38 protein-coding genes (1 of these 38 running past the window's edge) are annotated in these 46,612 nt (G+C 68.2%); 13 read left to right on the top strand and 25 right to left on the bottom strand.

The genetic code is table 11. The features are described 5' to 3' along the window. Positions 1 to 246 precede the first annotated feature (246 nt). The 10 genes from ACFO27_RS16525 to ACFO27_RS16480 form a co-directional block, all read right to left on the bottom strand. Positions 247 to 2,022, bottom strand: coding sequence for a methyl-accepting chemotaxis protein (locus ACFO27_RS16525; RefSeq protein WP_465251352.1), 1,776 nt, complete (start codon positions 2,020 to 2,022; stop codon positions 247 to 249). 74 nt (positions 2,023 to 2,096) lie between these two features. Continuing rightward, the gene (locus ACFO27_RS16520) at positions 2,097 to 3,098 is read right to left on the bottom strand and encodes a substrate-binding domain-containing protein (RefSeq protein ID WP_376818289.1); all 1,002 of its coding nucleotides are present in this window, start codon (positions 3,096 to 3,098) and stop codon (positions 2,097 to 2,099) included. A gap of 20 nt (positions 3,099 to 3,118) precedes the next feature. Next, complete coding sequence (locus ACFO27_RS16515) at positions 3,119 to 5,353, bottom strand: putative bifunctional diguanylate cyclase/phosphodiesterase (RefSeq protein ID WP_376818288.1); 2,235 nt, start codon at positions 5,351 to 5,353, stop codon at positions 3,119 to 3,121. Beyond that, the gene (locus ACFO27_RS16510; RefSeq protein WP_376818287.1) at positions 5,350 to 6,663 is read right to left on the bottom strand and encodes a diguanylate cyclase domain-containing protein; all 1,314 of its coding nucleotides are present in this window, start codon (positions 6,661 to 6,663) and stop codon (positions 5,350 to 5,352) included. Before ACFO27_RS16510 ends, ACFO27_RS16515 begins: the two co-directional genes overlap by 4 nt. 225 nt (positions 6,664 to 6,888) lie before the next feature. Beyond that, a complete protein-coding gene (locus tag ACFO27_RS16505; protein ID WP_376818286.1) occupies positions 6,889 to 7,908 on the bottom strand; it encodes an FAD:protein FMN transferase in 1,020 nt (339 codons plus the stop codon). Beyond that, on the bottom strand, positions 7,889 to 10,108 hold the full coding sequence (locus ACFO27_RS16500; protein WP_376818285.1) for a PepSY domain-containing protein: 2,220 nt from the start codon (positions 10,106 to 10,108) through the stop codon (positions 7,889 to 7,891). Before ACFO27_RS16500 ends, ACFO27_RS16505 begins: the two co-directional genes overlap by 20 nt. Next, positions 10,105 to 10,581, bottom strand: coding sequence for a DUF2271 domain-containing protein (locus tag ACFO27_RS16495; protein WP_323023538.1), 477 nt, complete (start codon positions 10,579 to 10,581; stop codon positions 10,105 to 10,107). The genes ACFO27_RS16500 and ACFO27_RS16495 overlap by 4 nt, the downstream gene beginning before the upstream one ends. Before the next feature lie 37 nt (positions 10,582 to 10,618). Then, positions 10,619 to 11,065: a PepSY domain-containing protein gene (locus tag ACFO27_RS16490; RefSeq protein WP_376818284.1), complete on the bottom strand. Its 447-nt coding sequence runs from the start codon at positions 11,063 to 11,065 to the stop codon at positions 10,619 to 10,621. 236 nt (positions 11,066 to 11,301) lie between these two features. Continuing rightward, complete coding sequence (locus ACFO27_RS16485; protein WP_376818283.1) at positions 11,302 to 12,621, bottom strand: CaiB/BaiF CoA transferase family protein; 1,320 nt, start codon at positions 12,619 to 12,621, stop codon at positions 11,302 to 11,304. An 11-nt stretch (positions 12,622 to 12,632) separates the two neighbouring features. Beyond that, positions 12,633 to 13,820, bottom strand: coding sequence for an acyl-CoA dehydrogenase (locus ACFO27_RS16480; protein ID WP_323023541.1), 1,188 nt, complete (start codon positions 13,818 to 13,820; stop codon positions 12,633 to 12,635). Positions 13,821 to 13,937: 117 nt separating this feature from the next. Between ACFO27_RS16480 and ACFO27_RS16475 the strand changes: the two genes are divergently transcribed. Continuing rightward, positions 13,938 to 14,891 carry a LysR family transcriptional regulator gene (locus ACFO27_RS16475; RefSeq protein WP_376818282.1) on the top strand — a complete coding sequence of 318 codons (954 nt, stop codon included), beginning with the start codon at positions 13,938 to 13,940 and terminating at the stop codon, positions 14,889 to 14,891. Between the two features lie 3 nt (positions 14,892 to 14,894). Here ACFO27_RS16475 and ACFO27_RS16470 read toward each other — a convergent pair whose 3' ends face one another. After that, positions 14,895 to 16,256: an aspartate aminotransferase family protein gene (locus ACFO27_RS16470; protein WP_376818281.1), complete on the bottom strand. Its 1,362-nt coding sequence runs from the start codon at positions 16,254 to 16,256 to the stop codon at positions 14,895 to 14,897. Positions 16,257 to 16,279: 23 nt separating this feature from the next. Then, complete coding sequence (gene pdxR, locus ACFO27_RS16465; protein ID WP_376818280.1) at positions 16,280 to 17,767, bottom strand: MocR-like pyridoxine biosynthesis transcription factor PdxR; 1,488 nt, start codon at positions 17,765 to 17,767, stop codon at positions 16,280 to 16,282. Positions 17,768 to 17,873: 106 nt separating this feature from the next. On the opposite strand from pdxR, the gene gabT reads away from it, so the two are divergent. Genes gabT through ACFO27_RS16440 form a run of 5 tightly spaced genes read left to right on the top strand, consistent with a single transcriptional unit; the run spans position 17,874 to position 23,512 of the window. Beyond that, positions 17,874 to 19,136, top strand: coding sequence for a 4-aminobutyrate--2-oxoglutarate transaminase (gene gabT, locus ACFO27_RS16460; RefSeq protein WP_376818279.1), 1,263 nt, complete (start codon positions 17,874 to 17,876; stop codon positions 19,134 to 19,136). Between the two features lie 49 nt (positions 19,137 to 19,185). After that, complete coding sequence (locus tag ACFO27_RS16455) at positions 19,186 to 20,277, top strand: ABC transporter ATP-binding protein (RefSeq protein WP_376818278.1); 1,092 nt, start codon at positions 19,186 to 19,188, stop codon at positions 20,275 to 20,277. Between the two features lie 29 nt (positions 20,278 to 20,306). Continuing rightward, on the top strand, positions 20,307 to 21,350 hold the full coding sequence (locus ACFO27_RS16450) for an ABC transporter substrate-binding protein (protein WP_376818277.1): 1,044 nt from the start codon (positions 20,307 to 20,309) through the stop codon (positions 21,348 to 21,350). A 58-nt stretch (positions 21,351 to 21,408) separates the two neighbouring features. After that, positions 21,409 to 22,644 (top strand): ABC transporter permease, encoded by a 1,236-nt coding sequence (locus ACFO27_RS16445; RefSeq protein ID WP_376818276.1) that lies wholly within the window; start codon positions 21,409 to 21,411, stop codon positions 22,642 to 22,644. A gap of 28 nt (positions 22,645 to 22,672) precedes the next feature. Further along, entirely contained in the window at positions 22,673 to 23,512 is an 840-nt protein-coding gene (locus tag ACFO27_RS16440; RefSeq protein ID WP_376818275.1) for an ABC transporter permease, read from the top strand. A gap of 46 nt (positions 23,513 to 23,558) precedes the next feature. Here ACFO27_RS16440 and ACFO27_RS16435 read toward each other — a convergent pair whose 3' ends face one another. The 6 genes from ACFO27_RS16435 to ACFO27_RS16410 all read right to left on the bottom strand — a co-directional run bounded on the left by ACFO27_RS16435 (position 23,559) and on the right by ACFO27_RS16410 (position 32,440). After that, positions 23,559 to 24,242, bottom strand: a complete 684-nt coding sequence (locus tag ACFO27_RS16435) for a TorF family putative porin (protein WP_376818274.1) — start codon at positions 24,240 to 24,242, stop codon at positions 23,559 to 23,561. 71 nt (positions 24,243 to 24,313) lie between these two features. After that, positions 24,314 to 25,663: a tryptophan--tRNA ligase gene (locus tag ACFO27_RS16430; RefSeq protein WP_376818273.1), complete on the bottom strand. Its 1,350-nt coding sequence runs from the start codon at positions 25,661 to 25,663 to the stop codon at positions 24,314 to 24,316. A 33-nt stretch (positions 25,664 to 25,696) separates the two neighbouring features. Continuing rightward, on the bottom strand, positions 25,697 to 26,788 hold the full coding sequence (gene zapE / locus ACFO27_RS16425) for a cell division protein ZapE (RefSeq protein ID WP_376818272.1): 1,092 nt from the start codon (positions 26,786 to 26,788) through the stop codon (positions 25,697 to 25,699). Between the two features lie 10 nt (positions 26,789 to 26,798). Continuing rightward, on the bottom strand, positions 26,799 to 28,226 hold the full coding sequence (lpdA, locus tag ACFO27_RS16420) for a dihydrolipoyl dehydrogenase (RefSeq protein WP_376818271.1): 1,428 nt from the start codon (positions 28,224 to 28,226) through the stop codon (positions 26,799 to 26,801). Positions 28,227 to 28,324: 98 nt separating this feature from the next. Next, positions 28,325 to 29,521, bottom strand: a complete 1,197-nt coding sequence (odhB, locus tag ACFO27_RS16415; RefSeq protein WP_376818270.1) for a 2-oxoglutarate dehydrogenase complex dihydrolipoyllysine-residue succinyltransferase — start codon at positions 29,519 to 29,521, stop codon at positions 28,325 to 28,327. A 39-nt stretch (positions 29,522 to 29,560) separates the two neighbouring features. Then, the gene (locus ACFO27_RS16410) at positions 29,561 to 32,440 is read right to left on the bottom strand and encodes a 2-oxoglutarate dehydrogenase E1 component (RefSeq protein ID WP_376818269.1); all 2,880 of its coding nucleotides are present in this window, start codon (positions 32,438 to 32,440) and stop codon (positions 29,561 to 29,563) included. Positions 32,441 to 32,764: 324 nt separating this feature from the next. On the opposite strand from ACFO27_RS16410, the gene ACFO27_RS16405 reads away from it, so the two are divergent. Beyond that, positions 32,765 to 35,059 (top strand): NADP-dependent malic enzyme, encoded by a 2,295-nt coding sequence (locus tag ACFO27_RS16405; RefSeq protein ID WP_376818268.1) that lies wholly within the window; start codon positions 32,765 to 32,767, stop codon positions 35,057 to 35,059. 105 nt (positions 35,060 to 35,164) lie between these two features. Here ACFO27_RS16405 and gltA read toward each other — a convergent pair whose 3' ends face one another. The 7 genes from gltA to ACFO27_RS16370 form a co-directional block, all read right to left on the bottom strand. Beyond that, positions 35,165 to 36,460: a citrate synthase gene (gltA, locus tag ACFO27_RS16400; RefSeq protein ID WP_376818267.1), complete on the bottom strand. Its 1,296-nt coding sequence runs from the start codon at positions 36,458 to 36,460 to the stop codon at positions 35,165 to 35,167. Between the two features lie 21 nt (positions 36,461 to 36,481). After that, positions 36,482 to 36,745, bottom strand: a complete 264-nt coding sequence (locus ACFO27_RS16395) for an FAD assembly factor SdhE (protein WP_376818266.1) — start codon at positions 36,743 to 36,745, stop codon at positions 36,482 to 36,484. A gap of 9 nt (positions 36,746 to 36,754) precedes the next feature. Beyond that, a complete protein-coding gene (locus tag ACFO27_RS16390) occupies positions 36,755 to 37,471 on the bottom strand; it encodes a succinate dehydrogenase iron-sulfur subunit (protein WP_376818265.1) in 717 nt (238 codons plus the stop codon). A 13-nt stretch (positions 37,472 to 37,484) separates the two neighbouring features. After that, on the bottom strand, positions 37,485 to 39,260 hold the full coding sequence (gene sdhA / locus ACFO27_RS16385; protein ID WP_376818264.1) for a succinate dehydrogenase flavoprotein subunit: 1,776 nt from the start codon (positions 39,258 to 39,260) through the stop codon (positions 37,485 to 37,487). A 1-nt stretch (position 39,261) separates the two neighbouring features. Next, complete coding sequence (sdhD, locus tag ACFO27_RS16380) at positions 39,262 to 39,642, bottom strand: succinate dehydrogenase, hydrophobic membrane anchor protein (RefSeq protein ID WP_376818263.1); 381 nt, start codon at positions 39,640 to 39,642, stop codon at positions 39,262 to 39,264. Next, complete coding sequence (gene sdhC, locus ACFO27_RS16375; protein WP_323023562.1) at positions 39,642 to 40,055, bottom strand: succinate dehydrogenase, cytochrome b556 subunit; 414 nt, start codon at positions 40,053 to 40,055, stop codon at positions 39,642 to 39,644. Before sdhC ends, sdhD begins: the two co-directional genes overlap by 1 nt. Before the next feature lie 66 nt (positions 40,056 to 40,121). Further along, positions 40,122 to 40,892, bottom strand: coding sequence for a GntR family transcriptional regulator (locus tag ACFO27_RS16370; protein ID WP_323023563.1), 771 nt, complete (start codon positions 40,890 to 40,892; stop codon positions 40,122 to 40,124). A gap of 198 nt (positions 40,893 to 41,090) precedes the next feature. Between ACFO27_RS16370 and ACFO27_RS16365 the strand changes: the two genes are divergently transcribed. The 6 genes from ACFO27_RS16365 to ACFO27_RS16340 all read left to right on the top strand — a co-directional run. Beyond that, positions 41,091 to 42,080 carry a malate dehydrogenase gene (locus ACFO27_RS16365; RefSeq protein WP_376818262.1) on the top strand — a complete coding sequence of 330 codons (990 nt, stop codon included), beginning with the start codon at positions 41,091 to 41,093 and terminating at the stop codon, positions 42,078 to 42,080. A 189-nt stretch (positions 42,081 to 42,269) separates the two neighbouring features. After that, complete coding sequence (gene prpB, locus ACFO27_RS16360) at positions 42,270 to 43,169, top strand: methylisocitrate lyase (RefSeq protein ID WP_376818261.1); 900 nt, start codon at positions 42,270 to 42,272, stop codon at positions 43,167 to 43,169. Between the two features lie 53 nt (positions 43,170 to 43,222). Next, on the top strand, positions 43,223 to 44,461 hold the full coding sequence (gene prpC, locus ACFO27_RS16355) for a bifunctional 2-methylcitrate synthase/citrate synthase (protein ID WP_376818260.1): 1,239 nt from the start codon (positions 43,223 to 43,225) through the stop codon (positions 44,459 to 44,461). A gap of 25 nt (positions 44,462 to 44,486) precedes the next feature. Beyond that, complete coding sequence (locus ACFO27_RS16350) at positions 44,487 to 45,938, top strand: bifunctional 2-methylcitrate dehydratase/aconitate hydratase (protein WP_376818259.1); 1,452 nt, start codon at positions 44,487 to 44,489, stop codon at positions 45,936 to 45,938. Beyond that, positions 45,928 to 46,224: a GNAT family N-acetyltransferase gene (locus ACFO27_RS16345; RefSeq protein ID WP_376818258.1), complete on the top strand. Its 297-nt coding sequence runs from the start codon at positions 45,928 to 45,930 to the stop codon at positions 46,222 to 46,224. The genes ACFO27_RS16350 and ACFO27_RS16345 overlap by 11 nt, the downstream gene beginning before the upstream one ends. Positions 46,225 to 46,405: 181 nt before the next feature. Then, positions 46,406 to 46,612: the 5' portion of an OmpW/AlkL family protein gene (locus tag ACFO27_RS16340; protein WP_376818302.1), read on the top strand. The gene runs 432 nt beyond the window's last position; only the first 207 of its 639 coding nucleotides appear in the window; its start codon is at positions 46,406 to 46,408; the stop codon falls past the right edge of the window.

Here is a 46,612-nt window from a genome sequence, read left to right as displayed (position 1 = left end):
GGGGGAGGGGGTGGGGGGTAACTCATTGATTCAGAAGAAGAAAAACGCATTTCCTGTTTTTGCGCACTGGATGCGGCCCGCGGTGATCGATACCGGGGCCGGTGAATCATGGATGAGTCCGCGACCAGTGTCCCCTGGAATTCCAGACACGGAAAGATACTTTTCGATGCTATAAAAGGTTCCAGGCCCACACCTTAATCCATATCAAGGGCCTCCAGGATTCACGAAACGAAGTCCTCTCCCCATTCAGAATTCGGACCACTCCCCATCGTCGACCGGCGGTGCCAGCGAGCGCCGCCCTCCTGTGCTCATTCCCGCACGGGGCGCGGGCGGCGATGCCGGCCGGGCCACGCGCGGCGGTGCGCTGATCACCCGTTCAGGCCCGTACGCGGGCAAATCGTCCGCCTGGCCGGCGCCCCCGGTCCGGGATTGACTTCGGGGCCGGTCCGGTTCCGGTTGGGCTCCTGCCTCGGCCAGCCGGAAAGTATCGACCAGATGGGTCAAGGTGTCGGCCTGTTCCCGCAGGCTGGCCGCCGCCGCGGCCGACTCTTCCACCAGGCTGGCGTTCTGCCGGGTGACGTCGTCCATCTGCGTGACCGCCGAGTTGATCTCCTCGATGCCGGTGGTCTGCTCGCGGCTGGCCGCGCTGATCTCGCCCATGATGTCGGTGACGCGGTTGATGCTGTCGACGATGTCCTGCATCGTGGCGCCGGCGCGCGAGGCCTGCTCGTTGCCCTTGGCCGCGGACTCGACCGAGGCGTCGATCAGGCCCTTGATCTCCCTGGCCGCGCCGGCCGAGCGCTGGGCCAGCGCCCGCACCTCGGAGGCCACCACGGCGAAGCTGCGGCCCTGCTCGCCGGCGCGGGCGGCCTCGACCGCAGCGTTCAGGGCGAGGATGTTGGTCTGGAAGGCGATGGAGTCGATGACGCCGATGATGTCGGCGACCTGCTGGGACTTGGCGTTGATCTCGCCCATGGTGGAGACGAGCTCGGCGACGATGGCGCCGCCGTCGGAAACGGTCTTGGCGGTGGAAGCGGCCAGTGTGTTGGCCTGCTGGGCGTTGTCGGCGTTCTGGCGCACGGTGGCGGTGATTTCCTCCATCGTGGCGGCGGTCTCGGCCAGGGAGCTGGCCTGTTCTTCCGTGCGCGAGGACAGGTCCAGGTTGCCGACGCTGATCTGCTCGGCGGCCGAGGCGATGGATTCGGCGCCGCCGCGCACTTCGCCCACCAGCCGGGCCAGGCTGTCGCGCATGTGCTTCATCGCCGCCATCAGGCTGTCGGCATCGCCCGCTTTCACGGGCACGTCGACCGCCAGGTCGCCTTCGGCGATCCGTCCGGCGATCCCGGCCGCCTGGACGGGTTCGCCGCCGAGCTGCCGGAGGAGACCGCGAGCGATCAGCCAGCCCAGGACGGCGGCCACCAGCAGCGCCGCGGCGCCCAGGGACAACATCAGGCCTCGCGCGCCGGCATGGGCCTCGTCGGCCGCCCGCCCGGCTTCCTGGACCCGATGGGTCAGCAGCACCACCATGTCGTTCAGCGCGACCTGATAGGCTTCGCTCATGGGGCGCAGTTCCCGGTTCAGGTAGGCCCGGGCCTCATCCAGGCTTCCGGCCTCGACCAGGTCGAAGAGATGCTGCCGGCCATCGATATAGCGCGCGCGCTGGTCCATGATCTTGCGAACCAGGGCCTGGCCTTCGGGAAAATGCGTCAGCGCCTGGAGCCGGTCCAGATTCCGCCGGGCCAGTTCGGCTTCTTTCTGGACGATGGCCGTCTGGCCCGCGCGCTGGGCGTCATCGTCGCTCAACAGCAGATTGCGCAGCGCGATGTCGATGTTCAGCACGTGGATGGCCGCTTCCGACACCATGGACAGCCGGGGCGAATCCTCATGGACGATGTTGTCGGTCTGGGCCTTGAGCCGGCCCAGGCCGTTCCAGCCGACGCCGACGATCAGGACCAGCAGCGCGCACACCGTGCCGAATCCCAGGCCCAGGCGGCTGCCGACCTTGAAATGATGCAACTTCATGATGAGATTCCCTCGTCTTTCTTGAATTGAAATGCGTTCGAAGGCCGCTGGCGGCCTTGCGCCCTCTCCGGACGCTAATTCCCGTAAACGTCCTGATGGCTGTGCACGCCCGGACCGACGATGAGCCGGTCCAGGTTTTCCTTGGTGACGATCTTGCCGTTGACGAGATATGCGGTGATGCTGCCTCCGGAAGGCATCTGGAATTCGGCGTTCGCGAAGGCCGGCCGGCCCTTGATCAGGTCGTCGGCCACTTCCACCGCGGCGGCGGCCATGGACTTGAGGTCCATGTAGACGGTGGCGTCCTGCTCGCCCCGGGCCAGGCGCCGGAGCGCGGACAGTTCGGCGTCCATCCCGACGATGGAGACGTGATTCTTCAGTCCCATTTCGCGCACGGCTTCGGCCGCCGCGCCCGCCAGGACGTCGTTGTGCGCCAGGACCCCGTCGAGCCGCCCGCCGTTGCGCGCGACCGCCTGCTTCAACCGGGCCTTGGCCCGCTCCGCCGACCACCGTTCGATGGACTCGTTCAGGATGACGCGCAGGTCCCCGCTGTCGACGGCGGGCTGGATCGCCCGCATGGCGCCGTCCTGCAGGGACGGCACGTTGATGTCGCGGGCGTCGCCCTGCAGGATGGCGATGTTCCCGCGGGCGACGCGCTCGACCAGCGTGTCGCCCATGCTCCAGCCGATCCGGTAGGTGTCGTAGCCGACGTAGAAATCGTAGCGGGCGTCGTGGCTCGCGCGCGCGTAGGCGATCACCTTCACGCCGCGGGCCTGCGCCTTGCGCACGATATGCTTCATGCTGGTGACGTCCCGCGCCACGACGATCAGGGCGTCGATCCCCCCATTGATCATTTCCTCGCAATCGGCGAGCTGCCGCTTGGCTTCTTCGTTCCGGTTCATGCGGGCATCGACTTCCAGGCCCAGCGCCCGGGCGCGGTCGGTCATGACCTGCATTTCATAGGTCCAGCGCTGCGCCGTGCCCACGCCGAACGAGATGCCCAGCCTGGGCTTGGGCGCCCGTTCCACGCACCCGGACAGGGAGGCCAGGGCGATCAGGAGGCAGAGGAGGTATTTCATGACCGGGCTCCAGCAATGAATCAATCAGGCCCTTTTGCGGCACCTGTCTGCGCGCCCCGTTCCGCCAGGAGCGCCATGAACGCGTCCTCCGGTACCGGCCGGGAATAGTGGTAGCCCTGGGCGATGCGGCAGCCGCATTGCTTCATGAGCGCGACGTCCTCGGCCGTCTCCACGCCCTCGACCACCACGCTCAGGCCCAGCCGCTGGGCGATCCCGACCACCCCGGCGAAGATGATGTCGCGCCTGGACTGGTCCGAACCACGGTCGAGGAAGCCCTGGTCGATCTTCAGCACGTCGATCGGCATGTTCTTGAGCATGTTCAGCGAGGAATAGCCCGAGCCGAAATCGTCCATGGACACCCGGAATCCGTAACTCTGCAGCCGGCGGGAAAACACCGACATGTCGTGGAAGTTGTCGAAGAAGGTGCTCTCCGTCAGCTCGATCTCGATCAGGCCGGGGGGTACGCCGTATTGCTCGGCCTTTTCCCGGATCTTGTCGAAGAACCGTCCGGCGTGCAGGTGCATCTTCGAGAAGTTGACCGACACCGGGACGCGTTCCAGACCACGGTCCAGGCCCCGCCGCAGGAAAGCCAGAGCCTTCTCGTAGATCATCATGTCCAGTTCCAGCACCATGCCGGTCTGCTCGCTGATCGGGATGAACTCGCCCGGCGGGACGAACGCGCCGTCGTCCGTGCGCCAGCGGGCCAGCGCCTCGCAGCCGACGATCCGGCCGGTCAGGATGTCCACCTTGGGCTGGTAGAAGGGCATGAACTCATCGTGCCGCAGCGCGTTGCGGATGCGGTGCTTGAGCATCTCGTTGTGGACCGCGGCGGCTTCCAGCTCCTTGGCGTAGTACGCGAAGCTCTCATGGACCTGGCCCTTGACCCGCTTGGCCGCGATCCCGGCCTTGTCGACCATGATGCTGAGGTCCTCGCCCCGGTTCTCGACAAGATAGACGCCGACGGAAAAATAGACGGTCATGTCCTCGTGCGCGAGCGGCCTGAACAGCGCACCCAGCCGGCCCGGGCGGGCATCTTCGAGCAGGAGCACGAAGTTGTCCCCGGTGATCCGGGTCACGCGCTCGGCCTCGGTGAGCTGGCTCGCGATCTGGCCGTGGATGTCGCGCAGGACCTGGTTGCCGGCCTCGAAACCGAAGAACTTGTTGATGTACTTGAAATTGTCCACGTCCGCCTTGACGATGGCGTAGCCTGATTTCCGCCGGCCCAGCAATTCGCCGGCCTCGTCGAGGAACTTGGCGTAGGTGTCTCCCCGGGTGACGGGATCGACGAAGGCGATCTCCTTCAGGCGGGCCTGCTGCCGGCCCTTGTACCAGAGGAAATAGGCCATCGCCAGCGCCGACGAGCAGACCACCAGGAACAGGATGCCGTAGAACAGGTTCACGACGGTGCGGCCGTTGGGGAAGACGGCGGCTTCCGGCACCGCGACGATCAGGTACCAGCCCTTGGTGTTGTCGATGGGCGTGTACGAGGCGAACATCGGCTCGTCCGCGATCCGGCTGGTGATGAAGCCGCTGCGCCCGGCGCGCGCGTCCGCTTCGATCCGCCGGGCGGCGTCCGGATTGCCGTTCGCGTACAGTTCGCGGAAATAGTTCTCGGACATCTGCTGGTCGCCGATGACCAGGTAGCCGTCCTGGTCGACGATATAGGCGCGGCCGCTGGAGGCGAACAGCGGCGCCGCCAGGATCTTGCGGATGTCCTCGTAGGACAGCGCGTTCTGATAGGTCCCCACCCGGCGGCCGCCGGCGCGCACCGGCGCGGACACGACGAAGACGTTTTCTCCGTCGTAACGTGAAATGAGCCGGTTGGACAGATTGGATTCGCCGCCCAGGGCCTCGCGAAAATACTTCCGGCCCGCGATATTGATGGCGCGCCCGTCGCCGAACGACACCAGCCCCTGGTCGTCGGCGACGAACCGCCGGCCGTCGTTGTGCGCCATGCCATATTGCGCGACGTAGCGGCGCACGGCACCCGCGTCCCCCGCCGGCAGCCCCAGCTCGACCTCCTCGCCCAGACGGGCGGCGGCCGCGTCCACGGCCAGGAATTCCAGTTGCAGCCGGCTGGCGATGGCGTTCCTGTTCTGGGTGACGATCTCGGCCAGGCTGATCCGGAAATCCGAGACCAGCAGGTCCCGCACGTGCCGCATCAGGAACGTGACCAGGACCAGCATCAGGATGCTGGCGGCGGCGAGCGCCAGGAAGGCCCATTTCTGCCGTTTGAGCCTGGATTCCCGCATCATGCCCGTTCGCCGGCCCCCGCCCGGCCGTCATGCGGGCGTTCCCCACGTGCCTCCGGCGCGGGGCCGTCCCAATGGCGATACCGGTTCTTGCCGGATTTCTTCGCCTCGTACATGGCCCGGTCGGCATGCGTCAGCAGTTCCTCGACCGTCTCGCCGTCCTCGGGGTGGCGGGCGATGCCGATGCTGCAGCGGACGCACACCTGGTGCTGCCGGTCGATGAAGATAGGCCGGCCGATCGCCTGGATGACCTGCCGGGCGATGTCCTCCAGGGCGACGGGATCGGCCGTCGGCATGCCCAGGGTGAATTCATCCCCCCCGAGGCGGGAAGCGACCGCGTCGCGGCCCACCAGGTCCCGCAGCCGCCCGGCCACCACCCGCAGGACTCTGTCGCCCCCATCATGGCCGAAGGTGTCGTTGACCGGCTTGAAATCGTCCAGGTCCAGCAGGAGCACGCCCACCCGCCCGCCGGACTCCAGGCGCCTCGTGAGCCAATCCTTCATTCCCCGGCGGTTCGCCAGCCCGGTCAGCTCGTCGCGCAGCGACTGGTGCATGAGCTGGCGGTACACGGCGGCCATGTTGACGGCGATCCGGGCCATCTCGACCGCGACGTGGATGGTCAGGCGCTCGCCGCGGGCCGGCAGGCGGGACTGCTCGTTGTAGACCGCGAAAGCCCCTATGGCCTGGCCGTCGTCGTCCAGGATCGGACTGGACCAGCAGGCCCGCATCCCCGTGGTCAGGACCAAGTCACGGAACGGCGCCCAGTTCGGATGGCGGAGGATGTCGTCGATGAACACCGGCTGGCGCAGGTACATGGCGGCGCCGCACGACCCCACGGCCGGGCCGATCTCCAGCCCGATCAGGGCCTGATTGTAGTGATCGGGCAGGCCGGGGGCGACGGACTGGCCCACCGCCCTGCCCTCGGAATCCAGCATCAGGACCGAGCACCGCGCGCCTGGAATCCGGTCCTCCACGAACCGGCACAGGATGCCCATGGATTCGTCCAGCGGGCGGCGCCGGGAAATGGCGCGCAGGACCCGGGTCTGGCCGCGCAGGTAGTGGACGCGCTTGCGCTGGCGGTCGTTGACCATGCGCAGGGCGGCGAATTTCGCGCGGCACACCTCGCGGGCGCGCTCCCTGACCAGGAACAGCGCCAGGAAGACGCAGGCCGGGAGGGCCGCCAGCCACAGGCACGACGCCTCGAGGCAGAAGACCGGAACGGCCATGAGCAGGCCCGCCGCGGCGGCGACGCCGGAGACCAGCAGGATGCGGGGGAGAAAGGGGGAAGAGGACGGCGGGAACGGACGGGACATGGAGGATTCTGGTGTCACGAGCGCGATCCTCTGCATGCCCGTGGAAATTGAAGCGTGAAACTATATGTCGAAAATTTAGCGAAAAAAACCATTCGTATCCTTAATGTAAGTCAACTGAATCGCAGTCATATGCAAGGACAAAATGGTCATAACTGGCCCGATGTCCCGGCGTTCCGCCGCCAAGCGGCACCGATCGGACGCGATCGGCCGGCCCGGGGCCCGCCCCTAGCCCGCGAAGCGGCCCAGCCCGAATTCGACCAGCCGGTCTTCGCGCCGCAGCAGGAACAGGGCGTCCAGCCCCATGCGCCGCGCCAGGACCGGCCCTTCGTCCGGCCCCGCCACCAGCAGCGCCGTGGCCCAGGCGTCGGCGTCCATGCAATCGGCCGCCAGCACCGTGACCGACGCCACCGGATTGCGCACCGGCGCCGCGCGCCGGCCATCCATGGTGTGCGCCAGACGCTCGTTGCCGACCCGGACCCAGCGGCGGTAATCGCCCGAGGTCGCCACCGACAGGTCGGCCAGTTCGATCACCCCGTGCGCCGCGCGGCACCCTTGCCTGGGGCTTTCCAGGGCCACGGCCCAGGGCCGGCCGTCGGCCCGGGCGCCACGGGCCCGCAGTTCGCCGTCCAGGCCGACCAGGGCATGGTCCACGCCGTGCGAGGCCATGACCCGGGCCATCCGGTCCACGGCGTAGCCCTTGGCGATCCCGCACAGGTCCAGGGTCAGGGGCGCGCGCTTGCGCGCGCGGCCCTGCTCCCGGTCGACGTCCAGCCAGAGATGGGCCGGGCGATGGGCCGCGGCGGCGCGCCGGATGGCGGCCGGATCGGGCGTGTCCGCCGTCGCGCCGAATCCCCAGGCGTTGACCAGGCCGCCGACGGCGGCGTCATAGGCGCCGCCGCTCAGCGCGCCGATGTCCAGCGCCCGCGCCAGCACTTCGAGGAGAGCCGCCGGCAGGGCCACCCAGTGCTCCGGCTCGGCCCGGTTCAGGCGCATCAGGTCGCTGTCCGGTTTCCAGGGCGACATCTGCGCATCCACCGATTCCACGGCCCTGGCCAGGTCGCGCGACAGCGCCTCGTGGTCGAAGTCCGGCGGCGCCTGATACCGGGCCGACCAGCGCGTGCCCATGGTCGGGCCGCTCAGGGTGGACTCGGCCGGCGCGGGACGGGCCAGCCACGCCGCGCCGATCTCCGGAACGGGCTGGACGGCGGGCGCGGCGGCCGCCGGATCAGAATACGTCTTCGGCATAGCGCCCCCTTTCCCGCAGCCGGTGCACGTCCAGGCCGATCGGACGCAGGATCTCGTCCAGCGTCTCGGCGACTCCTGCGGCCATGGGCCGGCTGCCGCAGATCCGCAGCACGGCGCCCTTGGCCACCAGCGCCCGCAGGCGATCGGCGTCGCGGCGCAGGGCGTCCTGCACGTAGCCGCCGCCCTCCTTGATCCTGGAAAAGGCGGTGCGCAGCGCGGACAGCCGCCCTTCGTCCAGCCAGCGGCGGATGGCGGCGCCGAAATAGAAATCCTCGTCCGGATTGCGCGCCCCGAAGTACAGGAACATGGGCGTCTTGCGGGCGTTGTCGCGGATGAACCCCGCCAGGGGCGCAACGCCGGTGCCCGCGCCGATCAGCACGACGGGACGGCGCGAGGCTTCCAGGGTAAAGCCCGGGTTGGGCTTGATGAAGGCCTGGACACGGTCGCCGGGCTTCAGGCCGTGCAGGAAGCCGGAACAGACTCCGCCGGGCATCCGCCGCACGCAGATTTCCACGAAGCCGTCGCGAAACCCCGAGGCCAGGGAATAATAGCGGGGCACCGGGCTGCCGGGCGGCACGATGCCCACCAGGTCGCCCGCCTTGAAACGCGGCACGCCCCGGCCCGGCAGCCACGCCATCGGGCCACTGTCCCGCCAGCGCAGGCGCAGGATGGCGGTCGGGCCGGCGCCGCCGCCGGCATAATCCTGCCGTTGCGCCAGTTCCAGGGAAAAGGTCGGCGGGATGCACGGCACATAGTTCAATGCCAGCGTCTCGCCCAGCGCTTCGGACAGGGCCGCGCCCCAGCGGTCGAACTGCTGCGCCGACTGCTGGTGGATGCATTCCAGCGGCAGGGCTTGCGGCCAGCCGGCGGCCCGCAGGGCACGGTCCAGTGCTTCGGCATAGCCGCAGAAGGCCGGGAACTGGCGGTCACCGAAGCCCAGCACCGTCACCGGCACGGTCCCGGCCGCCAGGCCGGCGATCCGGTCCAGCGCCCGGGCGGCATGCGCCGGGGCCTGGCCATCCCCGTAGGTCGCGGCCAGGATGAATATCTGGCGAGCCGATCCGGGCGCCTGGAACTGCTCCAGCGGCGCGGTGTGGACCGCGTGGCCGTTGCGCGCCAGGGCATCGTGCAGCGCCTTGGCGAAGCCCCAGGTCGTGCCGCCCTCGCTGGCCACGAAGACCAGCATGTCGGCCCGCCGCGCCGGGCTGTTGTTTTCCAGGCGCGGCACCCGGACCCTGCCCTGCCGCCAGATCAGGAACCCGGTGATCCAGAAGACCGGGATGCACAGGCCGGCCAGGCCCAGGACCAGCGCCCAGGCCCACAGGCCCTGGCCGGTGTGCAGGGCGTAGACCCAGTCGTAGAGGACGCGGGCGGCGGGAGCCGGCTGCCAGGCCAGCACGTGGCCGCTGCGCCGGTCGATCCAGCCGTCGCCGACGTCGGTGGACACGGTCCAGACGTCCTCCGGATCGTCCGCCGCCGGAAAGTTCAGCTTGCGCAGGCCGTCGGCCGACAGGGCCTGCAGCAGCGGCAGGGCTTCCGCCGTCCGGTCGGGCTGTTCGCCGGGCGCGGAGACGGCGTCCGGATCCGCGTCCGCATCGGCCGGGATCAGGCTGAAGGTCGTCGCGCTCATGTAGAGCGCGGTCAGCGAGGACAGGGCCAGGATCAGTGCCAGGATCCGGCCGCTGATCCCGTGGAGGCGCTGGGCCGGGGTCCCGCGGATGCGGCCGGACACGAGATGGCGCCAGCCGCCCAGGCGCCGGGCCAGCATCAGGGTCCCGGACAGCGTCAGCAGCAGCATGGCCAGCGCGACCCCGGCCGCGCCCAGGCGGCCCGGATCGTCCAGCATGAAGGAGCGATGCAGGTTGCGCACCCAGCGCTCGACGGCGGACGCCTGGTAGTCGCCCAGCACCCGGCCATCGGCCGGGTCGATCCGGCTGGCGCGGGCCTGGTCGCCGTCGAAGGAATACGCGACGATGTCCCCCGACGGCAGGCGGCGGATTTCCTCGATCCCGGCCACCTGGGCCGCCGCCCGCTGCGCCAGGACCGCCACCGGCAGGCCGGGTTCGGCCTGGACGGCCCGCCAGGTGTCGCGCACCGGGAAGAAGGCCAGGATCAGCCCGGTCACCCCGATCAGCAGGGCCAGGGCGCCGGCCCACAGGCCCAGCCAGCGATGAATCCGCCGCCATTGCATGATGATCATTGCGCCTGATAGGTGAAGGACTGGATGAACTGGCGCCCGGCGGTGGACTGGCCGGCGCCGGCCGCGGTCAGCGGCACACGGATTTCGGACGGGCTGTCGCGCATGTCCTCGACGGCGGCGTCGACGCGGATCTCGTAGCCGGCGTCGAACAGAGCGTCGGCCAGGTCGGCGGTCACCTTCAGCGTCCGGCCCTCGCCCACGCTGGCGCCGGTCACGCCGTCGAGCCGGGCCGCGTCCCCGGCCGACAGCCGGTTCCAGTCGCTCAGGTGCTTGTAGTACTTGGCCTTGCCGCCGGCCACCCACAGGGTGCCCGCGTAGGCGCCCTGGGCGTCGGTCAGGTAGACCGCCAGGTAGGCGCCGTCGCCGCCGTAGTTCTTCAGGGTCGTGGACAAGGTCACCGTGCGGCCCTGCGCCAGGGCGGGAACGGCCAGGGTGGTGGCGGCCAGCAGGGCCGCGATCGAAAAGGTCTTCATGGACAATGCTCCTGTGGAAGTTTCAGCCGGGGACGGATCACTCGATCCGGGCGCCGGAGACGGACACCGCGGCGGACGGCTTGCCCGCCCCGGCCGCCGGGGCGGCGGACGGCATGGCGCCCGGCGCCGCATCGCGGGAATTGCGTGAATCGCGGTGGTCGCGGTCCCGGTCGCGGCGGCGTTCGCGGTCATGGCCATCGTGGTCGCGGTACTTGATCTTCACGATTTCCAGCGTCTCGGGATCGAGCTTGGCCTTGAAGGCGCGGCCCTGGGCGTCCTCGCCGCGGACCTCGTAGCAGCCGTCGTCGATCTTGACGCGCTTCAGGTTCCAGCCTTTCTGGCGGGCCATCTGGGTGACGGCCTCGCGGGTCTGCCAGCGCTCGATGGGCACGTCGCAATCGTCGCCGGCCGCGGCCGGCGCGGCGGCCAGGCCCAGCGACGCCGCCAGCAGACAGGCGCCGAGCGCATTCCAGGATTTCTTCATGGTGGGGTCCCCCATTCATCCGGCCGCCGGGCGGCGGCCATCCATGCTTCCATCGTAGGGATGGCAACATTGACGCCAGATGAACACGGGGGCGATCCGGGCGCCGATGGGCCCGGACCTTGATACGGATCAAACCCGCCGGGACGCGGGAGCCGCGCCGGCCAGACCCGCGGGGGAAAGGACCGTGCCCGGGCTGCTCGCCCCGAAGGGTGAGGCTTGCGCCCGGCCAGGCGCGGTCAGACCACGCCGCGCGCGCGCAGGGCTTCGACTTCGGCCGGCGCCAGCCCCAGGACTTCTTCCAGCACGTCGGCCGTGTGCGCCCCCAGGGCGGGCGGCGGCAGGCGGTAGTCCACCGGCGTGTCCGACAGGCGGATCGGACTGGCCACCAGCGGCACCGCGCCGGTCTCCGGATGGGGCATCTCGATGCGCAGGCCGCGTGCGCGCACCTGGACGTCGTCGAACACCTGCTCCATGGCGTTGATCGGACCGCAGGGCACGGCGCGGGATTCCAGCGCCGCGACCCAGGCGGCCGTGGTGCGGGCCGTGGTCAGGTGCCGCAGGATGGGGATCAGCGCGTCGCGGTGCTCCACCCGTGCGCGGTTGGTGGCGAAGCGGTCGTCCCGCGCCAGGTCCGGCCGGCCCGCTTCCTCGCAGAAGCGGGCGAACTGGCCGTCGTTGCCGATCGCCAGGATCATGTGGCCATCCGCCGTGGGGAAATCCTGGTAGGGCACGATGCTGGGATGCGCGTTGCCCAGCCGTCCCGGGCTGCGGCCGGTGGCCAGATAGTTCATGGCCTGGTTCGCCAGGCAGGCGACCTGCACGTCCAGCAGCGCCATGTCCACGTGCTGGCCGGTGCCCGTACGCTCGCGCGCGGCCAGCGCGGCCTGGATGGCGTTGGCCGCGTACAGGCCGGTCAGGATGTCGGTCAGCGCCACCCCGACCTTCATCGGCCCGCCGCCTGGCTCGCCGTCGGGCCGGCCGGTAACGCTCATCAGGCCGCCCAGGCCCTGGATCAGGAAATCGTAGCCGGCGCGCGCCGCGTAGGGCCCCGTCTGTCCGAACCCCGTGATCGAGCAGTACACCAGGCGCGGGTTGATGGCACGCAGGCTGTCGTAGTCCAGGCCGTAGCGCGCCAGCCCGCCCGCCTTGAAGTTTTCCACCAGCACGTCGGACTGGCGCACGAGCCGGCGGATCAGGTCCTGGCCCTCCGGGGTGGCCATGTCCACCGTCACCGAGCGCTTGTTGCGGTTGGCGCACAGGTAATAGGCCGCGACGCGCGATTCGCCGCCCTGGGCGTCGGGCATCCACGGCGGCCCCCAGCCGCGCGTGTCGTCGCCCTCGCCGGGGCGTTCGATCTTGATCACGTCCGCGCCCAGGTCGCCCAGGATCTGCGTGGCCCAGGGGCCGGCGAGCACGCGCGACAGGTCCAGGACGCGGATGTGCGACAGCGCGCCGCGGGGGGCGGCGCCCAAGCCGGCATCCGATCCGGCGCCGGGCCGGGCCGGGCCGGCGGCCTGTCCGTCCCGGCCCGGCGCCGCGGGGGTCTCTTGCGCCATGGTCTTGCCCCTCAATTGGCGAAGGCGGCGATGCCGGTGATGGCCCGTCCCAGGATCAGGGCGTGCACGTCGTGCGTGCCTTCGTAGGTGTTGACGACTTCCAGGTTGACCAGGTGGCGGGCGATGCAGAATTCGTCGGAAATGCCGTTGCCGCCCAGCATGTCGCGCGCCGTGCGGGCGATGTCCAGGGCCTTGCCGCAGGAATTGCGCTTGATGATGGAGGTGATCTCCACCGGCGCCTGGCCCTCGTCCTTCAGCCGGCCGACGCGCAGCACGGCCTGCAGGCCCAGGGTGATTTCGGTCAGCATGTCGGCGAGCTTCTTCTGGATGAGCTGGTTGGCGGCCAGCGGGCGGCCGAACTGCTTGCGGTCCAGCACGTACTGGCGCGCGGTCTCGTAGCAGGCCTCGGCCGCGCCCAGGGCGCCCCAGGCGATGCCGTAGCGCGCCGAATTCAGGCAGGTGAAGGGCCCCTTCAGGCCGCGCACGTCGGGGAAGATGTTTTCTTCCGGCACGAAGACCTCGTCCAGCACGATCTCGCCCGTGATCGAGGCGCGCAGGCCGACCTTGCCGTGGATGGCGGGCGCCGACAGGCCCTTCCAGCCCTTCTCCAGGATGAAGCCGCGGATGTCGCCGGCCTCGTCCTTGGCCCAGACCACGAACACGTCGGCGATCGGGCTGTTGGTGATCCAGGTCTTGGCGCCCGTCAGGCTGTAGCCGCCCGGCACCTTCTTCGCCCGCGTGGCCATCGAGCCCGGGTCCGAGCCGTGATCGGGCTCGGTCAGGCCGAAGCAGCCGATCCATTCGCCCGAGGCCAGCTTCGGCAGGTATTTTTCCTTCTGCGCGGCGGTGCCGAAGGCATTGATGGGCACCATGACCAGGGAGCTCTGCACGCTCATCATCGAGCGGTAGCCGGAATCCACCCGCTCCACCTCGCGGGCGATCAGCCCGTAGCAGACATAGTTCATGCCCGCGCCGCCGTACTGCTCGGGAATCGTGGCGCCCAGCAGGCCCAGTTCGCCCATCTCGCGGAAGATCGCCGGGTCGGTCTTCTCATGGCGGAAGGCTTCCTGCACGCGCGGCAGCAGGCGGTCCTGGGCATAGGCGCGCGCGGCGTCGCGCACCATGCGCTCGGTGTCGGTGAGCTGCTGGTCCAGCAGCAGGGGATCGAGCCATTGGAACTGGGGGCGGGAGGCGGACATGAGAAGTCTCCGAAAAAGAAAGTTCTGGATCAGTGATATTCACGCATCCTATCGGGATATCTTCCAGGACACAAACGATATAAACTGCGTTATCAGTGACCTTTACTCACTCCGTACATGCGCAAACGATTGCCCAGCACCCAGGCCCTGCAGGCCTTCGAGGCCGCCGCGCGGCACGAGAGCTTCACCCGCGCCGCCCAGGAACTGTCCCTGACCCAGGGCGCGGTCTGCCGCCAGGTCGCCGGCCTCGAAGCCCTGGTCGGCGTGCCGCTGTTCCAGCGCGCGCGCCGGGGCGTACGCCTGACCGACGCGGGCGAACGCTACAGCCGGCTGGTGCGCCGGCAACTGGATGCGCTCGAACGCGACACCCAGGCGGTCATGGCGCACCAGGGCGGCGGCGTGCTGGAGCTGGCCGTGGTGCCGACCTTCGCCACCCGCTGGCTGCTGCCGCGCCTGGCGGCGCTGCGCGCCGAGCGGCCGGGCCTGCAGGTCAACATGTCCACCCGCACCCATCCCTTCCTGTTCGAGGACACCGAGTTCGACGCCGCCATCTATTCGGGCGACCCGCGCTGGCCCGGCACCCAGGCCCATTTCCTGATGCGCGAAAACCCCGTCCCGGTCTGCAGCCCGAAACTGGCGCGCGGTCCGCTGGACGCGGCCGGCATCGCCGCCCTGCCCCTGCTGCAGCAGAGCACCCGGCCCACCGCCTGGCGCGAATGGTTCGCCTCGGCCGGCGTCGCGGCGCCCGCCCCCATGGCGGGCATGCGGCTGGAGCTCTTTTCCATGCTGTCCCAGGCGGCCAGCGACGGGTTGGGCGTGGCGCTGATCCCGCCGTTCCTGATCCAGCGGGAGCTGGCCCAGGGCGCCCTGGCCGTGCTGAATCCGCACAGCGGCCCCGGCCAGCGGGCCTTCCACCTGATCGTCCCCGAACGCAAGGCCACCCTGCCCGCCCTGGCGCATTTCCGCGACTGGCTGGTCGGGCAGGATGAGATCGGACATGAAATGGTCCCTGCGGACCATTTCATGCCGAACGAATCGGAGCCGCTTGCAAGCGGCGACGTGGAGAGATGAGGCTTACAGCGTCTTCGCCACCTCTTCCAGCGAGCGGGTGAAACGATCCGCCAGCGTCCCGACCTGCGCCTCGGTGATGATCAGCGGCGGGCAGAAGGCCACGCTGTCCTGGATGCCGCGCAGGATCAGACCGTTGTCCTGGGCCTGGCGCACGACCCGCGCGCCGGCCGTGCCCGCCGGATCGAAAGGCGCGCGCGACGCCTTGTCGGCCACCAGCTCCACCGCCGCGATCAGCCCGACGCCCCGGACCTCGCCCACCAGCGGATGATCCGCCAGTTCCCGCAGCCGCCGCTGCAGCACGGCGCCGGCCGCGGCGGCATTGTCCACCAGGCCGCGCTCCTCGATGATGCGGATGTTCTCCAGCGCCACGGCGGCCGCCACCGGATGGCCGCTGGCGGTGTAGCCGTGGCCGAAGGTGCCCAGCTCGCCGCTGTGGCGGGTGATCACGGAGGCCACGCGCTCGTTCATCAGCACCGCGGCCAGAGGCTGGTAGGACGAGGTCAGCTGCTTGGACAAGGTCATGAAATCCGGCTCGATGCCGAACAGGTCCGAGGCGAACATCCGCCCCGTGCGCCCGAAGCCGGTGATGACCTCGTCGGCGATCACCAGCACGTCGTACTTGCGGCACACCGCCTGCATCTTCGGCCAGTAGGCCTCGGGCGGCACGATCACCCCGCCGGCGCCCATGACGGGCTCGCCGATGAAGGCGGCCACCGTCTCCGGCCCTTCGGCCAGGATCAGCGCCTCCAGTTCGGCGGCCAGCCGGTCGGCGAAGGCGGCCTCGGTCTCGCCCGGCAGGCCCTCGCGGTACCAGTGCGGACAGCGCGTGTGCAGGATGCGCGGCAGGGGCAGGTCGAAGCTGCGGTGGTTGCCCGCCAGGCCCGTCAGGCTGGCCGAGGCGACCGTCACGCCGTGATAGCCGCGCTGGCGGGCGATGATCTTTTTCTTCTCCGGGCGGCCCAGGGCGTTGTTGTAGTACCAGACCATCTTGACGATGGTGTCGTTGGCCTCGGACCCCGAATTGGTGAAGAAGGCCTGGGCCATGCGCCCGCCCGTCAGGCCGATCAGTTTTTCCGCCAGTTCGATCGAGGGCACGTTCGATTTGTGGCTGAAGGTGTGATAGAAGGGCAGGCGCTGCATCTGCTCGTAGGCGACCCGGGCCAGCCGGGGCTCGCTGAAGCCCACCGCCACGCTCCACAGACCCGCCATGCCCTCGATGTATTCCTTGCCCGCGGTGTCGTACACGTGGATCCCGTCGCCACGGTCCATGATGCAGGGGCCCTCCTCGCGGTGCCGCCGGGCGTTGGTGTAGGCGTGCAGCTGATAGGCGACATCGCTGTGCGCCAGATGGTCGGGGGTCGTCATGACAGGGTTCCTTTTTCCGAAGGTCAAAGATAGGCGCCCACCACGCGCGCGAGCGCGTCGAAGGCGGGCCGGATTTCCTCGGGCGTCACCCCGGCGTAACCCAGCAACAGGCCGGGGCGGGCGTTCTCCCGCTCCGTGTAATAAGTGCTCAGGGCGCGCGTGACCACGCCCTGCTGCAGGGCGTCGCGCACGACCAGGGTGTCGTCGACCCCAGCCGGCAGCGCCAGGATCAGGTGCAGTCCGGCCTCGCCCCCGACGACGTCGAGCGCATCCCCGAAATGCCGGCGGATTTCCTCGATCAGGCAGTCGCGGCGTTCCGCGTAGCGCCGGCGCACGCGGCGGATGTGCGAGCTCAGGTGCCCCTCGCGGATGAAGTCCGCCAGGACGGCGTGGGTCATCATGTTGCCCTCGCGGTAGAGTTCCGCCACCGAATCGGCGAAGGCGCCGGCCAGCGGCTGCGGCACCACCAGGAAGCCGACCCGCAGGCCCGGGCACAGGGTCTTGCTGAAGCTGCCGGCGTACAGGACCCGGCCGGCCTCGTCCATGCCCTGCAGGGATGAAAGCGGGCGCGTGTCGTAGCGGAATTCGCTGTCGTAGTCGTCCTCCAGGATCCAGCACGAAACCTGGCGCGCGTAGTCCAGCAGCATGTGCCGCCGCGCCAGGCTCATCACCATGCCCATCGGATACTGGTGCGAGGGCGCGACGACGATCAGCCGGGGCGGACGGGCCCGCTCGGCCTCGCCCGGCCAGATGCCCTCGTCGTCCACCCGGATCGGCACCAGGCGCAGCCCGGAGGACGTCAGCAGGTTGCGCACGCCCCAATAGGCGGGTTCCTCGACCCAGACCGTATCGCCCGGATCGCACAGCAGGCGCGCCGCCACGTCGATGCCCTGGTGGATGCCGGTGGTCATCACGACCTGCTGGGCCGTGCTGCGCACGGAGCGCACGCTGCCCAGGTAGTCCGAGACCGCCTGCCGCAGCGGCCCGTAGCCGCCGGCCGGCGCGTAGCGCATCAGGTCCCAGGGGCCGGCGCGCCACTGCCGGTTCTGGATGCGGGACCAGGTCTTCAGCGGAAATTCCCGCACGTCCGGAATGCCCGGCATGAAAGCGCCCGCCTGGCGGTTGGAAAAGCCCAGGCTGGACACGAGCCGGCGTCCCCGGCGGGAAAGATCGTGCCCGGCCGCGGCGCGCGCGGCGGCCGGATCGTCTCCGCCGGCATCGGCGACGGGTTCGAGCAGATCCTGGCGGATGTCCTCGACGTAGGTGCCGCGCCCGACGCCCGCATGCACGTAGCCTTCCTCGGCCAACTGGTCGTAGACCTGCAGGACCGTATTGCGGGCAATGCCCAGCTCGGCCGCCAGGTCGCGCGTCGACGGCAGGCGGGCGCCGGCCGCCAGATGGCCTTCCAGAATGGCCCTACAGATCAGCCGATACAGGCGATGATATGCAGGACTATCATCGCTTGGAGCGAAGTGCTGCTGCAACCATTCAGAGAGGATAAACGCTTCCAAATTGGCCCCATAAAATTTACAGAAATGGATCTATTTGACAAACCAAAAGATCAGTATAGTGAAAAAAAAGCAGGGCGGAAACACCCCGTCCGGACAGGAGACAAGCATGACGGAACACAACCAGGACTGGCAGGTCCGCAAGAACGCGGCCATCCCCGACGGCATCGGCATCGCCTGCGATTTCTACGCCAGCCGCGCGCTGAACGCCGAACTCTGGGACGTGGAAGGCCGGCGCTACATCGACTTCGCGGCCGGTATCGCCGTGGCCAACACCGGCCACCGCCACCCGCGCATCGTGCAGGCCATCCGCGCGCAGCTGGACGCCTTCACCCATACCGCCTTCCAGGTCGCGCCCTACGGCTCCTACGTGGAACTGGCCGAGCGCATCAACCGCCTGGCGCCCGGCGCGCACCCCAAGAAGACCGCCTTCTTCACGACCGGCGCCGAGGCCCTGGAAAACGCCGTCAAGATCGCGCGCGCCGCCACCGGCCGCACCGGGGTCGTGGCCTTCTCCGGCGCCTTCCACGGCCGCACCTTCATGGGCATGGCCCTGACCGGCAAGGTCGCCCCCTACAAGCAGGACTTCGGCCCGCTGCCGGCCGAGGTCTACCACATCCCCTTCCCCAATCCGCTGGACGGCGTCACCACGCAGGATTCGCTGCGGGCGCTGGACCTGCTGTTCAAGGCCGACATCAGCCCGAAGCGGGTGGCGGCCATCGTCATCGAGCCGGTCCAGGGCGAAGGCGGATTCAACGTCGCCCCGCCGGAACTCCTGCGGGCGCTGCGCGAACGCTGCGACGCCCACGGCATCCTGCTCATCGCCGACGAGGTCCAGACCGGCTTCGCCCGCACGGGCCGGATGTTCGCCATCGAGCATTCGGGCGTGACGCCCGACCTGATCACCATGGCCAAGAGCCTGGCGGGCGGCATGCCGCTGTCCGGCGTCTGCGGCCGCGCCGAACTGATGGATGCCGCGCCGCGCGGCTCGCTGGGCGGCACCTACGCGGGCAACCCGCTGGCCATCGCCGCCGCCCTGGCCGTGCTGGACGTGATCGACGCAGAGGGCCTGATCGCGCGCGCCGAGGCCCTGGGCCAGCGCCTGCGCCAGGCGCTGGCCGGATTCGGGCACCCGCGCGTGGCCGAGATCCGCGGCCTGGGCGCCATGGTGGCCGCCGAGTTCCGCCAGCCCGACGGCCGGCCCGACCCCGACACCGCCGCCCGCATCCAGCGCCGCGCCCTGGAGCGCGGGCTGGTCCTGCTGACCTGCGGCGCCTACGGCCAGGTCATCCGGTTCCTCTTCCCCCTGACAATCCCCGATGGCCTGCTGGAGGAAGGACTGGCTATCCTCCGGGAATCCATGGCCGACTGAAGCCCGTTCCGGCCGTATCCCGTCCATCCGCATCCGGAGGTTGCCCCCGATGTCCGCAGTTCCCGCTCCCGAGCCCCTGGTCCGATTCCAGGGCGTCCAGAAATCCTACGACGGCAGTCACCTGGTCGTCCGGGACCTCAATCTCGACATCCATCCGGGCGAGTTCCTGTCCCTGCTCGGCCCGTCCGGCTCGGGCAAGACCACCTGTCTGATGATGCTCGCCGGCTTCGAATCCCCGACCCGGGGCGACATCTTCCTGGAAGGCCGCCGCCTGAACGACGTCCCGCCCCACCACCGCAACCTGGGCATGGTGTTCCAGAACTACGCGCTGTTTCCCCACATGACGGTCGAGCGCAACCTGGAATATCCCCTGAAGGTGCGCAAGATGCCCGCCGCACAGCGCGCCCAGCGCATCCACGAGGCCCTGTCCATGGTGCAGATGCAGGACTTCGCCAAGCGCTACCCCGCCCAGCTCTCGGGCGGCCAGCAGCAGCGCGTCGCCCTGGCGCGCGCCCTGGTCTTCCAGCCCAAGATCGTCCTCATGGACGAACCGCTGGGCGCGCTGGACAAGCAGTTGCGCGAACACATGCAGCTCGAGCTCAAGGCGCTGCACCGGCAGCTGGGCATCACCTTCGTCTACGTCACCCACGACCAGAGCGAAGCCCTGACCATGAGCAACCGCATCGCGGTGTTCGACCAGGGCGTCATCCAGCAGGTCTGCGCCGCCGACACGCTGTACGAAACCCCGTGCAACCGCTTCGTGGCGGGCTTCGTGGGCGACAGCAACCAGTTCCCGGGCACCGTGCGCGCCGTCGAGGGGGACCTGTGCCGGGTCGAGCTGGCCGGCGGCGTCCAGTTGCGCGGCCTCAACGTCCAGGGCCTGGCGGCCGGCGCCCCCTGCATCGTGGCGATGCGCCCGGAACGCATCCTGCGGGCCACCGAAGGCGGCGCCAACGCATTCCAGGCCGCCGCGGTCGACGAGGTCTATTTCGGCGACCACGTCCGCCTGCGCTGCCGCCTGGATGGCGGCGACACCTTCTTCGTCAAAATGCCCCTGGCCGCGGACGCCGGGGCGCATGCCCCCGGAACCCGCATCCCCCTGCGGATCGATCCCGGACACGTCCGCGTTTTCCTCCCCTGACATCCCCACCAAAACACAGGAGACATTCCATGAAGAACCCAACCCTGCTGACAACCCTGGCGCTCGCGGTTCCCCTGGCCCTGGCCCAGGCGCCCGTCCAGGCGCGCGACCTGACGGTCGTGAACTTCGGCGGCGCCAACGGCGACGCCCAGACCGCCGCCTTCATCCAGCCCTACGAAAAAGAGACCGGCAAGAAGATCATCCCCGTCGCCTACAACGGCGAACAGGCCAAGGTCAAGGCCATGGTCCAGTCCAAGAACGTCGTCTGGGACGCCGTCGAAGTCGAGACCGGCGACCTGGGCCGGGGCTGCGACGAAGGCCTGTATGAAAACATCGACTGGGGCTCGATCCTGAACAAGGGCGACCTGGTGCGCGGCGCGCTGAAATACTGCGGCGTGGGCACCTTCGTCTGGTCCACCGTCCTGGCCTACAACGCCGACACCCTGAAGACGCCGCCGACCGGCTGGGCCGATTTCTGGGACGTGAAGAAATTTCCCGGCAAGCGCGGCCTGCGCAAGGGCGCACACTACAACGTCGAATTCGCCCTGATGGCCGACGGCGTGCCGCCGCAGGACGTCTACAAGGTCCTGGCCACGCCCGAAGGCGTGGACCGCGCCTTCAAGAAGCTCGACGAGATCAAGCCCTACGTGCAATGGTGGGAGGCGGGCGCCCAGCCGCCGCAGATGCTGAGCGCCGGCGACGTCGTCATGTCCGCCGCCTACAACGGCCGCATCGACGCGGCGCAGCGCGAGGGCCGGCCCCTGAAGGTCGTCTGGAACCAGAGCGTCTACGACTTCGACTACTGGGTCGTCCCGACCGGCTCGCCAAACAAGGACCAGGCGATCGAGTTCATCCGCTACGCCAGCTCGCCCAAGGCGCAGGCGGCCTACTCCCAGCACATCGCCTACGGGCCGATCAGCAAGGAGGCCATCGGCATGCTCAAGCCCGAGGTCCTGGCCAACGTGCCCAATTCCCCGGCCAATGCCCGCAACGCCCTGTTCAACGACCTGGAGTTCTGGACCGACCACGGCGAAGAACTCGAACAGCGCTTCACGGCCTGGGCCGCCCGCTGACGCCGCGCGCGGGGCGGCCGGACGGCCGCCCCGTCTCCTTCCACGTCAGGACACCGCCATGGACACGACCCTCGACGATCCCGCCGCCATCCGGCGCGCGATGCAAGCCGCGCAGCGGCGCCGGACCTGGCGCGCCCTTCTGCTGGTCGGGCCGCTGGCCCTGTTCCTGCTGGCGGTCTTCGTGATCCCGATCGCCTCCCTGCTGACCCGGGCCGTCGACAACCCCGAAGTCATCGACACCCTGCCCCGCACCCTGCAGGCGCTGGCCCGCTGGGACGGCCGCGACACGCCGCCCGACGCGGCCTTCCAGGCGCTCGCGCAGGACCTCGCGCACGCCAAGAATTCCCCCGCCGCGGGCGAACTCGCCCGGCGCCTGAACTACGAGGTCTCCGGCTACCGCTCGCTGATCTTCAAGACCCTGCGGCGCATGCCGCTCGAAGCGGCCGACGACGCCGACGCCCGCGCGCGGCTCATCGCCCTGGACAAGCGCTGGGCCGAGCCCGCCTACTGGGCGGTCATCGCCGGCAACGACAGATCCTGGACGCCCTACTACCTGCTGGCCTCGCTGGACCTGAAGCTCGACACCGGCGGCCACGTGGTGGCGGCGCCTCCGGGCACCTCGGCCTTCCAGGAAATCTTCTCGCGCACCTTCGTCATCAGCCTGGTGGTCACCCTGGTCACCCTGGCGCTGGGCTATCCCCTGGCCTACTGGATCACGCGCCTGCCCAAGCGGCGCGCCAACCTGGTCCTGATCTGCATCCTGATCCCCTTCTGGACTTCCGTGCTGGTGCGCATCGCCGCCTGGGTGGTGCTGCTGCAGCGCGAGGGCCTGATCAACGGCGCCCTGGGCGGCCTGGGCCTGATCTCCGAACCCCTGCCCCTGCTGTTCAACCGCCTGGGCGTCTACATCGCCATGGTCCACATCCTGCTGCCCTTCATGGTGCTGCCCCTGTACAGCGTCATGCAGTCCGTGCCGCCCAGCTACCAGCGCGCCGCCATTTCCCTGGGCAGCCACCCCTTCGCCGCCTTCTGGCGCGTCTACGTGCCGCAGACCTATCCCGGCATCGCGGCCGGATCGCTGCTGGTGTTCATCATCGCCATCGGCTACTACATCACGCCGGCCCTGCTGGGCGGCGCCGGCGACCAGATGATCAGCTACTACGTCGCCTATTTCACCAACCAGACCATCAACTGGGGCATGGCCAGCGCGCTGGGCCTGATCCTGCTGGCGGCCACCCTGCTGCTCTACGCCCTGTACCGCCGGATCTCCGGCAAGGAACTGGCCCTGAACTGATCCGGGCAGGCCCTGAAAGGACACGACCATGTTCACGACCGAATTTCCGCCCTACCTGTCCCTGGGAGAACGCGCCTGGCATTACGCGCTGCGCATCCTGTGCGCGCTGATCCTGGTGTTCCTGCTGCTGCCGATCCTGGTGATCGTGCCGCTGTCGTTCAACCAGAGTTCGATGCTGCTCTATCCGATCGAATCGTTCTCGCTGCGCTGGTACCAGACCCTGTTCCATTCGGACGACTGGGCCCGGGCGACCGCCAACAGCTTCATCATCGCCCCCGCCGCCACCCTGCTGGCCACCGTCCTGGGCACGCTGGCCGCCGCCGGCCTGCACCGGGTGCAATTCCGCGGCAAAGGGCTGCTGATGGCCGTGCTGATCTCGCCGATGATCGTGCCGCTGGTGGTGACCGGCCTGGGCATCTACCTGTTCTTCGCCCCCTACGGCCTGGTCAACAGCTACAGCGGCCTGATCCTGGCCCTGGCCGCGATCGGCGCGCCCTTCGTGGTCACCACCGTGTCGGCGACGCTGCAGGGCTTCGACCCCAACCTGCTGCGCGCCAGCTACAGCCTGGGCGCCGGCCCGGTCCAGACCTTCTTCCGCGTGACCCTGCCCATCATCGCGCCCGGCGTCATCGCCGGCGCCCTGTTCGCCTTCGCCACCGCCTTCGACGAAATCGTCATCACGCTGTTCCTGGCCGGTCCCGAGCAGGTCACCCTGCCGCGCCAGATGTTCACCGGCATCCGCGAGAACATCAGCCCGGTGATCGCCGCCGTGGCCACGATCCTGATCCTGTTCTCCACCGCCCTGCTGCTGGCCCTGGAATGGCTGCGCGGCCGCGTCGAGGCCAAGACCGTGCGGCTGGACAGCTGAGCGGCCCGGGCGCCGGGATGCCGGCCGCCGCCTCCGGACGCGGGCCCTAGAACCGGGCGCCGGCCCCCACGATGAAGCGCGCGTCGCGCGAGCCGTCGTCCACGTCGTGCCGGCGGTTGGCGCCCGCGACCGAGCCCGACAGCGTCAGGTTCTTGCCCAGGGCGTAATCCAGGCCGACGCTGTAGTCGAGCTTGTTGCGCAGGCTGGATGCGTCGTAGGTCTGGTATCCCGCGCCGAGCGTCACGTCCAGCTTGTCCATCAGCGGGTGGGCATAGTTCACCCGGTAGTACATGTCGTTCTTGTTGACGTCCTCGCGCACGCCGCGATAGACCTTGAATCCGAGGCGCTGGTATTTCAGGCCCGCGTAGACCTCGCCCGAATTGCGCGAGCCTTCGCCGGGATAGAAATAATGGATGTAGCCGGCGTCGATCCCCAGGTCCTTGGACAACTGCGCCCGGTAGCCGCCCTTGGCGTCCACTTCCAGGTCGGCGTCGCCGAAGCGGCCCGTCGAATTCCAGTTGCCGACGTAGAAGCCGCTGTCGAAGTCGTAATCCACCCCGCCCTGGATGGCCGGACGCACCGATTCGTTGCGCCCGTCCTGGTCGACCCCCCGGTCCTTGTACAGCGAAACCGCGCCCAGATTGAAGCTCGGCGATCCGGCATGGGACGGCAGGGGCGCGGCCAGCGCGGAAGCGGCCAGGGCAGCCGCGAGGAACACACTCGATTTCATTTGAAGCACATCCTATCGATCAAACAGACGAAATTCCGGCGCGCGGCCCCGGACCCGGGCCGCACGGGCGTTCAGATCTGCGCCAGGGCTTCCCGGACCGCCTCCAGGCGATCCGCCGAGACGCGCGCCCAGCGCAGGCCGTCGGCCTCCAGGTCGACATGGCCGTCGGCCGCAGCCGCCAGGCCCGACAGGTCGCGGCCGGCGAAGGAGCGGCCCAGGCTGTTCAGGACCTTGGGATCGCCGAAGGGCTCGGACAGCAGCAGCTCGGCGCCGTCGGCGCCGAACAGGCGCTGGCGGAACCGGCCATCCTCGTCCCGGAAGGACACGATCCGCGCGTGGCCGGCGCGCGCGGCGCCGGCCGTCCCGGCCGCGCGCGACGCGCTGCCGGCTCCGACGCCGGCGGCCATGCGCAGGCCCACGGCCTCGCGCAGGCGGGCCATCATGGGGGTGGCGATGCGCCGGGCCTTAGCCGCGCCGGCCAGCAGGATGTCCTCGATCCGTTCCGGATGGGCCATCAGTTCCGCGTAGCGCTCGCGCATCGGCCCGATCTGGGCCTCGATCCGCTCGCACAGCGCCTGCTTGGCCTCGCCCCAGCCCAGGCCGCCTTCCAGCGCGACGCGGAAATCCGCCGCCTGCGCCGGCGTGGCGAAGGCCTGGTACAGCGTGTACAGGTGCGAGCCCTCGGCGTCCTTGGGCTCGCCGGGCAGGCGCGAATCGGTGACGATCCGCGCCACGGCCGCCTTCAGCGCCTTCGCCCCGCCTTCGAACAGGGGGATGGTGTTGTCGTAGCTCTTGGACATCTTGCGCCCGTCCAGGCCCGGCAGCGTGGCGACGGCCTCGTCGATCTGGACTTCCGGCAGCACGAACAGGTCCTCGCCCCGGCCGTACAGGTGGTTGAAGCGCTGGGCGATGTCGCGCGCCATTTCCAGGTGCTGGATCTGGTCGCGCCCCACCGGCACGCGGTGGGCGTTGAACATCAGGATGTCGGCGGCCATCAGCACCGGGTAGGAAAACAGCCCCATGGTGACGCCGTCGTCCGGCTCGACGCCCTTGGCGACATTGGCGTCCACGGAAGCCTTGTAGGCGTGCGCGCGATTCATCAGGCCCTTGGCCGTGACGCAGTTCAGCATCCAGCACAGTTCCGGGATTTCCGGGACGTCCGACTGGCGGTAGAAGGTCGTGCGGTCGGTGTCCAGGCCGGCCGCGACCCAGGTCGCGGCGATCTCCAGCCGCGAGCGCGCGATGCGCGCGGGATCGTCGCACTTGATCAGCGCATGGTAGTCGGCCAGGAAGAAGAAGGCGTCCACGCCCGGCTCGGCGCTGGCCTGGATCGCCGGGCGGATGGCGCCGGCGTAATTGCCCAGGTGGGGGGTGCCCGACGGGGTGATGCCGGTCAGGACGCGGGTGACGGGTGTGCTCATGGGATTTCCAGGCGGCCGGGGCGTATCCCGCCCCTACAGGACGACCGAGGCCCGGCGCGTTTCGGCCAGGTATTCGCGCGACTGCATTTCCATCAGGCGCGACACGGTGCGGGAAAATTCGTTCGACATCGGGCCTTGAGTATATAGCTCATCGGCCGGGCACTGGGCCGACAGGATCAGCTTGACCTTGTGGTCGTACAGCACGTCCACCAGCCAGGTGAAGCGGCGCGCCTCGGAGGCCTGGCGCGGGCTCATGCGCGGCACGTCGGACACGATCACGGTCTGGAAGCGGTCGGCCAAGTCCAGGTAGTCGTTCTGCGAGCGCGGCGTGCCGCACAGGGCCTGGAAGTCGAACCAGACCACGGTGCCGGCCAGCGCCACGGCGTGGATCTCGCGGTTCTCGATGGTGAGGACGGGCTTCTGTTCGGCGGTGTCGGCCAGGCGCTCGAAGGCCGAGCGCAGCTCGTCGTGAGTCGCGGCCACGATGGGCGTGATGTAGGTGCGCAGCTGCGACAGGGTGCGGCGCCGGTAGTCCACGCCCGCGTCCACGTTCATCACGTCCATCTTTTCCTGGATCAGGGCGATGGCCGGCAGGATGCGGTCGCGGTGCAGGCCGTCCGGGTAGAGCGTGGACGGCTCGTAGTTCGAGGTCATGACGAAGGACGTGCCGTGCTCGAACAGGCGCAGCAGCAGCCGGTACAGGATCATGGCGTCGGCCACGTCCGACACGTGGAACTCGTCGAAGCAGATCAGGCGGTAGCGCGCGGCGATCCGGCGCGCCACGTGGTCCAGCGGGTCGGCCTCGCCGCTGACGGCGCGGATTTCGCGATGCACCCCGCGCATGAACTCGTGGAAATGCAGGCGCACCTTGCGCTTGACGGGCACGGTCAGGTAGAACGCGTCCATCAGGAAGCTCTTGCCGCGCCCGACGCCGCCCCACAGGTAGACCCCGCGCGGGACGGCCGGGCGCAGGAACAGCTTCTTCAGGCCGTTGGAGCGCTGACGCTTGAACTCGATCCAGTCGTCATAGTACCGCTGCAGGCGCGCGACCGCCGCGCGCTGGGCCTCGTCGGCGACGAAGCCCCGCTCGCGCAGGGCCTGCGCGTAATACGCGCTGACATCCATCGCCAGCGGCTTACAGGTTCAGCGTGCGCTTGTCGACGGCCAGGGCGGCTTCCTTGACGGCTTCGGACAGGGTCGGGTGCGCATGGCAGATGCGCGCGATGTCCTCGGCGGCGCCGCGGAATTCCATGATGGTCACGGCCTCGGCGATCAGTTCGGAGGCCATCGGGCCGACGATGTGCACCCCCAGGACCTCATCGGTCTTGGCGTCGGCCAGGATCTTGACGAAGCCGGTGGTGTCGCCCAGCGCGCGGGCGCGGCCGTTGGCCATGAAGGGGAAGCTGCCCGCCTTGTAATCGCGGCCCTCGGCCTTCAGCGCCTGCTCGGTCTTGCCGACCCAGGCGACCTCGGGCGAGGTGTAGATGACCCAGGGGATGGTGTCGAAGTTGACGTGCCCGTGCTGGCCGGCGATGCGCTCGGCCACCGCCACGCCCTCTTCCTCGGCCTTGTGCGCCAGCATCGGGCCGCGCACCACGTCGCCCACCGCCCAGACGTTGGGCAGGTTGCTGCGGCAGTCCTCGTCGACGACCACGAAGCCGCGCTCGTCCAGCTTCAGGCCCACCACGTCGGCGCCCAGGCCCTGGGTGTTGGGCACGCGGCCGATGGACACGATCAGGTGGTTCACCGACAGCTTCTGTTCCGCGCCGGCCGCGTCCGTGTACTGCACGCTGACGCCCTTGGCCGAGGCCTTGACTTCGCCGATGCGCACGCCGGTCTGGATGTCCAGGCCTTGCTTGACCAGCGCCTTCTGGGCTTCCTTGGCCACGTCGCGGTCCACCGCGCCGAGGAAGTCGGGCATGGCTTCCAGGACGGTGACCTCGGCGCCCAGGCGGCGCCAGACGCTGCCCATTTCCAGGCCGATGACGCCCGCGCCGATGATGCCGAGCTTCTTGGGCACGGCGGGAATCCGCAGGGCGCCGTCGTTCGACAGGATCTGCTCTTCGTCGAAGGGCACGCCGGGCAGCGCGCGCGCGCTGGAGCCGGTGGCGACGATCACGTGGCGGCCTTCGAGGTCCTCGTCGATCTTGCCGGAGACCTTCACCGACCAGCCGAAGTCGGTCTTGGCGGCCAGCGAGCCGGTGCCGTGGAAGAAGGACACCTTGTTCTTCTTGAACAGGAACAGGATGCCTTCGTTGTTCTGCCTGACCACCGTGTCCTTGCGGCCGATCAGTTTGGCCAGGTCCAGGCTGACGCCCTTGGCCGTGATGCCGTGCTCGGCGAAGTGGTGGTTGAGCTGCTCGTAGTGCTCGGACGATTGCAGCAGGGCCTTGGACGGGATGCAGCCGACGTTGGTGCAGGTGCCGCCGGGCGCGGGCTTGCCGGCCGGGCTGGTCCAGGCGTCCACGCAGGCCACGGACAGGCCCAGCTGGGCGGCGCGGATGGCGGCGATATAGCCGCCGGGGCCGGCGCCGATCACGATCACATCGAATTGTTTTGCCATGATGAGTTCTCGAATGAATGAGCGGGCCGCGCGCCATGCGCGCGCCCGCCGGGCGCGCCCTGAACGGGCGCGCGCGGGGGTTTATGCCGGGTCCGGGATCAGACGCCCAGCAGCAGGCGCTGCGGGTCTTCCAGGGCTTCCTTCATGGCGACCAGGGCCAGGACGGCTTCGCGGCCGTCGATGATCCGGTGGTCGTAGGACAGGGCCAGGTAGTTGATCGGGCGGATCACGATCTGGCCGTTTTCCACGACCGGACGGTCCTTGGTGGCATGGATGCCGAGGATGGCCGACTGGGGCGGATTGATGATCGGGGTCGAGAGCATCGAACCGAACACGCCGCCGTTGGAAATCGAGAAGGTGCCGCCGGTGAGCTCTTCCAGGCCCAGCTTGCCCGCCTGGGCGCGCTGGCCGAAGTCGGCGATCTGCTTTTCGATTTCCGCGATGCTGAGCTGGTCGGCGTTGCGCAGGATGGGCACCACCAGGCCGCGCGGGCTGCCCACGGCGATGCCGATGTCGAAGTAGCCGTGGTAGATGATGTCCTTGCCGTCCACCGAGGCGTTGACGATCGGGTAGCGCTTGAGCGCCGCCACGGCCGCCTTGACGAAGAAGGACATGAAGCCGAGCTTGACGCCGTGTTCCTTCTCGAAGGAATCCTTGTACTTCTTGCGCAGGTCGATCACCGCCTGCATGTTGACCTCGTTGAAGGTCGTCAGGATCGCGTTTTCCGTCTGGGACTGGATCAGGCGCTCGGCCACGCGGGCGCGCAGGCGGCTCATGGGCACACGCTGCTCGGGACGGCCGTCCAGGCTGACCGGCACCGGAGCGGCCGGCGTGGCGGGCGCCGCCGGAGCCTGCGTGGCGTTCAGGGCGTCGGCCTTGGTCACGCGGCCGGCGCGGCCCGTGCCTTCGACCGTGGCGGGATCGATGCCCTTCTCGGACAGGATCTTGCCGGCGGCCGGGGACGCCACCGAGGACTTGGCCGCCGGCTTGGCGGCTTCGGCGGCGGCGGCCGGCGCGGGAGCGGCCGCCGGGGCCGGCGCGGCGGCCGCCTTGGCGGCGGTGTCGATGCGGGCCAGGACTTCACCCGAGGTGACGGTGCTGCCGTCGCCCTTGACGATCTCGGAGAGCACGCCCGAGGCCGGGGCCGGAACTTCCAGCACGACCTTGTCGGTTTCGACCTCGATCAGGATCTCGTCGGCCTGCACGGCTTCGCCGGGCTGCTTCTTCCAGTTGAGCAGGGTGGCTTCCGACACCGATTCGGAAAGCTGCGGAACGAGGACTTCGGTAATGGCCATGATGATTTTCCGTTTTGTCTGTATTTGAGGGAGGTCGGATTACTTGATCAGCGAGAAGCTCTTGAGCTTGGCCGAGAAGGCCTGCTCGATCAGGGCGCGCTGCTGTTCCTGGTGCTTGGCCAGGTAGCCGACGGCGGGCGAGGCCGAGGCCGGGCGGCCGGCGTAGCCGAGCTTCTGGCCGTCGCTCATGTTCTCGTACAGGTGGTGCTGCACGTAAAACCACGGCCCCTGGTTCTGCGGTTCGTCCTGGACCCAGACCAGTTCCTTGGCGTTGGGATATTTCTGCAGTTCGGCCTGGAAGGACTTGTGGGCGAAGGGATAGAGCTGCTCGATGCGCAGGATGGCGACGTCCTTGCGGTCCTGCTCGGCGCGGGCGTGCGTCAGGTCGTAATAGACCTTGCCCGAGCACAGCAGCACGCGCTTCACGTCGTCCGGCGCGATGTTCGCGTCGACTTCGCCGATCACGGGCTGGAAGCTGCCGGTGGCCAGGTCTTCCAGGGGCGAGGTGGCGTTCTTGTTGCGCAGCAGCGACTTGGGCGTGAAGATGACCAGCGGCTTGCGGAAGGGGCGGATCATCTGGCGGCGCAGCACGTGGAAGATCTGCGCGCCGTTGGTCGGCTGGACGACCTGCATGTTGTTGTCCGCGCACAGCTGCAGGAAGCGCTCGATGCGCGCCGAGGAGTGCTCGGGGCCCTGGCCCTCGTAGCCGTGCGGCAGCATCAGCGTCAGGCCGCACTGGCGGCCCCACTTGGCCTCGCCCGACGAGATGAACTGGTCGATCACGACCTGGGCGCCGTTGGCGAAGTCGCCGAACTGGGCTTCCCAGATGGTCAGCACGTTGGGCTCGGCGGTGGCGTAGCCGTATTCGAAGCCCAGCACCGCGGCTTCGGACAGCACGGAGTCGATCACCGTGAACGGCGCCTGGCCCTCGGACACGTTCTGCAGGGGCACGTAGGTGCCGTCGTCCCAGCGCTCGCGCTTCTGGTCATGCAGCACGGCGTGGCGGTGGGTGAAGGTGCCGCGGCCGGAATCCTGGCCGGTGATGCGGATGGCGTAGCCGTTGGCCACCAGGGTGGCGAAGGCCAGGTGCTCGCCCATGCCCCAGTCCACGGGATGCTCGCCGCGCGCCATGGCCAGGCGGTCGGCCAGCAGCTTCTTGACCAGCGGATGGACGGTGAAGCCGTCCGGCACCTGGGTGAGCCGTTCGCCGATGCGGGTCAGCTCGGCCAGGGGGATGCCAGTGTCGGCGTGGTCCGTCCACTTGGCGCCCAGGAACGGCGACCAGTCGGTGGAGTACTTGTTCTTGTAGTCGGTCAGGACGGGTTCGACCGTGCGCTGGCCGTCTTCCATGAGCTGGCGGTAGTCCTTGACCAGCAGGTCGGGCTCGTCCGCGGCCAGCACGCCCTGGGCGACCAGGCGGTCGGCGTAGAGCTTGCGCGTGCCGGGGTGCGTGCCGATGCTCTTGTACATCAGCGGCTGGGTCAGGGACGGCGTGTCCTGTTCGTTGTGGCCCAGCTTGCGGAAGCAGACGATGTCCACGACCACGTCGTGCTTGAACTGCTGGCGGTAGTCCAGGGCCAGGCGGGTGACGAAGACCACGGCCTCGGGATCGTCGCCGTTGACGTGGAAGACCGGCGCCTCGATCATCTTGACCACGTCCGTGCAGTACAGCGTGGAACGCGTGTCGCGCGGGTCGGAGGTCGTGAAGCCGATCTGGTTGTTGATGACGATGTGCAGCGTGCCGCCCGTGCCGTAGCCGCGCGTCTGGGCCAGGTTCAGGGTTTCCATCACCACGCCCTGGCCGGCGAAGGCCGCGTCGCCGTGCACCAGCACCGGCAGGACCTGGTCGCCGACCGAGTCGCCGCGGCGGTCCTGGCGGGCGCGCACGCTGCCTTCGACCACCGGGTTGACGATTTCCAGGTGCGAGGGGTTGAAGGCCAGCGACAGGTGGACCGGGCCGCCGCGCGTGGACAGGTCGCTGGAGAAGCCGTTGTGGTACTTGACGTCGCCGTCGCTCAGGGACTGGGCGTGCTTGCCCTCGAATTCGGCGAACAGGTCGCCGGGCATCTTGCCCATGATGTTGACCAGCATGTTCAGGCGGCCGCGGTGGGCCATGCCCACGACGATTTCCTGGACGCCGTTCTCGCCGGCATGGTTCACGACCTCGTCCATCGAGGCGATGAAGCTTTCGCCGCCTTCCAGGGAGAAGCGCTTCTGGCCGACGTACTTGGTGTGCAGGAAGCGTTCCAGGCCTTCGGCCTCGGTCACCTGGCGCAGGATGTTGCGCTTTTCGTCGACGGAGAGCTCGGGCACGCCCAGCGTGGATTCCAGGCGTTCCTGGATCCAGCGCTTGACCGCCGGATCGGAGATGTGCATGAATTCGGCGCCGACGTTGCGGCAGTACGTGTCACGCAGGGCCTTGAGGATGTCCCGCATGGTCATCGTGTCGGCCTTGGTGAAATACGTGTTCGTGGCCGAATAGATCTGGTCCAGGTCGGCCTCGGACAGGCCGTAGAAGGCGGGGTCCAGTTCCGGGATTTCCGGACGGTCGCGGCGCTTCAGGGGGTCGAGCTGGGCGATGCGCGAGCCCAGCGAGCGGTAGGCGGCGATGATCGACTGGACGTAGACCTGCTTGCTGGCGATGGCCAGGGCCTGGTCGGAGGCCTGCGCGGGACGGATCTGGAACGCGTTTTCGCGGGCGCGCTGGGCGAAGGAGGCGACGATCGGGGCGTGGGCCTGGTCGCGGGTGGCTTCGCGGCCGTCGGCGGCGGGCTGGTGCTGCAACTGATCGAAGTAGGAGCGCCATTGGTCCGGAATGGAACCCGGATTGTCGAGATAGGCTTCGTAGAGGTCTTCTACGTAGGGCGCGTTGGCGCCGAACAAATAGGAATTGGACTGGAGTTCTTGTTCCGTGGACATTGTGCGCTTCACCTGACGGGTGCTTCACCCGAACGATGCAGATTGAGAAACCTTCCGCGACTCGGCCAGACCGATTAGCGGATAGCAGGGGCAGAAGGCAGCGGTACGACGCCTTGCATAAGCCGTATTAAGGGCAAAGTATACCCGCCTCGCGGCGCGGGTTTAAACTGATCGGCCGAAAACGCCCGTTCCAGGCCGCTTTTCGCCCGGCTGGCGTTGGGATTAACAAACACTCGGGCGGCCCGGCGGCGAAAATCCGATCCGGGCGAATCATTCCCTCACCGATACGAACGATATAAAAACCTCGCAGGAGCACAGGCAGCCATGGACCTGAAAGACGACCGCGCCAAGCTGGCGCTCGATTACCACGAGTTTCCCACCCCCGGCAAGATCTCCGTCGTGCCGACCAAGCCCCTGGCCAACCAGGACGACCTGACCCTGGCCTATTCCCCGGGCGTGGCGACCGCCAGCATGGCCATCCACGCCGAGGGCGAGGCGGCCGCGGCCCGCTACACCTCGCGCGCCAACCTGGTGGGCGTGGTCACCAACGGCACGGCCGTGCTCGGCCTGGGCAACATCGGTCCGCTGGCCGCCAAGCCCGTCATGGAAGGCAAGGGCTGCCTGTTCAAGAAGTTCGCCGGCATCGACGTCTTCGACATCGAGCTGAACGAGCACGACCCGGACAAGCTGGTCGACATCATCGCCGCGCTGGAGCCGACGCTGGGCGGGATCAACCTGGAGGACATCAAGGCGCCGGAATGCTTCTACATCGAGAAGAAGCTGCGCGAGCGCATGAAGATCCCCGTCTTCCACGACGACCAGCACGGCACCGCGATCATCTCCTCGGCCGCCGTCCTGAACGGCCTGAAGGTCGTGGGCAAGGACATCGGCCAGGTCAAGCTGGTGTGCTCGGGCGCGGGGGCCGCCGCCATCGCCTGCCTGGACCTGATGGTCAAGCTCGGCGTCTCGCGGCAGAACGTCTACGTGGTCGATTCGCGCGGCGTGATCTGGGAAGGCCGCGACGAGAAGATGGAGGCCAACAAGGCCCGCTACGCCCAGAAGACCGACGCCCGCACCCTGTCCGACGTCTGCAAGGGCGCCGACGTGTTCCTGGGCTGCTCGGCCCCCGGCGTGCTGACCCAGGACATGGTGCGCTCCATGGCCGACCGCCCGCTGATCCTGGCCCTGGCCAATCCCGATCCCGAGATCCGCCCCGAGGACGCCAAGGCCGCCCGGCCCGACTGCATCATCGCCACCGGCCGTTCGGACTATCCGAACCAGGTCAACAACGTGCTGTGCTTCCCCTTCATCTTCCGCGGCGCGATGGACTGCGGCGCCACCGTCATCAATGAAGAGATGAAGCTCGCCTGCGTCAAGGCCATCGCCGAACTGGCCCAGGCCGAGAGCAGCGCCGAGGTCGCCGGCGCCTACGCCGACCAGGACCTGTCCTTCGGCCCGGAATACATCATTCCCAAGCCCTTCGACCCGCGCCTGATCGTCAAGATCGCCCCGGCCATCGCCCAGGCGGCCGCGGATTCCGGCGTGGCCCGCCGCCCCATCGAGGACATGGACGCCTACCGCCAGTCCCTGATGAGCATCGTCTACCACTCGGGCCAGCTGATGCGCCCGCTGTTCCGCCAGGCCAAGTCCGCGCCCAAGCGCGTGATCTACGCCGACGGCGAGGACGAGCGCGTCCTGCGCGCCGCCCAGACGGTGCTGGACGAAGGCTTCGCGCAGCCGATCCTGATCGGCCGCCCGGCCGTCATCGACATGCGCATCCAGAAGTTCGGCCTGCGCCTGGTGCCCGGCGAGAACGTGGAGCTCGTGAATCCCGAGGACGACTCGCGCTTCAACGAGACCTGGAACGCCTACTACAAGCTGCGCGGCCGCGACGGCGTCACGCCCGACATCGCCAAGGCGATGGTGCGCAAGCACAACTCCCTGATCGGGGTGATGCTGCTGCAGCGCGGCGACGCCGACGCCATGCTCTGCGGGGTGGCCAGCCGCTTCGACAACCAGCTGAAGTACGTCGAGGAGATCATCGGCCTGAAGCCCACGGCCCGCACCTACGCGGCCATGAACGTGCTGATGCTGCCGACCCAGACCCTGTTCATCTGCGACACGCACGTCAACGAGGATCCCACCGCCGAGCAGGTCGCCGACATGACGATCCAGGCCGCCGAGGAAGTCCGCCGCTTCGGCATCGTGCCCAAGGTCGCCCTGCTCTCGCACTCCAACTTCGGCAGCCGCCCCTCGGCGTCCTCCCGCAAGATGGCCGAGGCGCGGCGCCTGATCGCGCAGCGCGCGCCCGAACTGGAGGTCGACGGCGAGATGCACGCGGACTCGGCCCTGTCCGAGACCATCCGCGTCAAGGCCTACCCCGACACGACGCTGACGGGGCCGGCCAACCTGCTGATCATGCCCAACCTGGACGCCGGCAACATCACCTACAACATGCTGAAGATGACCGGCAGCCACGGCGTGGCCATGGGTCCGGTGCTGCTGGGCGCCGCGCGCCCGGTGCACATCCTGACCACCAGCTCCACGGTGCGCCGGATCGTCAACATGACGGCCCTGGCCGTGGTGGACGCCCAGCAGGAGGCGGGCCAGGCGGCGTAAGCCGCCGACGCGCCGCCTTGCCGGACGCGATGCGCCCGGCAAGACGGCCTGGCAAGAAAAACGGGCCGCGAGGCCCGTTTTTCTTGCTGCGGCGAGACGGAAGGATTACTTCACGTCGCGCACCGCGGCGCCGGTGTACAGCTGGCGCGGACGGCCGATCTTGTAGTTGGGATCGGACAGCATCTCGTTCCACTGGGCGATCCAGCCCACCGTGCGGGCCAGGGCGAAGATCGCCGTGAACAGCGAGGTCGGGATGCCGATGGCGCGCTGCACGATGCCCGAGTAGAAGTCCACGTTCGGGTAGAGCTTGCGTTCCACGAAGTACGGGTCTTCCAGGGCGATGCGTTCCAGTTCCATCGCGAGCTTGAACAGCGGGTCGTTGTGCAGGCCCAGGGCGTCGAGGACTTCGCGGCAGGTTTCCTGCATCAGCTTGGCGCGCGGGTCGTAGTTCTTGTAGACCCGGTGGCCGAAGCCCATCAGGCGCACGCCGGAGTTCTTGTCCTTGACCTTCTCCATGAACTCGCCGACCTTGGACACGCCGCCCTGGGCCTGGATGCTTTCCAGCATGTTCAGGCAGGCTTCGTTGGCGCCGCCGTGCGCCGGGCCCCACAGGCAGGCCACGCCGGCCGCGATGGCGGCGAACGGGTTGGTGCCCGAGGAACCGCACAGGCGCACGGTGGAGGTGGAGGCGTTCTGCTCGTGGTCGGCGTGCAGGATGAAGATGCGGTCCAGCGCGCGTTCCACCACGTCGTTGACCTGGTAGTCGTCGCAGGGCGTGGCGAACATCATGCGCAGGAAGTTGCCCGTGTAGGACAGGTCGTTCTTCGGGTAGATGAAGGGCTGGCCCAGGGAATGCTTGTACGCCATGGCGACCAGGGTCGGCATCTTGGCGATCAGGCGGACCGCGGAGACTTCGCGGTGGCGCGGGTTGGTGATGTCGGTGGAGTCGTGGTAGAAGGCCGACAGCGCGCCCACCAGGCCCGTCAGCACCGCCATCGGGTGCGCGTCGCGGCGGAAGCCCTGCAGGAAGGTGTGCATCTGCTCGTGCACCAGGGTGTGGTGCGTGACCAGGCTGTCGAATTCCTGCTTCTGCTGGTCGCTGGGCAGTTCGCCGTTCATGATCAGGTAGCAGATCGACAGGAAGTCGCAGTTCGTCGCCAGCTGGTCGATCGGGTAGCCGCGGTACAGCAGCTGGCCCTTGTCGCCGTCGATGTAGGTGATGGCGGATTCGCAGGAAGCCGTCGCCATGAAGCCGGGGTCGTAGGTGAACATCCCGGTCTGGCCGTAGAGCTTGCGGATGTCGATCACGTCCGGGCCCACCGTGCCCTGGTAGACGGGGAACTCGACCGAGGGGCTGCCGTCGGAGAACGATAGCGTGGCTTTTTTATCGGATAGCTGCATGTGAATCTTCCTTCCTTTAAGTTACAGCGCTTTCATCTGCTCGACGAGCCGGCGGATGTCGGGGTCGTCGTAGGGACCCGACAGGTCCGTGCGGCCCAGCAGGACATCGAGCAATTCGTTGTCGCCCATTTCGAAAAGTTGCGTCAAGGCCCGCACGTCGGTCTCGGTCAGCCGCGCTTCATGGGCATCCAGGAAGCGCGTGATGATGAGATCGTTTTCGAGCAGGCCGCGCCGCGCCCGCCACCGCAGGCGGGCGCGATCCAGGACGGACAGGTCGCCGGACATGTCCTGGCCTCAGACCGTGCGGCGCACGAGCATTTCCTTGATTTTGCCGATCGCGGCCGACGGATTCAGCCCCTTGGGGCAGACGTCCGTGCAGTTCATGATCGTGTGGCAGCGGAACAGGCGGTAGGGATCTTCCAGGTTGTCCAGGCGTTCGCCGGTGGCCTCGTCGCGCGAATCGGCGATGAAGCGGTAGGCCTGCAGCAGGCCGGCCGGGCCGACGAACTTGTCCGGATTCCACCAGAAGGACGGACAGGCGGTCGAGCAGGAGCCGCACAGGATGCATTCGTACAGGCCGTTGAGTTCCTCGCGTTCCTCGGGCGACTGCAAGCGTTCCTTTTCGGGGGGCGGCGTGTCGTTGATGAGGAAGGGCTTGATCGAATGGTACTGGTCGAAGAAGAAGGTCATGTCCACGATCAGGTCGCGCACCACGGGCAGGCCGGGCAGCGGCTTGAGGACGATGGGCTCCTTCAGCGTCAGCAGGTTGGTCGTGCAGGCCAGGCCGTTCTTGCCGTTGATGTTCATGGCGTCGGACCCGCACACGCCCTCGCGGCAGGACCGGCGCAGGGCCAGGCTGTCGTCGAGCTCGTTCTTGATGCGCAGGATCGCGTCCAGCAGCATCTTGTCGGTCGGCTGCAGCTCGACCTCGAATTTCTGCATGTACGGCCGTTCGTCCTTGTCCGGATCGTAGCGGTAGATCTCGAATTTCACGATGCGTTTTTGACTCATGACGATATCCAGATTAGAAGGTGCGCGGCTTGGGCGGGATGCTGTCCACGGTCAGGGGCTGCATGCGCACCGGGGTGTATTCGAGGCGGTCGTCCTCGGCGAACCACAGGGTGTGCTTGAGCCAGTTCACGTCGTCGCGTTCCGGGTATTCCTCGAGCGCATGGGCGCCGCGCGATTCCAGGCGGTGGGCCGCCGACTTCGTGGTGGCGCGGGCGACCTCGATCATGTTGGCGACTTCCAGGGCCTCGATGCGGGCGGTGTTGAAGACCTTGGACTTGTCCGAGAAATAGATGTCCTGGACTTCGGGCACCAGGCCGGCGATGACTTCCGCGCCTTCCTTGAGCAGGTCGAGCTTGCGGAACACGCCGCAATGGGCCTGCATGGCCACGCGGATCTTGTTGGCCACGTCCTGGGCCTTTTCGCCCGAGGTGCGGGTTTCCAGGCGGTTGACGCGGTCCAGCGAGGCATCGATGTCGGTGTCCGGCAGCGGCTGGTGGCTGTGCTCGCGTTCCGGGTGCTGGGACACGATGAAGTTGCCCGCCGAGCGGCCGAACACGATCAGGTCCAGCAGGGAATTGGTGCCCAGGCGGTTGGCGCCGTGCACCGAGGTCGCCGCGCACTCGCCGATCGCGTACAGGCCGTTGACGATCTTTTCCTGGCCGTTGACGCGGGTGACGACCTGGCCGTGGTAGTTGGCCGGGATGCCGCCCATCTGGTAGTGGATCGTCGGCACGACGGGGATCGGGTCCTTGATCGGGTCGATGTTGGCGAACTTGATGGCGATCTCGCGGATCGAGGGCAGGCGCTTGGTGATGGTTTCCGCGCCCAGGTGGTCGAGCTTCAGCAGCACGTAGCTGCCGTCGCCGCAGCCGCGGCCTTCTTTGATTTCCTGGTCCATCGAGCGCGACACGAAGTCGCGCGGAGCCAGGTCCTTGAGCTGGGGCGCGTAGCGTTCCATGAAGCGCTCGCCGTCCTTGTTCAGCAGGAAGCCGCCCTCGCCGCGCACGCCTTCGGTGATCAGCACGCCCGCGCCGGCCACGCCGGTGGGGTGGAACTGCCAGAATTCCATGTCCTGCAGCGGGATGCCCGCGCGCGCGGCCATGCCCAGGCCGTCGCCGGTGTTGATGAAGGCGTTGGTGGTGGCGGCCCAGATCCGGCCGGCGCCGCCGGTGGCCAGCACGGTGTGCTTGGCTTCCAGGACGAAGATCTCGCCGGTTTCCATTTCCATCGCGGTCACGCCCAGCACGTCGCCGGCGTTGTTGCGCAGCAGGTCGAGCGCCATCCATTCGACGAAGAACTGCGTGCGGGCGGCGACGTTGCGCTGGTAGAGCGTGTGCAGCATCGCGTGACCGGTGCGGTCGGCCGCGGCACAGGCGCGCTGGACGGGCTTTTCACCGAAGTGGGACGTGTGGCCGCCGAACGGGCGCTGGTAGATGGTGCCGTCGGGATTGCGGTCGAAGGGCATGCCGAAGTGCTCGAGCTCGTACACGGCATTGGGCGCCTCGCGGACCATGAATTCGATCGCGTCCTGGTCGCCGAGCCAGTCGGAGCCCTTGACGGTGTCGTACATGTGCCATTGCCAGTGGTCCTCGCTCATGTTGCCCAGCGAGGCGCTGACGCCGCCCTGGGCGGCCACGGTGTGCGAGCGCGTGGGGAAGACCTTGGAGAGCACGGCCACGGACAGGCCGGCCTGGGCCAGCTGCAGCGAACAGCGCAGGCCGGCTCCGCCGGCACCGACGACCACCACATCGAACTGGCGGCGCGGAAGGGATTTCTTGACAGCAGCCACGTTAGAGACTCCAGAGAATTTGACCGAAGAAGACCACCGCGGCCACCAGCCACAGAATGGTCAGGACCTGCAGGAACAGGCGCAGGCCGTCGGAATGGGCGTAATCCATCCAGATGTCGCGCACGCCGACCCAGGCGTGCCAGGCGAGCGACAGGAAGGCCAGCGTGGCCAGCAGCTTCCCGACCGGCAGCGTGCCGACGGTGAAGGCGAAGAAGGCGCGCCAGGATTCGAAATCCAGGCTGGGGACCAGGACGGCGTACAGGACCAGGACCAGGGTGTAGACCGCCATGATGACGGCGGTGGCGCGCTGGACGATGAAATCGCGGGTGCCGTAGTGCGCGCCCACGACCAGGCGCTTGCGACCGATGCGTTCTTGAGCCATTACCATGCTCCAAAGAGTTTGAGACCGAAGACCACGGTCAGTGCCAGGGCCACGCCGATCACCAGGGCGCCGGAGCGCTGCGAAGGCTCGCGCGCATTGCCGACGTGCAGGTCCAGCGTCAGGTAGCGGATGCCCGCGCAGAAATGGTGGAAGTAGCCCCACATCAGGACCAGCAGCACGATCTTACAGACGGGATTCGCCACCCATTCCTTCATGGCGGCGAAGGTCTCGGGCGACTGGACGCTCTGCGCGAACAGCGGCACGATCACCAGCGGCAGCGCCAGAAAAAGCAGCGCGCCGCTGACCCGGTGCAGGATGGATGCTTTGGCAGCCGGGGGCAGCCGGTAACTCATGAGGTCGCTCAACCCCAGGTTACGGAACTGCGGGCGCGGCTTTGTGGCTGATTCAGACATGATGGCCTCGTAGTTGGAAAATGGAAGAAATTCGGGACTCACTCGGCATTTTCGCCCATCCGCGAGTCAATTCAAACTGTTGCGGTAATGGTAGCGCTCCGTGACGTAATGGCCGCGGCGCAATTCCATGGGGCGGTCGCCGTAGGTGTAGGCGATGCGCTCGACCTGCAGCAGCGGGCTGCCGGGCTGGATCCGCAGCAGTTCGGCCTGGACGTCGGTCGCGGCCACGGCGCGGATCTTTTCCTCGGCGCGCACCATGCTGACGCCGAATTCGGTCTCGAACAGGGCGTACACCGGCCCCCGGTAGCGCAGCAGCGATTCCAGGGTCAGGCCCTTGAAGACGCTGCCCGGCAGCCAGATGTCGTCCAGGATGGTGGGCACGTCGTCGAAGGACAGCGCGCGGCGCATGTTCACGACCGCGTCCCCGGCGCGCAGGTCCAGGGCGGCGGCGATTTCCGCCGAGGCCTTGGCGCGGCGGCAGTCCAGGATCTGGCTGCTGGACACGCCGGTGCGGCCGTCGTCGGGCGCCAGGCGCAGGAAGCGGTAGCGCACCTTGGCCTCGTTGTGCGTGGCCACGAAGGTGCCCTTGCCCTGGCGGCGGATCAGCAGGTTGTCGGCGGCCAGCTCGTCGATAGCCTTGCGCACGGTGCCCTGGCTGACCTGGAAGCGGGCGGCCAGTTCGAGTTCGCTGGGGATCGATTCGCCGGGCTTCCATTCGCCCCGGTCCAGGCCCTGCAGGATCAGGCCCTTGATCTGCTGGTACAGAGGGCTGAACGCGGCGCTGTGGGGCGCGCGGCTCGGCGTCTGCGGGCGATCGATCGGGGGGGATTCGGACATGTCGGTCAGGAATGCAGCGATGCGGCCATGCTACGGAATGAAACGACGCATTTTCGCACTTCCGGGGCTGGATGTCTAATACTCTTCTGTCTTATATAAGATATAAGACTCTTGACGCTGACCGATGAAATACACTACTCTTTTCCGCAATTTCGAACACCCTCCCCGGATATCCTCTCACTCTATCGGAGAATCACCATGTCCAAACCCGCCATGCGCGTCGCGGTCACCGGCGCCGCCGGCCAGATCGGCTATGCCCTGCTGTTCCGCATCGCCTCGGGCGAAATGCTCGGCAAGGACCAGCCCGTCATCCTGCAGCTGCTCGAAATCCCCGATGAAAAGGCCCAGAAGGCCCTGCAGGGCGTGATGATGGAACTGGACGACTGCGCCTTCCCGCTGCTGGCCGGCATGAGCGCCCACAGCGACCCGCGCACCGCCTTCAAGGACGCGGACATCGCCCTGCTGGTCGGCGCCCGTCCGCGCGGCCCTGGCATGGAGCGCAAGGACCTGCTGCACGTCAACGCCCAGATCTTCACCGCCCAGGGCAAGGCCCTGAACGAAGTCGCCAGCCGCGACGTCAAGGTGCTGGTGGTCGGCAACCCGGCCAACACCAACGCCTACATCGCCATGAAGTCCGCCCCGGACCTGCCGGCCAAGAACTTCACCGCCATGCTGCGCCTGGATCACAACCGCGCGCTGTCGCAGATCGCCGCCAAGACCAGCAAGGCCGTGGCCGACATCGAGAAGCTGATCGTGTGGGGCAACCACTCGCCCACCATGTATCCGGACACGCGCTTCGCCACCATCGGCGGCCAGTCCGTCCAGGCCCTGATCAACGATCCCGCCTGGATCGCCGACACCTTCATCCCCACCGTCGGCAAGCGCGGCGCGGCCATCATCGCCGCGCGCGGCCTGTCCTCAGCCGCCTCGGCCGCCAACGCCGCCATCGACCACATCCACGACTGGGTGCTGGGTTCCAACGGCAAGTGGGTCACCATGGGCGTGCCCTCCGACGGTTCCTACGGCATCCCCGAAGGCATCATCTACGGCGTGCCGGTCACCACGGCCAACGGCGAATACACCCGCGTCGCCGGCCTGGAGATCGACGCCTTCTCGCGCGAGCGCATGGACTTCACCCTGAAGGAACTGCTCGAAGAGCGCGACGGCATCGCCGAACTGCTGAAGTAAGCCAGAAGACGGCAGGCGCGCGCCCGCGAGGCCGCCGCGCCCGCCGCCGAATGTCCGGCCGATGACAGACAGCCCGGCCCTTCGCGGCCAGAATGCCCCTGCCGTCGACCGGAATCGCGCCCCGCACGGGGCGCATGCTGCCGCGAATCCGGGCACGCCGGGCGCCGGCGGCCCACCGGAGCGTCCATCATGACCCGTCCCGCCTCTCCAGGCGCCCTGCTGCGCCAGGCCCTGATCGAAGAATCCCCCCTGCAGATCGTCGGGGCCATCAACGCCAATCACGCCCTGCTGGCCCAGCGCGCTGGCTACCGGACCATCTACCTGTCGGGCGGCGGCGTGGCCGCCGGCTCGCTCGGCCTGCCCGACCTGGGCATCAACACGCTCGACGACGTCCTGACCGACGTGCGCCGCATCACCGACGTCTGCGACCTGCCGCTGCTGGTGGACATCGACACCGGCTTCGGGCCGTCAGCCTTCAACATCGCCCGCACCGTCAAGTCCCTGACCAAGTTCGGCGCCGCCGGCTGCCACATCGAGGACCAGGTCGGCGCCAAGCGCTGCGGCCACCGGCCCGGCAAAGAAATCGTCAGCACCGAGGAAATGGCCGACCGCGTGAAGGCCGCCGTCGACGCCCGCACCGACAGCGACTTCTACGTCATCGCGCGCACCGACGCGATCGCCGTCAGCGGCGTGGACGCGGCCCTGGAGCGCGCGCACGCCTGCGTCGAGGCCGGCGCCGACGCGATCTTCGCGGAAGCGTCCTACGACCTGGACACCTACCGGAAATTCTCCAGCAGCCTGAACGTCCCCGTGCTGGCGAACATCACCGAATTCGGCAAGACGCCGCTGTTCACGGTCGAAGAACTCAAGGGCGCGGGCGTGGGCATCGTGCTCTACCCCCTGTCGGCCTTCCGCGCCATGAACAAGGCTGCCGAGACCGTCTATGAAGCCATCCGCCGCGACGGCCACCAGCACCGGGTGCTCGACCTGATGCAGACGCGCGAAGAGCTCTACGACCGGATCGGCTACCACCGCTACGAAGACCAGCTCGACGCCCTGTTCCGGCAGGGCAAGAACAAGGCGTCCTGACCGGGACCCGCCTCCGAACCGCAATCCGTCACTCACGCTCAAGGAGACTCCTGATGGCGACCAAGAACACCCCCGCAGCCCGGAAGACCACCGCCCGCAAGGCCGCCGCGCCCAAGGCGCCCGTCGCCCAGGCGCCGGCCCCCGCCGCCGCGCCCGCCGGCCCCAAGCCCAAGAAGTCCGTGGCCCTGTCGGGCATCGTCGCGGGCAACACCGCGCTGTGCACGGTGGGCCGCAGCGGCAACGACCTGCACTACCGCGGCTACGACATCCTGGACATTGCCGACACCTGCGAATTCGAGGAAGTCGCCCACCTGCTGATCCACGGCAAGCTGCCGACCCCGGCCGAACTGAAGGCCTACAAGGAAAAGCTGCGCCGCCTGCGCGGCCTGCCCGCCCAGGTCCAGGTGGCCCTGGAGGCCCTGCCCGCCGCCAGCCATCCCATGGACGTGATGCGCACGGCCGCCTCGGTGCTGGGCTGCGTGCTGCCCGAGAAGGACGACCACAACCTGCCCGACGCGCGCGACATCGCCGACCGCCTGATGGCCAGCCTGGGCTCCGCCCTGCTCTACTGGTACCACTACAGCCACAACGGCCGCGTCATCAGCGTCGAGACCGACGACGACAGCATCGGCGGCCATTTCCTGCACCTGCTGCACGGCGAGACCCCGTCCGACGAATGGGTCCGCGCCATGCACACCTCGCTGATCCTGTACGCGGAACATGAATTCAACGCCTCGACCTTCACCGGCCGCGTGATCGCCGGCACGGGCTCGGACATGTATTCGGCCATCACCGGCGCCATCGGCGCGCTGCGCGGTCCGAAGCACGGCGGCGCCAACGAGGTCGCCTTCGAGATCCAGAAGCGCTACGACACCCCGGACGAGGCCGAGGCCGACATCCGCCGCCGCGTCGAGGCCAAGGAGGTCGTGATCGGCTTCGGCCACCCCGTCTACACGGTTTCGGATCCCCGCAACAAGGTCATCAAGGCCGTCGCCAAGAGCCTGTCCAAGTCGGCCGGCTCGATGAAGATGTTCGACATCGCCGAACGCCTGGAATCCGTGATGTGGGACGCCAAGAAGATGTTCCCCAACCTGGACTGGTTCTCGGCCGTGTCCTACCACATGATGGGCGTGCCCACCGCCATGTTCACCCCCCTGTTCGTGATCGCCCGCACGGCCGGCTGGTCGGCGCACATCATCGAACAGCGCATCGACAACAAGATCATCCGCCCGACGGCCAACTACGTCGGTCCGGAAGACCGCAAGTTCGTCCCCCTGGCCAAGCGCAAGTAAGCCGCACTTCTCTTCAGGAACACCCATGTCCGCTCCAATTTCCAACGTTCGCCCCCAACCCGACCAGGTCCTGGTGGACATCGTCGACTACGTCCTCGACTACAAGATCGACAGCGCCCTGGCGCTGGAGACCGCCCGCAACTGCCTGATCGACACCCTGGGATGCGGCCTCGAAGCCCTGGAATACCCGGCCTGCCGCAAACTGATGGGCCCCATCGTGCCCGGCACCGTCGTGCCCAACGGCGCCAAGGTCCCCGGCACGCAATTCCAGCTCGACCCGGTGCAGGCCGCCTTCAACATCGGCTGCATGATCCGCTGGCTGGACTTCAACGACACCTGGCTGGCCGCCGAATGGGGCCATCCGTCCGACAACCTCGGCGGCATCCTGGCCGTGGCCGACTGGCTGTCGCGCAACGCTGTGGCCGCCGGCAAAAAGCCCCTGACCATGCGCGCGGTGCTCGAAGGCATGATCAAGGCCCACGAGATCCAGGGCTGCATCGCGCTGGAAAACTCCTTCAACAAGGTCGGCCTGGACCACGTGGTGCTGGTGAAGGTCGCCTCCACCGCCGTGGTCTCGCAGATGCTCGGCCTGTCGCGCGAGGAAACCATCAACGCCGTGTCCCTGGCCTGGGTGGACGGCCAGAGCCTGCGCACCTACCGCCACGCGCCGAACACCGGCAGCCGCAAGTCCTGGGCGGCGGGCGACGCCACCAGCCGCGCGGTGCGCCTGGCCCTGATGGCCCGCACCGGTGAAATGGGCTATCCGTCGGTGCTGACCGCGCCGGTGTGGGGCTTCTACGACGTGCTCTTCAAGGGCCAGCCCTTCAAGTTCCAGCGCCCCTACGGCTCCTACGTGATGGAGAACGTGCTGTTCAAGATCTCCTTCCCGGCCGAATTCCACTCGCAGACCGCGGTGGAATGCGCCATGCAGATCCATGAAAAGCTCAAGTCCCTGGGCAAGACCGACGCCGACATCAAGAAGATCACGATCCGCACGCACGAGGCCTGCATCCGCATCATCGACAAGAAGGGCCCGCTGAACAACCCCGCCGACCGCGACCACTGCATCCAGTACATGGTGGCCGTGCCCATCCTGTTCGGCCGCCTGACCGCCTCGGACTACGAGGACGGCGTGGCCGCCGATCCGCGCATCGATGCGCTGCGCGACAAGATGACGTGCGTGGAAGACCCGGCCTTCACCGCCGACTACCACGACCCGGACAAGCGATCCATCGCCAACGCGCTGACGGTCGAATTCACGGACGGCACGAAGCTCGACGAGATCGTCTGCGAATACCCGATCGGCCACAAGCGCCGCCGCAAGGACGGCATCCCGCTGCTGGAAGCCAAGTTCCGCCGCAACCTGGCGCGCCAGTTCCCGGCCCGCCAGCAGCAGCGCATCCTGGACGCGTCGCTGGACCAGGCCACGCTGGAAGCCATGCCGGTGCACGAATACGTGGACCTGTATGTCATCTGAGGCCCCCGCTCCCGCCCGGGCCATCCGCCACGACGAGGCCGCCCGCCGTTTCGAATGGACGGAGGACGGCCACGCCTGCGTGCTGGACTACACGCTGGACGGCGCGGTCGCGTCGTTCACGCACACGGGGGTGCCGGCCGCCGTGGGCGGGCGCGGCATCGCCGCGGACCTGGTGCGCGCCGGGCTGGACACGGCCCGCGCGCGCGGCTGGCGGGTCCGGCCGCTGTGCTCGTACGTGGCGGCCTTCGTACGGCGGCATCCGGAATACCAGGACCTGGTCGACTGACCGCTCCGACGGACCGGATACACCGGCCGCGCGCGGAGCATGGCCTCCGCGCGCGAGTTCCGTACGCGCAAAAAAACGCTAACAAAGAAGTGAAAGTGCGGTTTCCTTGATCAGGATTAAGTAGCCTGCGCGCGCCTTCCGACACAATAGGATCTTCCATAACCACACCATTAGTAGGGAGATCCTCATGGCATTCCGCCTCCGTCAAACCGTCCTCGCCTGCGCATTGGCAGCCGGCTCGATCGCCGCCGGTCCCGCGCTGGCTCACGAAGCGGGCGACATCCTGCTGAAGGTCGGCGTCACGCACGTCGAGCCCAAGTCCGACAACGGCACCGTGGCCAACGGCACCGTCAACCTGGACATCGACGGCAGCACCCGTCCCAGCTTC

This window comes from Castellaniella denitrificans (assembly GCF_042653765.1).
In the GTDB taxonomy this organism is placed as follows: Bacteria; Pseudomonadota; Gammaproteobacteria; order Burkholderiales; family Burkholderiaceae_B; genus Castellaniella; species Castellaniella denitrificans.
Note: the sequence above shows the minus strand (reverse complement) of the source record. Positions and strands in the feature narration are given on the sequence as shown.

Coding starts and splice junctions, on each gene's coding strand:
- sdhD (WP_376818263.1), bottom strand. CDS start 39,642: ATGGCTCAAGAACGCATCGGTCGCAAGCGCCTGGTCGTGGGCGCGCAC.
- gltA (WP_376818267.1), bottom strand. CDS start 36,460: ATGCAGCTATCCGATAAAAAAGCCACGCTATCGTTCTCCGACGGCAGC.
- ACFO27_RS16405 (WP_376818268.1), top strand. CDS start 32,765: ATGGACCTGAAAGACGACCGCGCCAAGCTGGCGCTCGATTACCACGAG.
- ACFO27_RS16370 (WP_323023563.1), bottom strand. CDS start 40,892: ATGTCCGAATCCCCCCCGATCGATCGCCCGCAGACGCCGAGCCGCGCG.
- sdhC (WP_323023562.1), bottom strand. CDS start 40,055: ATGTCTGAATCAGCCACAAAGCCGCGCCCGCAGTTCCGTAACCTGGGG.
- ACFO27_RS16510 (WP_376818287.1), bottom strand. CDS start 6,663: ATGTCCCGTCCGTTCCCGCCGTCCTCTTCCCCCTTTCTCCCCCGCATC.
- ACFO27_RS16455 (WP_376818278.1), top strand. CDS start 19,186: ATGTCCGCAGTTCCCGCTCCCGAGCCCCTGGTCCGATTCCAGGGCGTC.
- ACFO27_RS16470 (WP_376818281.1), bottom strand. CDS start 16,256: ATGACGACCCCCGACCATCTGGCGCACAGCGATGTCGCCTATCAGCTG.
- odhB (WP_376818270.1), bottom strand. CDS start 29,521: ATGGCCATTACCGAAGTCCTCGTTCCGCAGCTTTCCGAATCGGTGTCG.
- prpB (WP_376818261.1), top strand. CDS start 42,270: ATGACCCGTCCCGCCTCTCCAGGCGCCCTGCTGCGCCAGGCCCTGATC.
- ACFO27_RS16515 (WP_376818288.1), bottom strand. CDS start 5,353: ATGATGCGGGAATCCAGGCTCAAACGGCAGAAATGGGCCTTCCTGGCG.
- zapE (WP_376818272.1), bottom strand. CDS start 26,788: ATGGATGTCAGCGCGTATTACGCGCAGGCCCTGCGCGAGCGGGGCTTC.
- ACFO27_RS16345 (WP_376818258.1), top strand. CDS start 45,928: ATGTCATCTGAGGCCCCCGCTCCCGCCCGGGCCATCCGCCACGACGAG.
- ACFO27_RS16440 (WP_376818275.1), top strand. CDS start 22,673: ATGTTCACGACCGAATTTCCGCCCTACCTGTCCCTGGGAGAACGCGCC.
- ACFO27_RS16410 (WP_376818269.1), bottom strand. CDS start 32,440: ATGTCCACGGAACAAGAACTCCAGTCCAATTCCTATTTGTTCGGCGCC.
- ACFO27_RS16390 (WP_376818265.1), bottom strand. CDS start 37,471: ATGAGTCAAAAACGCATCGTGAAATTCGAGATCTACCGCTACGATCCG.
- ACFO27_RS16475 (WP_376818282.1), top strand. CDS start 13,938: ATGCGCAAACGATTGCCCAGCACCCAGGCCCTGCAGGCCTTCGAGGCC.
- ACFO27_RS16490 (WP_376818284.1), bottom strand. CDS start 11,065: ATGAAGAAATCCTGGAATGCGCTCGGCGCCTGTCTGCTGGCGGCGTCG.
- ACFO27_RS16525 (WP_465251352.1), bottom strand. CDS start 2,022: ATGAAGTTGCATCATTTCAAGGTCGGCAGCCGCCTGGGCCTGGGATTC.
- ACFO27_RS16450 (WP_376818277.1), top strand. CDS start 20,307: ATGAAGAACCCAACCCTGCTGACAACCCTGGCGCTCGCGGTTCCCCTG.
- ACFO27_RS16520 (WP_376818289.1), bottom strand. CDS start 3,098: ATGAAATACCTCCTCTGCCTCCTGATCGCCCTGGCCTCCCTGTCCGGG.
- ACFO27_RS16435 (WP_376818274.1), bottom strand. CDS start 24,242: ATGAAATCGAGTGTGTTCCTCGCGGCTGCCCTGGCCGCTTCCGCGCTG.
- ACFO27_RS16495 (WP_323023538.1), bottom strand. CDS start 10,581: ATGAAGACCTTTTCGATCGCGGCCCTGCTGGCCGCCACCACCCTGGCC.
- ACFO27_RS16430 (WP_376818273.1), bottom strand. CDS start 25,663: ATGAGCACACCCGTCACCCGCGTCCTGACCGGCATCACCCCGTCGGGC.
- ACFO27_RS16445 (WP_376818276.1), top strand. CDS start 21,409: ATGGACACGACCCTCGACGATCCCGCCGCCATCCGGCGCGCGATGCAA.
- ACFO27_RS16480 (WP_323023541.1), bottom strand. CDS start 13,820: ATGTCCGCCTCCCGCCCCCAGTTCCAATGGCTCGATCCCCTGCTGCTG.
- ACFO27_RS16395 (WP_376818266.1), bottom strand. CDS start 36,745: ATGTCCGGCGACCTGTCCGTCCTGGATCGCGCCCGCCTGCGGTGGCGG.
- prpC (WP_376818260.1), top strand. CDS start 43,223: ATGGCGACCAAGAACACCCCCGCAGCCCGGAAGACCACCGCCCGCAAG.
- ACFO27_RS16485 (WP_376818283.1), bottom strand. CDS start 12,621: ATGGCGCAAGAGACCCCCGCGGCGCCGGGCCGGGACGGACAGGCCGCC.
- gabT (WP_376818279.1), top strand. CDS start 17,874: ATGACGGAACACAACCAGGACTGGCAGGTCCGCAAGAACGCGGCCATC.
- ACFO27_RS16500 (WP_376818285.1), bottom strand. CDS start 10,108: ATGATCATCATGCAATGGCGGCGGATTCATCGCTGGCTGGGCCTGTGG.
- lpdA (WP_376818271.1), bottom strand. CDS start 28,226: ATGGCAAAACAATTCGATGTGATCGTGATCGGCGCCGGCCCCGGCGGC.
- ACFO27_RS16505 (WP_376818286.1), bottom strand. CDS start 7,908: ATGCCGAAGACGTATTCTGATCCGGCGGCCGCCGCGCCCGCCGTCCAG.
- ACFO27_RS16365 (WP_376818262.1), top strand. CDS start 41,091: ATGTCCAAACCCGCCATGCGCGTCGCGGTCACCGGCGCCGCCGGCCAG.
- ACFO27_RS16350 (WP_376818259.1), top strand. CDS start 44,487: ATGTCCGCTCCAATTTCCAACGTTCGCCCCCAACCCGACCAGGTCCTG.